Annotated in this window: 50 protein-coding genes (1 of these 50 running past the window's edge); 21 read left to right on the plus strand and 29 right to left on the minus strand. The window is 63.6% G+C overall.

Annotation, left to right across the window (positions count from 1 at the left end):
• From BLT50_RS04720 to BLT50_RS04790, 15 genes are all read right to left on the minus strand, one after another.
• On the minus strand, nt 1–95 hold a 95-nt coding region (locus BLT50_RS04720), incomplete at its 3' end, for a GTP-binding protein (protein ID WP_002583150.1).
• Between the two features lie 84 nt (nt 96–179).
• Nucleotides 180–2,303, minus strand: coding sequence for an elongation factor G (gene fusA / locus BLT50_RS04725; RefSeq protein ID WP_090027115.1), 2,124 nt, complete (start codon nt 2,301–2,303; stop codon nt 180–182).
• Between the two features lie 24 nt (nt 2,304–2,327).
• The gene (rpsG, locus tag BLT50_RS04730; protein WP_090027117.1) at nt 2,328–2,798 is read right to left on the minus strand and encodes a 30S ribosomal protein S7; all 471 of its coding nucleotides are present in this window, start codon (nt 2,796–2,798) and stop codon (nt 2,328–2,330) included.
• A 12-nt stretch (nt 2,799–2,810) separates the two neighbouring features.
• The gene (gene rpsL / locus BLT50_RS04735) at nt 2,811–3,182 is read right to left on the minus strand and encodes a 30S ribosomal protein S12 (protein WP_005980675.1); all 372 of its coding nucleotides are present in this window, start codon (nt 3,180–3,182) and stop codon (nt 2,811–2,813) included.
• Between the two features lie 280 nt (nt 3,183–3,462).
• The gene (locus BLT50_RS04740) at nt 3,463–4,308 is read right to left on the minus strand and encodes a glycosyltransferase (RefSeq protein ID WP_090027119.1); all 846 of its coding nucleotides are present in this window, start codon (nt 4,306–4,308) and stop codon (nt 3,463–3,465) included.
• The gene (locus BLT50_RS04745; protein ID WP_090027121.1) at nt 4,305–5,204 is read right to left on the minus strand and encodes a DMT family transporter; all 900 of its coding nucleotides are present in this window, start codon (nt 5,202–5,204) and stop codon (nt 4,305–4,307) included. Before BLT50_RS04745 ends, BLT50_RS04740 begins: the two co-directional genes overlap by 4 nt.
• Before the next feature lie 130 nt (nt 5,205–5,334).
• The gene (gene rpoC, locus BLT50_RS04750) at nt 5,335–9,576 is read right to left on the minus strand and encodes a DNA-directed RNA polymerase subunit beta' (protein ID WP_090027123.1); all 4,242 of its coding nucleotides are present in this window, start codon (nt 9,574–9,576) and stop codon (nt 5,335–5,337) included.
• A 52-nt stretch (nt 9,577–9,628) separates the two neighbouring features.
• Nucleotides 9,629–13,765: a DNA-directed RNA polymerase subunit beta gene (rpoB, locus tag BLT50_RS04755; protein WP_090027125.1), complete on the minus strand. Its 4,137-nt coding sequence runs from the start codon at nt 13,763–13,765 to the stop codon at nt 9,629–9,631.
• A 246-nt stretch (nt 13,766–14,011) separates the two neighbouring features.
• Nucleotides 14,012–14,395 (minus strand): 50S ribosomal protein L7/L12, encoded by a 384-nt coding sequence (gene rplL / locus BLT50_RS04760; RefSeq protein WP_090027127.1) that lies wholly within the window; start codon nt 14,393–14,395, stop codon nt 14,012–14,014.
• Nucleotides 14,396–14,465: 70 nt separating this feature from the next.
• A complete protein-coding gene (rplJ, locus tag BLT50_RS04765; protein WP_090027129.1) occupies nt 14,466–14,984 on the minus strand; it encodes a 50S ribosomal protein L10 in 519 nt (172 codons plus the stop codon).
• Nucleotides 14,985–15,219: 235 nt separating this feature from the next.
• Nucleotides 15,220–15,918, minus strand: coding sequence for a 50S ribosomal protein L1 (gene rplA / locus BLT50_RS04770; RefSeq protein ID WP_090027131.1), 699 nt, complete (start codon nt 15,916–15,918; stop codon nt 15,220–15,222).
• Between the two features lies 1 nt (nt 15,919).
• Nucleotides 15,920–16,345 (minus strand): 50S ribosomal protein L11, encoded by a 426-nt coding sequence (gene rplK, locus BLT50_RS04775; RefSeq protein WP_090027133.1) that lies wholly within the window; start codon nt 16,343–16,345, stop codon nt 15,920–15,922.
• Nucleotides 16,346–16,456: 111 nt separating this feature from the next.
• Nucleotides 16,457–16,990: a transcription termination/antitermination protein NusG gene (nusG, locus tag BLT50_RS04780; RefSeq protein WP_090027924.1), complete on the minus strand. Its 534-nt coding sequence runs from the start codon at nt 16,988–16,990 to the stop codon at nt 16,457–16,459.
• 196 nt (nt 16,991–17,186) lie between these two features.
• Nucleotides 17,187–17,384 carry a preprotein translocase subunit SecE gene (gene secE, locus BLT50_RS04785; RefSeq protein WP_090027135.1) on the minus strand — a complete coding sequence of 66 codons (198 nt, stop codon included), beginning with the start codon at nt 17,382–17,384 and terminating at the stop codon, nt 17,187–17,189.
• Nucleotides 17,385–17,456: 72 nt separating this feature from the next.
• Nucleotides 17,457–18,203: a hypothetical protein gene (locus tag BLT50_RS04790; protein ID WP_139170473.1), complete on the minus strand. Its 747-nt coding sequence runs from the start codon at nt 18,201–18,203 to the stop codon at nt 17,457–17,459.
• Nucleotides 18,204–18,458: 255 nt separating this feature from the next.
• On the opposite strand from BLT50_RS04790, the gene BLT50_RS19690 reads away from it, so the two are divergent.
• The 5 genes from BLT50_RS19690 to BLT50_RS04810 are packed head-to-tail and all read left to right on the plus strand — an operon-like array spanning nt 18,459 to nt 23,730.
• Nucleotides 18,459–19,040, plus strand: a complete 582-nt coding sequence (locus BLT50_RS19690) for a carboxyl transferase domain-containing protein (protein WP_281241597.1) — start codon at nt 18,459–18,461, stop codon at nt 19,038–19,040.
• 8 nt (nt 19,041–19,048) lie between these two features.
• A complete protein-coding gene (locus tag BLT50_RS04795; RefSeq protein WP_281241598.1) occupies nt 19,049–20,086 on the plus strand; it encodes an acyl-CoA carboxylase subunit beta in 1,038 nt (345 codons plus the stop codon).
• Nucleotides 20,087–20,088: 2 nt separating this feature from the next.
• Nucleotides 20,089–22,071, plus strand: a complete 1,983-nt coding sequence (locus tag BLT50_RS04800) for an acetyl/propionyl/methylcrotonyl-CoA carboxylase subunit alpha (protein ID WP_090027138.1) — start codon at nt 20,089–20,091, stop codon at nt 22,069–22,071.
• A complete protein-coding gene (locus tag BLT50_RS04805; RefSeq protein ID WP_245723293.1) occupies nt 22,068–22,868 on the plus strand; it encodes a TIGR03084 family metal-binding protein in 801 nt (266 codons plus the stop codon). The genes BLT50_RS04800 and BLT50_RS04805 overlap by 4 nt, the downstream gene beginning before the upstream one ends.
• 1 nt (nt 22,869) lies before the next feature.
• Nucleotides 22,870–23,730 carry a beta-keto acid cleavage family enzyme gene (locus tag BLT50_RS04810; protein ID WP_090027140.1) on the plus strand — a complete coding sequence of 287 codons (861 nt, stop codon included), beginning with the start codon at nt 22,870–22,872 and terminating at the stop codon, nt 23,728–23,730.
• Here the strand turns inward: BLT50_RS04810 and BLT50_RS04815 are convergent.
• From BLT50_RS04815 to BLT50_RS04830, 4 genes are all read right to left on the minus strand, one after another.
• Nucleotides 23,727–24,158 carry a universal stress protein gene (locus BLT50_RS04815; RefSeq protein WP_090027142.1) on the minus strand — a complete coding sequence of 144 codons (432 nt, stop codon included), beginning with the start codon at nt 24,156–24,158 and terminating at the stop codon, nt 23,727–23,729. The two genes, BLT50_RS04810 and BLT50_RS04815, sit on opposite strands and share 4 nt — an antisense overlap.
• A complete protein-coding gene (locus BLT50_RS04820; protein ID WP_090027926.1) occupies nt 24,155–26,761 on the minus strand; it encodes a TRAP transporter permease in 2,607 nt (868 codons plus the stop codon). The genes BLT50_RS04815 and BLT50_RS04820 overlap by 4 nt, the downstream gene beginning before the upstream one ends.
• Nucleotides 26,762–26,859: 98 nt before the next feature.
• Nucleotides 26,860–27,825 carry a TAXI family TRAP transporter solute-binding subunit gene (locus tag BLT50_RS04825; RefSeq protein ID WP_090027144.1) on the minus strand — a complete coding sequence of 322 codons (966 nt, stop codon included), beginning with the start codon at nt 27,823–27,825 and terminating at the stop codon, nt 26,860–26,862.
• 64 nt (nt 27,826–27,889) lie between these two features.
• Nucleotides 27,890–28,753, minus strand: a complete 864-nt coding sequence (locus BLT50_RS04830) for a MurR/RpiR family transcriptional regulator (protein WP_245723294.1) — start codon at nt 28,751–28,753, stop codon at nt 27,890–27,892.
• 148 nt (nt 28,754–28,901) lie between these two features.
• Here BLT50_RS04830 and BLT50_RS04835 point away from each other — a divergent pair, with 148 nt between their 5' ends.
• Together BLT50_RS04835 and BLT50_RS04840 are read left to right on the plus strand one after the other, a co-directional pair.
• On the plus strand, nt 28,902–30,230 hold the full coding sequence (locus BLT50_RS04835; protein WP_090027146.1) for an aspartate aminotransferase family protein: 1,329 nt from the start codon (nt 28,902–28,904) through the stop codon (nt 30,228–30,230).
• On the plus strand, nt 30,230–31,009 hold the full coding sequence (locus tag BLT50_RS04840) for a beta-keto acid cleavage family enzyme (RefSeq protein ID WP_090027148.1): 780 nt from the start codon (nt 30,230–30,232) through the stop codon (nt 31,007–31,009). The genes BLT50_RS04835 and BLT50_RS04840 overlap by 1 nt, the downstream gene beginning before the upstream one ends.
• Here BLT50_RS04840 and BLT50_RS04845 read toward each other — a convergent pair.
• The 4 genes from BLT50_RS04845 to BLT50_RS04860 form a co-directional block, all read right to left on the minus strand.
• Nucleotides 30,976–32,616, minus strand: coding sequence for a GMC family oxidoreductase (locus tag BLT50_RS04845; protein WP_090027150.1), 1,641 nt, complete (start codon nt 32,614–32,616; stop codon nt 30,976–30,978). The genes BLT50_RS04840 and BLT50_RS04845 overlap by 34 nt on opposite strands.
• A gap of 67 nt (nt 32,617–32,683) precedes the next feature.
• A complete protein-coding gene (gene arsJ, locus BLT50_RS04850; RefSeq protein WP_090027151.1) occupies nt 32,684–33,949 on the minus strand; it encodes an organoarsenical effux MFS transporter ArsJ in 1,266 nt (421 codons plus the stop codon).
• Nucleotides 33,946–34,944, minus strand: coding sequence for an ArsJ-associated glyceraldehyde-3-phosphate dehydrogenase (locus BLT50_RS04855; protein ID WP_090027153.1), 999 nt, complete (start codon nt 34,942–34,944; stop codon nt 33,946–33,948). The genes arsJ and BLT50_RS04855 overlap by 4 nt, the downstream gene beginning before the upstream one ends.
• The gene (locus tag BLT50_RS04860) at nt 34,941–35,786 is read right to left on the minus strand and encodes a metalloregulator ArsR/SmtB family transcription factor (RefSeq protein WP_090027155.1); all 846 of its coding nucleotides are present in this window, start codon (nt 35,784–35,786) and stop codon (nt 34,941–34,943) included. Before BLT50_RS04860 ends, BLT50_RS04855 begins: the two co-directional genes overlap by 4 nt.
• Before the next feature lie 108 nt (nt 35,787–35,894).
• On the opposite strand from BLT50_RS04860, the gene BLT50_RS04865 reads away from it, so the two are divergent.
• The 7 genes from BLT50_RS04865 (at nt 35,895) to BLT50_RS04895 (ending at nt 44,055) form a co-directional block, all read left to right on the plus strand.
• Nucleotides 35,895–37,070 (plus strand): amidohydrolase, encoded by a 1,176-nt coding sequence (locus tag BLT50_RS04865; RefSeq protein WP_090027157.1) that lies wholly within the window; start codon nt 35,895–35,897, stop codon nt 37,068–37,070.
• Between the two features lie 52 nt (nt 37,071–37,122).
• Nucleotides 37,123–38,025, plus strand: coding sequence for a LysR family transcriptional regulator (locus tag BLT50_RS04870; protein ID WP_090027159.1), 903 nt, complete (start codon nt 37,123–37,125; stop codon nt 38,023–38,025).
• 89 nt (nt 38,026–38,114) lie between these two features.
• Nucleotides 38,115–38,606: a formate dehydrogenase subunit gamma gene (locus BLT50_RS04875; RefSeq protein ID WP_090027161.1), complete on the plus strand. Its 492-nt coding sequence runs from the start codon at nt 38,115–38,117 to the stop codon at nt 38,604–38,606.
• The gene (locus BLT50_RS04880) at nt 38,603–40,129 is read left to right on the plus strand and encodes a formate dehydrogenase beta subunit (RefSeq protein WP_090027164.1); all 1,527 of its coding nucleotides are present in this window, start codon (nt 38,603–38,605) and stop codon (nt 40,127–40,129) included. The genes BLT50_RS04875 and BLT50_RS04880 overlap by 4 nt, the downstream gene beginning before the upstream one ends.
• On the plus strand, nt 40,126–43,023 hold the full coding sequence (fdhF, locus tag BLT50_RS04885; protein WP_090027166.1) for a formate dehydrogenase subunit alpha: 2,898 nt from the start codon (nt 40,126–40,128) through the stop codon (nt 43,021–43,023). Before BLT50_RS04880 ends, fdhF begins: the two co-directional genes overlap by 4 nt.
• Nucleotides 43,024–43,028: 5 nt before the next feature.
• On the plus strand, nt 43,029–43,850 hold the full coding sequence (fdhD, locus tag BLT50_RS04890; protein ID WP_090027928.1) for a formate dehydrogenase accessory sulfurtransferase FdhD: 822 nt from the start codon (nt 43,029–43,031) through the stop codon (nt 43,848–43,850).
• A complete protein-coding gene (locus BLT50_RS04895; protein WP_090027168.1) occupies nt 43,840–44,055 on the plus strand; it encodes a formate dehydrogenase subunit delta in 216 nt (71 codons plus the stop codon). Before fdhD ends, BLT50_RS04895 begins: the two co-directional genes overlap by 11 nt.
• Before the next feature lie 82 nt (nt 44,056–44,137).
• On the opposite strand, the gene BLT50_RS04900 is transcribed toward BLT50_RS04895, so the two are convergent.
• The 6 genes from BLT50_RS04900 to BLT50_RS04925 all read right to left on the minus strand — a co-directional run bounded on the left by BLT50_RS04900 (nt 44,138) and on the right by BLT50_RS04925 (nt 49,891).
• A complete protein-coding gene (locus BLT50_RS04900; RefSeq protein WP_090027170.1) occupies nt 44,138–45,445 on the minus strand; it encodes a TRAP transporter large permease in 1,308 nt (435 codons plus the stop codon).
• The gene (locus BLT50_RS04905; protein WP_090027171.1) at nt 45,445–45,951 is read right to left on the minus strand and encodes a TRAP transporter small permease; all 507 of its coding nucleotides are present in this window, start codon (nt 45,949–45,951) and stop codon (nt 45,445–45,447) included. The genes BLT50_RS04900 and BLT50_RS04905 overlap by 1 nt, the downstream gene beginning before the upstream one ends.
• Before the next feature lie 52 nt (nt 45,952–46,003).
• Nucleotides 46,004–47,014 (minus strand): TRAP transporter substrate-binding protein DctP, encoded by a 1,011-nt coding sequence (dctP, locus tag BLT50_RS04910; protein WP_090027173.1) that lies wholly within the window; start codon nt 47,012–47,014, stop codon nt 46,004–46,006.
• 89 nt (nt 47,015–47,103) lie between these two features.
• Entirely contained in the window at nt 47,104–47,709 is a 606-nt protein-coding gene (gene leuD / locus BLT50_RS04915) for a 3-isopropylmalate dehydratase small subunit (protein ID WP_090027175.1), read from the minus strand.
• Entirely contained in the window at nt 47,706–49,106 is a 1,401-nt protein-coding gene (gene leuC, locus BLT50_RS04920) for a 3-isopropylmalate dehydratase large subunit (RefSeq protein WP_090027177.1), read from the minus strand. The genes leuD and leuC overlap by 4 nt, the downstream gene beginning before the upstream one ends.
• Nucleotides 49,103–49,891 (minus strand): GntR family transcriptional regulator, encoded by a 789-nt coding sequence (locus BLT50_RS04925; RefSeq protein ID WP_090027179.1) that lies wholly within the window; start codon nt 49,889–49,891, stop codon nt 49,103–49,105. Before BLT50_RS04925 ends, leuC begins: the two co-directional genes overlap by 4 nt.
• Nucleotides 49,892–50,064: 173 nt before the next feature.
• Here BLT50_RS04925 and BLT50_RS04930 point away from each other — a divergent pair, with 173 nt between their 5' ends.
• The 7 genes from BLT50_RS04930 to BLT50_RS04960 all read left to right on the plus strand — a co-directional run.
• Entirely contained in the window at nt 50,065–50,628 is a 564-nt protein-coding gene (locus tag BLT50_RS04930; protein WP_090027181.1) for a tautomerase family protein, read from the plus strand.
• The gene (locus tag BLT50_RS04935; RefSeq protein WP_090027183.1) at nt 50,625–52,319 is read left to right on the plus strand and encodes a hydantoinase B/oxoprolinase family protein; all 1,695 of its coding nucleotides are present in this window, start codon (nt 50,625–50,627) and stop codon (nt 52,317–52,319) included. The genes BLT50_RS04930 and BLT50_RS04935 overlap by 4 nt, the downstream gene beginning before the upstream one ends.
• Nucleotides 52,316–54,376, plus strand: coding sequence for a hydantoinase/oxoprolinase family protein (locus tag BLT50_RS04940; protein WP_090027185.1), 2,061 nt, complete (start codon nt 52,316–52,318; stop codon nt 54,374–54,376). The genes BLT50_RS04935 and BLT50_RS04940 overlap by 4 nt, the downstream gene beginning before the upstream one ends.
• Before the next feature lie 2 nt (nt 54,377–54,378).
• Nucleotides 54,379–54,999: a cysteine hydrolase family protein gene (locus BLT50_RS04945; RefSeq protein ID WP_175491396.1), complete on the plus strand. Its 621-nt coding sequence runs from the start codon at nt 54,379–54,381 to the stop codon at nt 54,997–54,999.
• Nucleotides 54,996–55,865 (plus strand): isocitrate lyase/PEP mutase family protein, encoded by an 870-nt coding sequence (locus tag BLT50_RS04950; protein WP_090027187.1) that lies wholly within the window; start codon nt 54,996–54,998, stop codon nt 55,863–55,865. Before BLT50_RS04945 ends, BLT50_RS04950 begins: the two co-directional genes overlap by 4 nt.
• Nucleotides 55,862–57,226 carry an FAD-dependent oxidoreductase gene (locus BLT50_RS04955; protein WP_090027189.1) on the plus strand — a complete coding sequence of 455 codons (1,365 nt, stop codon included), beginning with the start codon at nt 55,862–55,864 and terminating at the stop codon, nt 57,224–57,226. The genes BLT50_RS04950 and BLT50_RS04955 overlap by 4 nt, the downstream gene beginning before the upstream one ends.
• 361 nt (nt 57,227–57,587) lie before the next feature.
• Nucleotides 57,588–57,671, plus strand: the start of a protein-coding gene (locus BLT50_RS04960) for an adenylate kinase (RefSeq protein ID WP_090027192.1). 603 nt of this gene lie beyond the right edge of the window; only the first 84 of its 687 coding nucleotides appear in the window; its start codon is at nt 57,588–57,590; its stop codon lies beyond the right edge, outside the window.

The following is a 57,671-nucleotide window of genomic DNA, read 5'->3' on the forward strand; positions in this document are numbered from 1 at the left end:
ATCGCCGCCGTCAGCGTCGTCTTGCCGTGGTCAACGTGACCAATCGTGCCGATGTTCACGTGCGGTTTGCTGCGTTCAAACTTTTCCTTTGCCATGATGGCCTCCTTGTCTTGTCGGGAGCCGGGCAATGACCCGGCCTACGGTGGGTGGGTAGGCCGGGCACCATGCCCGGCATCCCGTTATGCGTATTTCGCCTGAATCTCGTCCGAGATGTTCTGCGGAACCGGGTTGTAATGGTCGAACTGCATCGTGAACTGCGCGCGGCCCGAAGACATCGAGCGCAGCGTGTTGATGTAGCCGAACATGTTCGCCAGCGGCACGAAGGCATTGATCGCGACGGCGTTGCCGCGCGGTTCCTGCCCCGACACCTGGCCCCGACGCGAAGTCAGGTCACCGATGATGTTGCCGGTGTATTCTTCCGGCGTGATCACTTCGACCTTCATCATCGGTTCCAACAGCTTTGCGCCGGCCTTTTTGAGACCTTCGCGCATGCACATGCGGGACGCGATTTCGAACGCCAGAACGCTGGAGTCCACATCGTGGAACTTACCGTCGATCAGCGCGACCTTGAAATCGATCACGGGGAAGCCGGCAAGCGGGCCGCTGTCCATGACGGACTGGATGCCCTTTTCCACGCCCGGGATGTATTCCTTGGGCACGGCACCGCCGACGATGCGGGATTCGAAGGAGTAACCTTCGCCCGGCTCGGTCGGGGTGATGATGAGCTTGACCTCGGCATACTGACCCGAACCACCCGACTGCTTCTTGTGGGTGTAGGTGTGCTCGATCTCGTGGCTGATCGTTTCGCGATAGGCCACCTGCGGCGCACCGATGTTCGCCTCGACCTTGAATTCGCGCTTCAGACGATCGACCAGGATGTCGAGGTGCAGTTCGCCCATGCCCTTCATGATGGTCTGGCCGGACTCGAGGTCGGTTTCGACGCGGAAGGAGGGGTCTTCTGCCGCAAGCCGTGCAAGGCCCGCCGACATCTTTTCCTGGTCGCCCTTGGTCTTGGGCTCGACCGCGATCTCGATCACGGGATCGGGGAAGGTCATGGTTTCCAGAACCACCGGTTCTTTCGGGTCGCACAGCGTGTCACCCGTGGTGGTGTCCTTCAGACCCGCCAGCGCGATGATGTCGCCGGCAAATGCCTCTTCGATCTCTTCACGGTTGTTCGAGTGCATCATCATCATGCGCCCGATACGCTCGCGCTTGCCCTTGGTCGAGTTCAGGACGCTGTCGCCCTTGCCCAGGACACCCGAGTAGATGCGGGTGAAGGTCAGCGAGCCGACGAACGGGTCGTTCATGATTTTGAACGCCAGACCGGCGAAGGGCATGTTGTCGTCCGCGCGGCGGGCGATGTTACGCTCTTCGGTTTCGTCATCGGGGCTGAAGCCCATGTAATCGACCACGTCCAGCGGCGACGGCAGGTAATCGACAACGGCGTTCAGCAGCGGCTGCACACCCTTGTTCTTGAATGCCGAACCACACAGAACCGGAACGAATTTCAGCGCCAGCGTGCCCTTGCGGATCAGCTTGCGCAGCGTCGGGATGTCGGGCTCTTCGCCTTCGAGGTACGCCATCATCGCGTCGTCGTCCATTTCGACGGCGTTCTCGATCAGCTTGGCGCGCCATTCGTCGGCGGTGTCCTTGAGGCTGTCGCGGATCGGCTGACGGGTCCAGGATGCACCCAGGTCTTCGCCCTTCCAGGTCCATTCTTCCATGGTCACCAGATCGACGATGCCTTCCAGCTCGTTCTCGGCGCCGATCGGGATCTGGATCGGGGCTGCAATGGCACCGGTGCGATCCTCGATCATGTGCACGCAGTTGAAGAAGTCTGCGCCGATCTTGTCCATCTTGTTGACGAACACGATACGCGGAACCTTGTAACGGTCGGCCTGACGCCACACCGTTTCGGTCTGCGGTTCGACACCGGCGTTAGCGTCGAGCACCGCAACGGCACCGTCAAGCACGGCCAGCGAACGTTCCACCTCGATGGTGAAGTCCACGTGTCCGGGCGTGTCGATGATGTTCATCCGGTACTTGGTGTCCGAGGTGCCTTCGGCGGTCGGATCTTCCTGCCACTGCCAGAAGGTGGTGGTCGCAGCCGAAGTGATCGTGATGCCGCGTTCCTGCTCCTGCTCCATCCAGTCCATGGTGGCTGCACCATCGTGCACCTCACCGATGTTGTGGGACTTGCCGGTGTAGAAAAGGATACGCTCCGAGCAGGTGGTCTTGCCTGCATCGATATGCGCCATGATACCGAAGTTGCGGTACCGTTCGAGGGGATATTCGCGTGCCATTTGGCCTGATCCTTACGGTCTGAATTACCAGCGATAGTGGCTGAACGCCTTGTTGGCGTCGGCCATCTTGTGGGTGTCTTCGCGCTTTTTCACGGCTGCACCGCGCGACTGAACCGCATCGAGCAGTTCGCCGGCAAGGCGCTCTTCCATGGTGTTTTCGTTGCGCGAGCGCGAGGCCGAAATCAGCCAGCGGATGGCCAGGGCCTCACGGCGTTCCGGGCGAACTTCGACCGGCACCTGATAGGTGGCACCACCAACGCGGCGCGAGCGAACTTCGACCGACGGCTTGATGTTGTCGAGCGCCTCGTGGAACACCTCGACGGGGGCGCGCTTGATCTTTTGCTCGACGCGGTCGAGGGCACCGTAGACGATGCGCTCGGCGACGGATTTCTTACCGTCGAGCATCAGGTTGTTCATGAACTTGGTCAGCACCCGGTCGCCATACTTGGCGTCGGGCAGGATTTCGCGTTTTTCAGCGGCGTGACGACGGGACATTCTGTAATCCTCTTACTTCGGACGCTTGGCGCCGTATTTCGAGCGGCGCTGCTTACGATCCTTGACGCCCTGGGTATCCAGAACACCGCGCAGGATGTGGTAGCGCACACCGGGAAGGTCTTTCACACGGCCGCCACGGATCAGGACAACCGAGTGTTCCTGAAGGTTGTGGCTTTCGCCGGGGATATAGCTGATCACCTCGTAGCCGTTGGTCAGGCGCACCTTGGCCACTTTACGCATGGCCGAGTTCGGCTTTTTCGGCGTGGTGGTGTAGACGCGTGTGCAGACGCCGCGCTTTTGCGGGCACTGCTCAAGATGCATCGACTTCGAACGTTTGACTTTGGGCTGCCGCGGCTTGCGGATCAGCTGCTGGATCGTTGGCATTGGGTCTCTTTCCCCGTCTATCAACACATGTGTCTGCGCGGGCATCCCCGCGCGGTTTCCGTTTCAAACCGCCTTGTGCGTCCACAAAGCGAAAAAACCGCCATCGTTCCCATTCCGAGGTGAACGACGCGGTGGGTTTCCAGAGGATCGAGGCAGCATTAGCCTGGATCGTGTCCACTACAGTTCTGATATCGGCATAGGGGGAGACCCCGCGCCGGATGACGGGCGTATAGGGGGAGTCGCGGGGGTTGTCAACAACACGCAATGGCGTGATTGGCGTTCAGTCGCCATGCAGCAATTTCAGCCAGGCGTCATTCAGCCGGCCGTGGTCGATGTTGAACCGTTCTAGCAATGTTTCGCCAAGCGTATCCGCCTTTTGCCAGGCATCGTCGGCATTGTGTGGGTTCACCGATACGCCGCTGTCATTGCCGCCATGCGCGCCGCGCAGATACATCGGCACCTTCGGAAAGGTGATCGTGGGGATACGTTTCCATAACTGCGCATGGTTGAAATCGAGCAGGCTCAGATCGCTTTGAGGCCGCTGAAAAAGAACCAGCGCGGGCGTCCAGTATCGTGACGTCACCGGCTGGAATTGCACCCCGTTGGATTCGGTGCGCAGGATGAAGCCACGATTGAAATCCAGCGCCATCTTTCCACCCGACCGGAAAAGCGCCTTGGTCCGGCTGAAAACGTCGCGCGTGCGCTCGACGATATCGACGGCCGATGCGTCGTCATCGTCAAACCGAATTTCCGCCACCGCGCGTACAGACGGGTCGCGGTGCGACTGCATCACGTCGCGGCAAATGTCCTGATGCGGCTGTCCCTCGGGTGCGTAGACCGGCTTTATCTGCGGCACATCTGCAATGAGCGTGTCGATCCGGTCGCGCGTTTCGCCGGGCAACTGGTCGCCCATCAGCATCACGATCGTAAAGTCGGGATCGGTTTGCGCCCGCAGTGGCGGCAATACGACATGCTCCAGGAAAAACAGGCGCAAAGCCAGGCGCATCGGATCGTACAAGGCCGCGCGGATGGCTTCGAGACCGCCCAACGCTTCGCGCTGAAAGGCACCCGGCGCCGAAGGATAATTCCAGCGGCACAGTCCCAAAACCTGGACCGGAACGGTCATTGCCGCACCGCCTGCGGGCCCCGCGCTAGTTGCCGCTCACGGTAGAGCATGAAGATACCGCTGCCGACGACAACCGCCGCGCCGACCAGCGTGACCGGTGCGGGCCAGTCGCCGAACACCGCCCATCCCAGGATCAACGCCCAGATCAGACCGGTGTATCGAAACGGTGTCACGAACGAGATTTCACCGATCCGCATGACCATCACCGAAAAGAGATACCCGCCGAAGATCATCACCGACGCACCAAGGATCTTAAGGCCGGCCCCGGTCGTCACCGGCACCCAGCTGTCCATGAGGCTGCCAAGACCAAAGAACACCATGACGGCCCCCGATGTCAGGAATGTCACCAGCATCGAAGGGGTCTCGGCACTCAGCCGCCTGGTGCACAGGTCGCGCATCGTGACGAAACCGACCGCAATCAGTGCATAGACGGAATAAAGGGTGAAGCCCTCGGTTCCCGGGCGCACAATCAGCAGGACACCGCACAGGCCGATCAAAATCGCGCTCAGACGACGCCAGCCAAGCGGTTCGGCGAACAGCAAGGCCGCCGTCAATGTCACCACCAGCGGCAGCGATTGCAGGATTGCCGTCACATTGGCCAGAGGCATGTTGAAAAGCGCCGTCAAAAAGAAATAGGCGGCGGCGATCTCGGCCACCAGCCGCAGGCCGACAAGTTGCCAGTCCCGACGCGGAATACGCCGCGAAAATGCCCCGAGCCGCCACGCCAGAAGGCCCACCAGGAACGTGGTCAGCAAACCACGAAGGAAAAGCAACTGGAACAGGGGCAACTCGCCCGCCAGTGCCTTGACGAAAGTGTCGTTCAGGGTGAAGGCCGCCATGCTGGCCATCATCAACAGCGCCCCCTTGAAATTGTCAGTCAAAGCGGCGCCTGTCATGCCTTCTGTCCCGTAACTCGCGTTTCGCACCGACGAAACACCGTATTGCTACGAAAGAAAAGCCCCGTCGCTCAAACGAAAGGCCCCGCCGAAGCGGGGCCTTTGCAGGATTTCAGGAACCTTCAGGCGATCATTCGCGGCTTTCGGGCGTGTCGATCATCGTGTCGAACTCGTCCCCGCCCACGATGTCGTCGGCATCCGGGGCGGCCAGTGCGGCTGCAGCTTCGGCCTCTTCGCGGCGCGCTTCGATCACCTTGTTGTCGCGGCCCTGCGCGATCTGGCGAACGCGCTGGGTTGCCCCGCCGGTACCCGCCGGGATCAGGCGACCCACGATCACGTTCTCCTTCAGGCCGACCAGCTTGTCCACCTTGCCCTGAACCGAAGCTTCGGTCAGCACGCGGGTGGTTTCCTGGAACGACGCCGCCGAGATGAAGCTGCGTGTCTGCAGCGACGCCTTGGTGATGCCCAGCAGGATCGGTTCGCCCGATGCGGGGCGACCGCCCTTGGCCTCGGCCTTGGCATTGGCCGCGTCCAGTTCCTGCTTGTCGACATGTTCGCCCTTCAGAAGCGTGGTGTCCCCGCTGTCGGAGATTTCCCACTTCTGCAGCATCTGGCGCACGATCACCTCGACATGCTTGTCGTTGATCTTCACGCCCTGCAGGCGGTACACGTCCTGGACTTCGTCGATCATGTAGTTGGCAAGCGCCTCGACACCCATGATGGACAGGATGTCATGCGGCGCAGGATTGCCGTCCATGATGTAGTCGCCCTTCTGGACATAGTCGCCTTCCTGGACAGGAATGTGCTTGCCCTTGGGAACCATGTACTCGACCGGTGCCAGGGTATCGTCGGCAGGCTCGATGGTGATGCGGCGCTTATTCTTGTAGTCCTTGCCAAAGCGCACGTAACCATCGACTTCGGCGATGATCGCGTGATCCTTGGGGCGACGGGCTTCGAACAGTTCGGCCACACGCGGCAGACCACCGGTGATGTCCTTGGTCTTCGCACCTTCGCGCGGGATACGCGCGACGACGTCGCCGGCTTCGACCTTCTGGCCGTCTTCGACCGAAAGGATCGCGTCGACGGACATCGGGTAGGTCACCGGGTTGCCGGCATCGTTGCGCACCGGCTCACCGTCTTCACCCACAAGGATGATTTCGGGCTTGAGCTCGTTGCCCTTGGGTGCGGCGCGCCAGTCCATGACGATTTTCTGCGTCATGCCGGTTGCGTCGTCGGTGTCCTCGCGCACGGCGATGCCGCTGACAAGGTCGACGAACTTGGCCGTGCCCGCCTTTTCGGCAAGGATCGGAAGCGTGTAGGGATCCCATTCGAACAGCTTGTCGCCACGGGCAACCTTCTGACCTTCCTTGACGAACAGCTTGGAGCCGTAGCCGACCTTGTGGCTGGCACGTTCCTGGCCGTTTTCGTCCTTGATGATCAGCTTCATGTTGCGGCCCATCACCAGCATTTCGCCGGACGAATTTTCCAGGGTCTGGGCGTTTTCGTATTCGATCACGCCTTCCTGGCTGGCTTCGAGGAACGACTGCTGGCCACCCTGTGCAACGCCGCCGATGTGGAATGTCCGCATCGTCAGCTGGGTGCCGGGTTCACCGATCGACTGTGCCGCGATGATGCCGACGGCTTCGCCGGTGTTCACCATCGTGCCGCGTGCAAGGTCGCGGCCATAGCACATTGCGCAGACACCGTCTTCGCTTTCGCAGGTCAGCGGCGACCGGATGCGCACTGCGGGCAGAGCAGCGTCTTCAACCGCGTCCGCCATACGCTCATCGATCAAAGTGCCCACGGCGATGATGACCTCGCCCGTCGCGGGGTGAACGATGTCCTCGGCCGCGACGCGGCCCAGGATGCGTTCCCCAAGCGATGCGACGACTTCGCCATCGTTGATCGCGGGTTCGGCCGTGATCGAATTGTCGGTTCCGCAGTCATGCTCGCGCACGATGCAATCCTGCGCCACGTCGACAAGACGGCGGGTCAGGTAACCCGAGTTCGCAGTCTTGAGCGCGGTATCCGACAGACCCTTACGGGCGCCGTGCGTGGAGTTGAAGTACTCCAGCACCGTCAGACCTTCCTTGAAGTTCGAAATGATCGGCGTTTCGATGATGTCGCCGTTCGGCTTGGCCATCAGGCCACGCATGCCGCCCAGCTGCTTCATCTGCGTGACGGAACCCCGCGCGCCCGAGTGGGCCATCATGTAAACCGAGTTCGGCTCTTGCACGGCACCGTTGCCGTCGCGGCGTTCGGACGAGATGGTGGACATCATGGCGTCCGTCACCTTGTCGTTGCACTTCGACCAGGCGTCGACGACCTTGTTGTACTTTTCGCCCTGGGTAATCAGGCCGTCCATGTACTGCTGTTCAAAGTCTTTCACCTGCTCGCGGGTTTCGTCCACGATGCTCCACTTGTTGTCGGGGATCACCATGTCGTCCTTGCCGAACGAGATACCGGCGCGGAACGCTTCCTTGAAGCCCATGCCCATGATCTGGTCACAGAAGATGACCGACTCCTTCTGGCCGCAATAGCGGTAGACGGTGTCGATGGTCTGCTGCACCTCTTTCTTGCGCAGCAGGCGGTTGACCAGCTCGAACGGCGCCTTTGCGTTCAGCGGCAGCAGCGCGCCAAGGCGCACACGGCCGGGCGTCGTGTCGTAACGCTTCCAGACTTCGTTGCCTTCCTCGTCGATCTGCTTGATGCGGCACTGGATCTTGGCGTGCAGGTGCACCTCACCGGCGTTCAGCGCATGCTCGACCTCTTCGATCGAGGCAAAGGTCATGCCCTCGCCCTTCATGCCTTCGCGTTCGATGGTGGTGTAATAGAGGCCAAGGATCATGTCCTGCGACGGAACGATGATCGGCGCGCCGTTCGCGGGCGACAGAACGTTGTTCGTCGACATCATCAGCACGCGCGCTTCCAGCTGCGCTTCGAGGCTCAGCGGGACGTGCACGGCCATCTGGTCGCCGTCGAAGTCGGCGTTGAAGGCCGAACACACCAGCGGGTGAAGCTGGATCGCCTTGCCTTCGATCAGAACCGGCTCGAACGCCTGGATACCCAGGCGGTGCAGCGTGGGCGCGCGGTTCAGAAGGACCGGATGCTCACGGATCACCTCGTCCAGGATGTCCCATACTTCGGGGCGTTCCTTTTCGACCAGCTTCTTCGCCTGCTTCACGGTCGAGCTGAGGCCCTTGGCCTCGAGCCGCGAGTAGATGAACGGCTTAAACAGCTCCAGCGCCATCTTCTTGGGCAGGCCGCACTGGTGCAGCTTCAATTCGGGGCCGGTCACGATGACCGAACGGCCCGAAAAGTCGACGCGCTTGCCCAGCAGGTTCTGGCGGAACCGGCCCTGCTTGCCTTTCAGCATGTCGGACAGCGATTTCAGCGGGCGCTTGTTCGCACCGGTGATCACGCGGCCGCGGCGGCCGTTGTCGAACAGGGCGTCGACCGCTTCCTGCAGCATCCGCTTTTCGTTGCGCACGATGATATCGGGCGCACGCAGTTCGATCAGGCGCTTCAGGCGGTTGTTCCGGTTGATCACCCGACGATAGAGATCGTTCAGGTCCGAGGTCGCGAAGCGGCCACCGTCGAGCGGCACCAGCGGGCGCAGTTCGGGCGGAATGACCGGGATCACAGTCATGATCATCCATTCCGGGCGGTTGCCGGACTCCAGGAAGCTTTCGACGACCTTCAGACGCTTGATGATCTTCTTGGGCTTCAGCTCACCGGTGGCTTCGGCCAGGTCGGCGCGCAGTTGCTCGGCCTCGGCTTCGAGGTCGATATTGGCCAGCATCTCGCGGATCGCCTCGGCGCCGATATTGGCGGTGAAGGCATCCATGCCGAAGGCGTCCTGGGCGTCCAGGTATTCCTCTTCGGTCATCAACTGGCCGTATTGCAGGTCGGTCAGGCCCGGTTCGATCACCACGTAGTTTTCGAAGTACAGGATGCGTTCGAGATCGCGCAGGGTCATGTCCAGCATCAGGCCGATGCGGCTGGGCAGCGACTTGAGGAACCAGATATGCGCCACCGGAGCGGCCAGTTCGATGTGCCCCATGCGTTCGCGGCGGACCTTTTGCAGGGTCACCTCGACACCGCATTTTTCGCAGACGACGCCGCGATACTTCATGCGCTTGTACTTGCCGCACAGGCATTCGTAATCCTTGATCGGGCCAAAGATACGCGCGCAGAACAGGCCGTCACGCTCGGGTTTGAACGTGCGGTAGTTGATGGTTTCCGGCTTCTTGATCTCGCCATAGGACCACGAAAGGATACGCTCGGGCGATGCCAGCGAGACGCGGATTTCGTCGAACACCTTGGGCGGCGTCAGCGGGTTGAACGGGTTGTTCGTCAGTTCCTGGTTCATTTTCAATTCCTTGACAGAGGGCAGAGGGGGATGAGGACGGGGGGTGCCCCCGTCACTCGTCTTCCTCCGCATCCAGGAGTTCCATGTTCAGGCCGAGGCCGCGGACTTCTTTCACCAGAACGTTAAAGCTCTCGGGAACGCCCGCTTCGAAATTGTCCTCGCCCTTGACGATGCTTTCATAGACCTTGGTCCGGCCTGCCACGTCGTCCGACTTGACCGTCAGCATTTCCTGCAGGGTGTAGGCGGCGCCGTACGCTTCAAGCGCCCAGACCTCCATTTCCCCGAAACGCTGACCGCCGAACTGCGCCTTGCCGCCCAGCGGCTGCTGGGTGACCAGGCTGTACGGGCCAGTGGACCGCGCGTGGATCTTGTCGTCCACCAGGTGGTGCAGCTTGAGCAGGTACTTGACGCCAACGGTGACCGGGCGGGCAAACTGCTCGCCGGTGCGCCCGTCGAACAGGACCGACTGGCCGCTTTCGTCGAAACCGGCGCGGCGCAGCGCGTCGTTCACGTCGCCTTCCTTGGCGCCGTCGAAGACCGGCGTTGCAATCGGTACACCGCGGGTGACGTTTGTCGCCGCTTCGATCAGCGCACCTTCGTCCATGCCGACAATGCCTTCTTCATAGACATCCTCGCCATAGGCCAGGCGCATCGCCTCGCGCACCGGGGTCAGGTCGCCGGACCGGCGGTAATCCTGCAGTGCGTCGTCGATCTTGATCCCCAGACCGCGCGCGGCCCAACCCATGTGGGTTTCGAGGATCTGACCGACGTTCATCCGGCTGGGCACGCCCAGCGGATTGAGGCAGATATCGACCGGGGTGCCGTCCGAAAGGAAGGGCATGTCCTCGATCGGGACGACCTTGGAAACGACACCCTTGTTGCCGTGACGGCCGGCCATCTTGTCGCCCGGCTGCAGCTTGCGCTTCACCGCGACGAACACCTTGACCATCTTCATCACGCCCGGCGGCAGGTCGTCGCCACGGCGGACCTTTTCGACCTTGTCCTCGAAACGGGCATCGAGAGCACGTTTCTGTGCTTCGTACTGCTCGTGCAGGGCTTCGACGATCTGGGCGTCGGCCTCTTCCTTGAGGGCGAGCTGCCACCACTGGCCACGGGTCAGGCTGTCCAGAAGATCATCGGTGATTTCCGAGTTCGCCTTGACGCCTTTCGGGCCCTTGACGGCAACCTTGCCCAGGATCATCGACTTCAGACGCGCATAGATGTTGCGATCCAGGATCGCCATCTCGTCGTCGCGGTCACGCGCCAGGCGTTCGACTTCCTCGCGCTCGATCTGCAGGGCACGCTCGTCTTTCTCGACGCCGTGACGGTTGAACACACGCACTTCGACCACGGTGCCGTAGTCGCCCGGCTTGACCCGCAGCGAGGTGTCGCGCACGTCGCTTGCCTTTTCGCCAAAGATGGCGCGCAGCAGCTTTTCTTCCGGCGTCATCGGGCTTTCGCCCTTCGGGGTGATCTTGCCGACCAGGATATCGCCCGGCTCGACGTCGGCGCCGATGTAGACGATGCCAGCCTCGTCGAGGTTGCGCAGCGCCTCTTCACCGACGTTCGGGATGTCGCGGGTGATCTCTTCCGGGCCAAGCTTAGTGTCGCGCGCGGCGACTTCGAATTCCTCGATGTGGATCGACGTGAACACGTCGTCGCGGACGATGCGCTCCGAGATCAGGATCGAGTCTTCGTAGTTGTAGCCGTTCCAGGGCATGAACGCGACGACCACGTTCTTGCCGAGCGCCAGCTCACCCAGGTCGGTCGACGGACCGTCTGCGATTACTTCGCCCTTCTGGACCGTGTCACCCACCTTCACCAGCGGACGCTGGTTGATACAGGTGTTCTGGTTCGACCGCTGGAACTTGCGCATGCGGTAGATATCGACGCCCGCATCCCCCAGTTCGAGGTCTTCGGTCGCACGGATCACGATCCGGCTTGCATCGACCTGGTCGACCACACCGGCGCGGCGCGCCTGGTGTGCCGCGCCCGAGTCGACGGCAACCTTGGCTTCGATGCCGGTACCGACCAGCGGCGCCTCGGCCCGCAGAAGCGGAACCGCCTGACGTTGCATGTTCGACCCCATCAGCGCGCGGTTGGCGTCGTCGTTTTCCAGGAACGGAATAAGCGAGGCCGCGACCGACACCAGCTGCTTGGGCGACACGTCGATCAGATCGACGCTTTCGTTCGGCGCCAGCGTATAGTCGCCGGACTGGCGGGTGTTCACCATCTCGTTGATGAACTTGCCTTTTTCGTCCAGCGTGGCGTTGGCCTGCGCGATGGTGTGGCGCATTTCCTCGGTCGCGGACATGTAGTGCACTTCGTCCGTCACCTGCCCGTCCTTGACGACACGGTAAGGAGTTTCGATGAAGCCATACTTGTTCACGCGCGCGAAGGTGGCGAGCGAGTTGATCAGACCAATATTCGGGCCTTCCGGCGTTTCAATCGGGCACATCCGGCCGTAATGCGTCGGGTGCACGTCGCGCACCTCGAAGCCGGCGCGCTCGCGCGTCAGGCCGCCCGGGCCAAGCGCCGAAAGGCGCCGCTTGTGCGTGACTTCCGACAGCGGGTTGGTCTGGTCCATGAACTGCGACAGCTGCGACGAGCCAAAGAACTCGCGCACGGCTGCGGCGGCCGGTTTGGCGTTGATCAGATCTTGCGGCATGACCGTGTCGATTTCGACAGACGACATACGCTCCTTGATCGCACGCTCCATACGCAGCAGGCCAACGCGGTACTGGTTTTCCATCAGCTCACCGACAGAGCGCACACGGCGGTTGCCGAGGTGGTCGATATCGTCGATGTCGCCCTTGCCATCGCGCAGTTCCACCAGCGCCTTGATGCAGGCGACGATGTCTTCGCGATCCAGCGTGCGCTGGGTGTCGGGCTTGTCCAGCGCCAGGCGCATGTTCATCTTCACGCGGCCGACGGCGGACAGGTCATACCGCTCGCTGTCGAAGAACAGCGTGTCGAACAGCGCCTCGGCGGCTTCGACGGTCGGCGGTTCACCCGGACGCATGACGCGGTAGATATCCATGAGCGCGCTTTCGCGGTTCATGTTCTTGTCCTGCGCCATCGTGTTGCGCATGTACGGGCCGACATTGATGTTGTCGATGTCCAGCACCGGAATCTCGGTCACGCCGGCGTCGATCAGTTCCTTGATCGAACCGCCGATCATCGCGCCATCCTTGTCGTATTCGACAGTCAGCTCGTCACCGGCTTCGACATAGATCGCGCCGTTTTCCTCGTTGATGAGGTCACGGGCAACGAACTTGCCGATGATGTTCTCGAACGGAACCAGCAGCTCGGTGACCTTGCCTTCGTCTTTCAGCTGCTTGACGGCGCGCGGGGTGATCTTCTTGCCGGCTTCGGCGATCACTTCGCCGGTTGCGGCGTCCACCAGATCAAAGGGCGGACGCGTGCCGCGCACGCGATCGGGGAAGAACTTGGTGGCCCAACCTTTGCCCTTCTCCAGCTTGTACGAGACCTCGTCGTAATAGGCCTGCATGATGTCTTCCTGATCCAGCCCAAGGGCATAAAGCAGGGTCGTCACCGGCAGTTTGCGGCGGCGGTCGATACGCGAAAAGACGATGTCCTTGGCGTCGAATTCGAAATCCAGCCACGAGCCGCGATAGGGAATGATGCGGCAGGCGAAAAGCAATTTGCCCGAGCTGTGGGTCTTGCCCTTGTCGTGGTCGAAGAACACGCCGGGGCTGCGGTGCATCTGGGAAACGATCACACGCTCGGTACCGTTCACGATGAAGGTGCCGTTCGGCGTCATCAGGGGCATGTCGCCCATGAACACGTCCTGTTCCTTGATGTCTTTCACCGACTTGGCGCCGGTATCTTCGTCCACATCAAAAACGATCAGGCGCAGCGTCACTTTCAGCGGCGCGGAATAGGTCATGTCGCGCTGCTGGCATTCATCGACGTCGTATTTCGGCTTTTCCAGCTCGTATTTCACGAATTCCAGCACGCTGGTTTCGTTGAAATCCTTGATCGGAAAGACCGACTGGAACACGCCCATCAGGCCTTCGCCATCGGTGGGCTGCGGCTGGTCGCCGGAATTCAGGAAAAGATCGTACGAGGATTTCTGAACCTCGATTAGGTTCGGCATCTCCAGCACTTCGCGGATTTTGCCGAAATACTTGCGCAAACGTTTCTGGCCAAGGAAGGACTGAGCCATATGTCTGGTCACCTTTCGTTTCTCATCAGACGTCACGACCGTCGGGCCCCGGTCATGCGCCCATCCGAAACAGGGGGTTCTGGATCAATTCCCGGGCATTGTCCCACCAACGCCCTCCCGATCCGGTGAACCGCGCCTTGGAAAACGCCCCCTCGATGGGGCCCTTGCCAAGACAGGTTCGGCTGGGCCCGGGATTTGCCCGGACCCAGCCAATTTCTTCGTCCCCGGGGCACGCCCCGGCGCTGATTACTTCAGCTCGACTTCGGCGCCAGCTGCTTCCAGCTTGGCTTTGATGTCTTCGGCTTCTGCCTTGTCGACGCCTTCTTTCACGGCTTTGCCGCCGGCTTCGACCAGTTCCTTGGCTTCTTTCAGGCCCAGGCCGGTGATGCCGCGAACTTCCTTGATCACGTTGATCTTGGATGCGCCTGCCGACTTCAGGATGACGTCGAACTCGGTCTGCTCTTCAGCAGCCGCGCCTGCGTCACCGCCAGCCGCCGGGCCAGCCATCATCACTGCGCCGCCAGCGGCGGGCTCGATGCCGTACTCATCCTTCAGGATGGTTTTCAGTTCTTGTGCTTCGAGAAGCGTCAGACCAACGATCTCTTCTGCGAGTTTCTTCAGATCAGCCATTTTACTGTTTCCGTCTATTTAGATGTGTTCCAACGTCAGGCAATCGCCACGACGCGGGGTTTCAGGTTGCTCAAGCCGCCTCGGCCTTCTCTTCGATGGTCGAGAGGATGCTTGCGATGTTCGAAGCAGGTGCGCCAATGGCCCCGGCAATGTTCGAAGCGGGTGCGCCGATGCAGCCCACGATCGAAGCAATAAGCTCCTCGCGCGACGGCATTTTCGACACGGCTTCGACACCGGCCCGGTCCAGAGCGTTCTCGCCCATTGCACCGCCAAGGATTTCGAACTTTTTGTTCTCCTTGGCGAAGTCCTCGGCCACCTTGGCTGCTGCCACGGGGTCTTCGGAATAGGCAAGAACGGTCATGCCCGACAGAAGGCTCGCAATGCTTTCGCACGGCTTTCCCTCAAGGGCGATCTTGGCGAGCCTGTTCTTGGCAACGCGTACGGACCCGCCCGCTTCACGCATTTTGGCGCGCAGGTCCTGCATCTCGGCAACCGTGATCCCCGCGTAGTGTGCTACCACCACGACGCCAGAGCTTTCGAAGATCTGGCCGAGTTCTTCGACCACTTTCTCTTTCTGGGCTCTATCCACAGTTTCACTCCAAGTTTGGGGGTTGCCCCCCGGCTCATATTTGGCGGGTTCCCCCGCCGTTCGGGTCCAATTTCAGGGTCCCGAGGCCAGATCGCCCGAGGGGTTCACACCCGACGGTCAATTGTCTCGTTCCCCATCTCAGGAAGGAATTATAGGGCTTGCGCCCAACCCTCCGTCTCGGACAGGACAGGGCCGTTTCCGGCCCCGCCATTCAGCGGGTCACCCCGCGGAATTCTTATTCGGCCGTAACGTTGGCCACGTCGATCGACACGCCAGGGCCCATGGTCGAGCTCAGCGACACCTTTTTCATATAGGTGCCCTTGGCGCCCGCTGGCTTCGCCCTGGCGACGGCCGACACGAATGCACGGATGTTTTCCACCAGCTTGCCTTCGTCGAACGATGCCTTGCCGACACCTGCGTGCACGACACCGGCCTTTTCGACCTTGAACTGGACTTCACCGCCCTTCGCGGCCTTGACCGCATCGGCGACATCCATGGTCACGGTGCCGACCTTGGGGTTCGGCATCAGGTTGCGCGGGCCAAGCACCTTACCCAGACGGCCGACGATCGGCATCATGTCGGGGGTCGCGATGCAGCGGTCGAAATCGATCTTGCCGCCCTGGATGGTTTCCATCAGGTCTTCGGCGCCGACGATGTCCGCTCCGGCTTCCTTGGCTTCGTCCGCCTTGGGGCCACGGGCGAAGACGGCGACGCGCACGTCCTTGCCGGTGCCGTTCGGCAGGCCGACCACACCGCGGACCATCTGGTCTGCGTGGCGCGGGTCGACGCCCAGGTTCACGGAAATCTCGATGGTTTCATCGAATTTCGCAGTGGCGTTACCCTTGACCAGGGACACCGCTTCCTCGACCGACAGGTTTTCCTTGCCGACAAAGGCTTCGCGTGCTGCGCGGGTACGTTTTCCGAGTTTTGCCATCTTACTTCACCTCGATGCCCATGGACCGCGCCGAACCCAGGATGATCTGCATGGCGGCGTCGATATCGTTGGCGTTGAGGTCTTTCATCTTTGCCTCGGCGATTTCGCGCACCTGCGCGACGGTCACGGTGCCCACGGTCTCGCGACCAGGGGCGTTCGCGCCCGATTTCAGCTTGGCGGCCTTCTTCAGATAGTACGACGCCGGCGGCGTCTTGATGTCCATCGTGAAGGACTTGTCCTGGTAGTAATGGATCACCGTCGGGCAAGGTGCGCCCGGCTCCATGTCCGCCGTCTTGGCGTTGAAGGCCTTGGTGAATTCCATGATGTTGATGCCGCGCTGACCCAGTGCGGGGCCCACGGGCGGCGAGGGGTTCGCCTGACCGGCGGGCACCTGAAGTTTCAGCGTGCCGACGAGTTTCTTGGCCATCTGGCCTCTCCTTCTTTCCAACAGCCCGCTGACGCGTCAGCCGGGCTTTTCGTTGTCGTGGTCCGGTCCGGGCATCGCGACGCCCTCGCCTCCCACGGCTCGTCACTCAGATCACGATTGCTTCGTGACCTGCGTGAATTCCAGTTCGACCGGGGTTTCCCGGCCAAAGATCGACACCGACACCTTGAGGCGCTGGTTGTCTTCGTCCACTTCCTCGATCATGCCGTCGAAATCCTCGAAAGGACCGTCGTTGACCTTGACCTTTTCGCCCACCTCGAAACGGATGAGCGTGCGCGGCGCTTCTTCACCCTCGGCCACACGGCCCAGGATCGCCTGAACTTCGGCGTCACGCATCGGCATCGGGCGCCCCTGCGGACCAAGGAACCCGGTCACGCGGTTGATCGAGTTGATCAGGTGATAGCCGCGGTCGGACATTTCCATGCGCACCAGAACGTAGCCGGGCATGAAACGGCGCTCGGTCGTCACCTTTTTCCCGCGGCGCACCTCGATCACTTCTTCGGTCGGCACAAGAACTTCCTCGATCTGGTCTTCCAGACCGTTCTCCGAGACAGCCTGCCTGATCTGCTCGGCGACTTTCTTCTCGAAATTCGAGAGAACGCTCACCGAATACCAACGCTTCGCCATCTTGACCTCAGTCCTTGCCTTTTCGGCCCGCTGACCGAAAACTTGTTTGAATTCTTGCACTTACGCGCACGACCCGAAACAAAAAATCGGCGTGCAACACGAATCGCCGCACGCCATATTCGGATCAGACCTGCCTGTTACAAAGAATGCTCAGGCTTGGCAACCCTGACGGGCGGAATTTCGCGGTGTCCGGCGCTTAGCCGAAGACGGTCAGGATCGCCTGCAGCCCAGAGCGGATCAGCAGGTCAACCAGACCGAAGAAAACGGCAGTCAGTGCCGCCATGATGAATACCATCACCGTGGTCAGCACCACTTCGCGGCGGGTCGGCCAGACCACCTTGGACACTTCGGCCCGGGTCTGCTGAATGAACTGGAGGGGGTTCGTGCGCGCCATGCCTGCACCTTTTCAATCGGATCAGAGGCCCACATACTTGCCCGTTGCCACAAATTCAAGGGCGCTCGCGGCCTATTGCGCCTTTGCCTCGTCCTGCAGCTTGTCGAACCGGGCGGCAAGGGCCTTTTTGTGTCTGTCTTCCCGCTCTTGCAGGGAATTCAGATCCGGCAGGTAAAGCGCGTCGACCGTGCCTTCGGGAAACCGGTCCAGAACCGCATCCCACCGCAGGGCAAACCCATCCGCCTTGCGGCGCAACCGTTCCGCGCGGTCCGGGTGCTTTGCGCGGTACCAGTTAAAGTACTTCAGGACACCCGCCCAGAACCGGTCATGCCCGAAAGACATGAACAGCCCTGCCACCACGATGACGGGAAAAAGCAGCAGCGCCACCAGCAACCAGGGCCGGAAAACGGCCAATAGCGCCAGAACCGCCAGCGCGATGTGCCGGCGGGTCGGCCTGTAACCGCGCACCCGCGCCACCAGCCGCGCAAGCGGCGCGGGCAAACGCCGTCGGCGCGGGGTGACCACCGCATCGGCAGCTTTTTCCGCTGCGCGGATCTGGTTCTTCAGTGAAGTGTCGTTATCCGTGGCGTCGACCATACCGCGAATGGCGGCATCCAATTCGTCGTTCGGCGCCTCTGCGGGCTCATCGCCCAGGGGCTTGGCTGGCGAAACTGCGGCTTCGGCCGCTTCTTTCTCGATTGGCTTCGTGTCGGGCCTTTCGTCGGGTGCCGATGCCGTCCCGTCCGCCTGATCCTTCAGCAACTCGCGGATCGCCAGGACATCCGCGTCCAGGTCTGCCTTTCCTTTTTGTTCGGTCATGCCCATCCCTCAACGTCACACGGCCCGCTTGCTTGCGCAGACGAGTCCGGTGCGATCGTCCCCGAGAAATCCGGCATCCGCGCGTCAAAACCGTGCCCAGAATGCGGCGGCGGGCCCTCTGGCCGGGACGTGAGGTAAAATGCTTTCACCACAGTCACTTGGCGGTTTTGCCCCCGTCATGTCCCGTTTTGAAATTGAGTCAGCCCCAACCGCTTCGTAACGTCCCGTCGTGCCTGTCGCAAAAGGAGGAGTGCGATGTGGAGCGGACCGCAGCTTGGCCCGGACACGCCCGGCTATGACGAAAACCGCGCGGCCATGCTGCGCGCAATCGACGAACTTCGCGCGCTTGAATCGCGCGCCGCGCAGAAATCCGAACAGCGCCGCGCACGGTTTCACGAACGGGGACAAATCACCCCGCGGGAAAGGCTGGCGCGGCTGCTCGATCCCGGCATGCCCTTCCTTCGCCTGCACAGCCTTGCCGGCTATTTGGCCGATACGGACAACCCCGAAACATCCATACCGGGAAGCACCTTTCTGGCCGGGATCGGCCATGTCGCGGGTGTGCGCGTCGCTATTGTAGTCGATGACAGCGGCATCAACGCAGGCGCGCTCAGCCCGATGGCGCTGCAGGCCATGCTGTCGGTCCAGGAAATCGCGCTCCGCCAGAAGCTGCCGTTCATCCATCTTGTCGAAAGCGCGGGCGCGAACCTGATGAACTATCGGGTCGAGGACTGGGCGCATGGCGGCGCGGTGTTTCGCAACCTCGCCCGCCTTTCGGCGGCGGGCCTGCCCACGATCGCGGTCCTGCACGGGCCGTCTACGGCGGGCGGGGCGTAGGGGCGTATATGCCGGGATTGTCGGATTACGTGATCGCCGTCCGGTCGAACGGAATGGCCGCGCTGGCCGGGGCGGCGCTTGTCCACGCGGCCACCGGCGAAAAGACGACAGACAAGGATGTGGGCGGCGCCGAAATGCATGCGACGGTTTCCGGCCTGGTCGAGTATCTGGCCGAAGACGACGCCCATGCCATCGAAATGGCGCGCCGCGTGGTGGGCCGGCTCGACTGGAACCGCGACATCATGCCGGCGAAACCGCGCGGTTTCGCCCCGCCATCGCGCGGTATTGACGAGCTGGCAGGTATCGTGCCTGCCGACCCCAAGACACCCTATGACATGCGCGAGGTCGTCGCCCGTCTGGTCGACGGATCGGATTTCGACGAATTCAAACCGGATTTCGGCCCGGGCGCTCTATGCCTTCAGGCGCTGGTTCACGGCATCGCCGTCGGCATCCTTGCCAACAACGCGCCGATCGACCCTGCGGGCGCGAACAAGGCCACGCATTTCATCCAGGCGTGCGACCAGGCGGGGACACCATTGATATTCCTCAACAACACGACCGGCTACATGGTCGGCACCGCATATGAACGCGCCGGCATGATCAAGCACGGCTCGAAGATGATCCAGGCGGTGTCCAACGCGCAGGTGCCCAAGATCACGATGTATTGCGGGGCCAGTTTCGGCGCCGGCAACTACGGCATGTGCGGCGTCGCATACGAGCCGGATTTCCTGTTTGCGTGGCCCAATTCGCGATCGGGCGTGATGGGGGGCGAGCAGGCGGCCAGGACCATGAGCATGGTCGCCCGCGCCGGTGCCGCGCGCCGCGGAGAAGACGTGGACGAAGACAGGCTGGCCCGGCAGGAGGGCGCGATACAAGACCTGTTCGATCGCCAGTCCAGCCCGTTCTACACGTCGGGCCGCGTTCTCGATCACGGTGTGATCGACCCGCGGGACAGCAGGAAGGTGCTGGCCTTCTGCCTGATGACCTGCCTCGAGGCGCGCAAGCGTGAATTGCGGCCGAACTCCTTTGGCGTGGCGAGGATGTGACGATGGCATTCGATACTATCCTTGTCGCCAACCGCGGCGAAATCGCCTGCCGCATCCTGAAAACGGCACGCGCCATGGGCTTGCGCAGCGTCGCCGTCTATTCCGACGCCGATGCAGGAGCGCCGCATGTGGCGCTGGCGGACGACGCCGTTCGGATCGGGCCCGCAACCGCGGCCCAAAGCTACCTGAACACGGACGCGATCCTTGATGCGGCCCGCCGCAGCGGCGCGCAGGCGATCCATCCGGGCTATGGCTTTCTGTCTGAAAACGCGGATTTCGCGCGCGCGGTCGTGGCTGCGGGGCTGACTTTCATCGGCCCGGACGCGCATGCGGTCGAGGTCATGGGCGACAAGGCCGCCGCCAAGCGCGCGATGATCGCGGCCGGGGTGCCCTGCGTTCCGGGCTATCAGGGCACGGATCAATCAGACCCGACGCTGCTGGCCGAAGCCGACAGGATCGGCTTTCCCCTCATGGTAAAGGCGGCGGCTGGCGGCGGTGGGCGCGGCATGCGTCTTGTCGCCGATCCTGCGGATCTGCCCGATGCAATCACCCGCGCCCGCAACGAGGCGCAAGCCGCGTTCGGATCGGACGCTCTGATCCTGGAGCGCGCGGTCCAGCGCCCACGTCACGTCGAAATCCAGGTCTTTGCCGATGCCCATGGCAACGTGATCCATCTGGGTGAACGGGATTGCTCGGTCCAGCGCCGGCACCAGAAAGTCGTCGAAGAGGCGCCCTGCCCCGTCATGACAAGTGAACTGCGCGCCGCGATGGGCCGCGCGGCGACCGATGCAGCCCGTGCCGTCGATTACCGCGGGGCGGGAACGGTCGAATTCCTGCTGGATGCATCGGGTGCGTTCTATTTCCTGGAAATGAACACGCGCCTGCAGGTCGAACACCCGGTGACAGAGATGGTGACCGGGCTCGACCTCGTGGCGTGGCAGATCGCCGTGGCGCAAGGCGCCCCCCTGCCCCTGTCGCAAGATCAGGTGGACCTGCGCGGTCATGCGATCGAAGTGCGCCTTTACGCCGAGAACCCGGCGCAGGATTTCCTGCCTGCCACTGGACGGATTGCACAATTCTGCCCGGCGGATGGGGAAGGTATCCGCGTCGATGCCGGCATCGCCACCGGCCAGACGGTCAGCCCGCATTACGACCCGATGCTGGCCAAGGTGATCGCCCATGGCCCGACCCGCGAAATCGCCCGCCAGCGCCTGCTGGCCGCGCTGGACCAGACGGTCCTTTTGGGGGTGACGACCAATGCCGGGCATCTTGCGGATATCCTGCGCCAGCCGGCCTTTGTCGCGGGCGAGGCCACGACCGCATTCATCGCGGAGACCTATGACGCAATCGCAACGCCCTGCCCGGACACCCGGCACCTTGCCTGTGCCGCGGCCTTGCTGCTGCAGAACGAGACCGCAGCCGCGCTTGCGGCGTCGACCCTGCCGGATGACAGCCTTTCGGGGTTCGCGTCGGATGGCGGATTGCCTGTCCCTGTCGACCTGTCTCAGGGCGACAGCGTTTCCACCTTGTCGGCCCGGGCCGAGGGGGCGGCCGGATGGATGATCCGTGGCGCCGACTGGGAACATCGCGTCGAAATCCGCGAAGTGACGCCACCCCGCGCTCGGCTGGTGGTGGACGGTCGGGGCCTTTCGGTCGGGTTTGCCATGGATGAGGCGGACGGGCTCTATCTTCAATCCGAGGCGCAATCGTTCCACTTCGCCCGTCACCGTCCCTGGGCGGATGCAGCCGCAATGGACGGCAACGGAACGCATGCAGCCCCGATGCCGGGTTTGGTCGTTTCGGTCGACGTGGCGCCGGGCGACCAAGTCGAGAAAGGGCAGGTTCTGGCCGTTCTTGAGGCCATGAAGATGCAGCATTTGCTCCGCGCGGCGGTGGATGGTTCGATCGCCGAAGTGTTCGTCGCCACCGGGCAGCAGATCGACAGCGGCACCGTGATACTGACAATCGAGGAGGTCGAGGAATGAGCCTGAGCGAAGCGAATGACTTTCTTGCCGAGTCCGAAGTGCTGCACGATGCGATTGCGGACTTGCCGGCATCTGCATTCGATACACCCACGCAGTTCAAGGGTTGGACGATCAACGACGTGCTTGTCCATCTCCATTTCTGGAACCGCGCGGCCGATATCTCGGCCAGTGACGAGGCCGCGTTTCACGACATGGTCGCCCCGGTCTTTGCGTCATTCCAGAAGGGCGACGGCATGCGCGGGCCGGAAAACGCGGCGATTGCCGAACGCGGCCCCGACCTGCGCGCGGCGTGGATCGCACAGGCCCGCGACATGGCCGGGCGCTGGCAGCACATGGACCCGAAGGCGCGGCTGCCATGGGCCGGGCCGTCGATGTCGGCGCGGTCATCCATCACCGCACGGCAGATGGAAACCTGGGCGCATGGCTTCGAAGTGTTCGATACGCTTGGGCTGACCCGCGAAGAAGGCGACAGGCTGCGCAACATCGTGGTGCTTGGGGTGAACACCTTTGGCTGGTCGCACAAAGTGCATGGGTTGGACGTGCCGGACACGATGCCGAAATTACGGCTTACGGCACCCTCGGGCGAGATCTGGGAATTCGGCGACGACACCGCGGGCCTGATCACCGGAATGGCCGTCGATTTCGCGGCCGTCGTCACCCAGACGCGCGCGCTGGCCGATACCGCGCTGCGCATCGACGGGCCGGTGGCGCAAACCTGGATGGCCCATGCGCAATGCTTTGCCGGCCCGCCCGAAACGCCCCCCGCCCCCGGCACCCGCCACATAAGGACCGACTGATATGGACAAGGCGATCCTGACATGCGCGCTGAACGGCGTTCTGACCGACCCGACCCAGCATCCGGTGCCGGTCACACCGGCGGAATGCGCCGCCTCGGCCCGCGAGGCGATGGATGCCGGCGCATCCGTGATCCATATCCATTATCGCCAGCAGGCTCCGGGCAAGGGCCATCTGCCCAGCTGGGATCCGGCCGTGGCCAAGGAAATCGTGGATGCCATCCGCGATGCCTGCCCGGGCATCATCATCAACTCGACCACAGGGGTCGTCGGGCCCGACTACCAGGGTCCGCTGGACGTGCTGCGCGCGCTGCGGCCCGAAATCGGCGCCTGCAACGCAGGTTCGCTCAACTACCTGAAACTCAGGGCCAATGGCGATTGGGCCTGGCCGCCGATGCTGTTCGACAACACGCCGCAGAAGGTGGGCGATTTCCTCGATGTCATGCGGGAAACCGGCACGCGGCCGGAATTCGAATGTTTCGACACGGGCATCGTCCGGTCCGTCGCGATGTATGTGAAAAACGGGATGACCGACAGCGCGCAGTATAACCTCGTGATGGGCGTGGCATCCGGGATGCCGGTCGATGCCGCTCTGCTGGAGTGGCTCATGGGGTATATCCTCGATGGTGCACCGTGGCAGGCGACCCTTATCGGACGCGATGAAATCTGGCCGGTGCACCAGAAAGCCGCGGAACTGGGCGGCATGTTGCGCACGGGCGTCGAGGACACGTTCTATCTGCCGGACGGGTCCAAGACGCGCTCGAACGGTCAACTGATCGAAGCTCTGGCGCATTGCGCCGGGAATGCGGGCCGCGCCGTGGCCAGCCCGCAAGAGGCGCGGCAGATACTGGGTCTGCCCGCCTAGCGCACCACGTAGACCGAGCAGGTCGAATGGCGCACGACGCGCGCGGCGTTAGGGCCCAGCAGGTAGTCGCGCAGATCGGGGCGGTGCGCGCCCAGAACGATCAGGTCGGCGCCGTCCTTTTCCGCGGTTTCGATGATCTCGTGATAGGCGGTCCCGACCCCCACCACATGGCGCACCTTGGCGTTGGCATCGTCGCCAATGGCGCCTGACACCAGGTCGTTGAGGATTTCCTTTGCGTGCTCCACGGCCTTTTGCGTGTGGTCGTCACTGAAGAAGCCCCCGACGACGCTCATGCCGTAATCGGGGATCACGGTTATGACGTCGAGTTGCGCCCCCTCCAGCTCGGCCAGACGGTGCGCGGTCTGCACGACCTTCACCTCGGCGTCGGGGCGGTTGACGTCAACGGCACACAGAACGGTCTTGATCATGCCGGTACTCCCTCGATTGATCTGGCGCGGCGGGATTGCATCAGGGCGATCAGGCCCAGCAGAAGCAGCGCGGGGATGAATATCAGTTCCTTGGGCAACTGGTCGTTGGGCGCACGCACGGCAGTGATCTGCACGGGATCGTCGCCGTAGAAATCAAAGCTAGACAACGTGTCGGCCAAGGGTGTGCCGAACATCGGCTCTTCCAGGATCATCTGGTCGCCTTCGGGCGCAAGCAGCAAACCAAGGGAATCCAGCCGCGCGGCGGCATCGGCACCTTCGGGCACGTCCAGAACCAGCGTCAGGTCCTTCATTTCGAGCGTATCGAAATCCGGCCCCGACACGACCGTTCGCAGGCTCGAGCCAACGGGCGCATTTGCCAGAACCTCTTCGAACTGCGCGGGTTCAACGTCTTCATAGGGCGGCTGGATCATGTCCATGAAGAACCCCGGACGGAACAGCGCAAAGGCGATCACCAGCATCGCCACGGTTTCCCAGATCCGGTTGCGGGTCAGGAACCAGCCCATCGTCGCCGCAGTGAAGATCAGGATACCGATCGTGGCCACGACAAAGACGATCACCCCCTGCACCCAGGTCACGTCGATCAGCAACAGGTCGGTGTTGAAGATGAAGACAAAAGGCAGCGCGACGGTGCGCAGGCTGTAGAAGAACGCGGTAAAGCCGGTGCGGATCGCATCCCCGCCCGACACGGCGGCGGCCGCGAAACTGGCCAGCCCAACCGGCGGCGTCACATCCGCCATGATCCCGAAATAGAACACGAACAGATGCACGGCGATCAACGGCACCACGAGGCCCGATTGCGCGCCCAGTTCCACCACGACCGCCACCATGAGCGAGCTGACGACAATGTAATTCGCCGTGGTCGGCAACCCCATGCCAAGGATCAGCGACAGGATCGCCACGAAGATCAGCATCAGGATCAGGTTGCCGCCGGAAAGGAACTCGACGAAATCGGCCATCACCTGCCCGATCCCGGTCAGCGACACGGTGCCGACGATGATGCCGGCGGTCGCCGTGGCAAGGCCGATGCCGATCATGTTGCGCGCACCGTCGATCATGCCCGCGATCAGGTCGATCAGACCCTCGCGCAAGCGGCCCATCGCGTTCGCTTCGCCGCGGAACATGGCCTTGAGCGTCTTCTGCGTCAGCAGGATGAAGAACAGTAGGAACGTCGCCCAGAACGCCGACAGGCCCGGCGACTTGCGCTCGATCATCAGGAAATAGACCAGCACGATGATCGGCAGCAGGTAATAGAGACCCGTCTTGTAGATCTGCGTGATGTCGGGCAGCTCGACGACCTCGGCATTGGGATCGTCGGGTTCAAGGTCGGGCGCTTGCGCGGCCAGCCAGACCAGCGCGACATAAACCAGCCCCAGCGCCGCCGACAGAACCCAGCCCGAGCCTTCGGGCACCAGCGCCACGATCCAGCCCACCGGGTATTGCGTGGCATAGCAAAGCCCCGCGAACCCGGCAAAGAACAGGATCATCCCGCCGATGGTGCGGCCCATCGACACCACCTTGTTGCCAAGGGTCGGCATGTTGTTCTTCACCGCCTCGAGATGGACGATATAGACCAGCGCGATGTAGGAAATGATCGCGGGCAGGAAGGCGTGGGTGATCACCTCGAAATAGGAAATGCCCACATATTCGACCATCAGAAAGGCCGCGGCGCCCATGACGGGCGGCATGATCTGCCCGTTGACCGAGCTTGCGACCTCGACCGACCCGGCCTTTTCGGCGGAAAAACCGACGCGCTTCATCAGCGGAATGGTGAACGTGCCGGTGGTGACCACGTTTGCGATGGAAGAACCAGAAATAAGCCCCGTGGCGGCCGAGCCGACAACGGCGGCCTTGGCCGGACCACCGCGCAGATGACCCAGCGCGCCGAATGCCATCTTGATGAAGTAATTCCCCGCACCGGCCTTATCCAGCAGCGCACCGAACAGCACGAACAGGAAGACGAACTTGGTCGATACGCCCAGCGCGATGCCGAACACCCCTTCGGACGTGATCCACATGTGGCTCATGGCCTTGCGCAGCGACGCACCGGCCCAGCGGATCTGGTCGGGCACGGCCTCGGACGCGCCGAAGAACACATAGGCAAGAAAGATCAGCGCCAGCACCACCATGACCGGGCCCAGCGTGCGGTAGGCGGCGATGAACAGAAAGGTCAGACCGGCCAGCGCGAACATCGCGTCGCTGTCGTCGGCAAGCCCGCCATTCTGGACGATCTTGTCGTAAAAGAAATATCCGTAAAGCGCGAGGTAGGCCCCGCCGATCGCCAGCAGCCAGTCATACCATGGCACCGAGGTTTTCGACGCGGAGCGGAACAATGGATAGGCCATCGCAGACAAAAAGATCGCAAAGGCCAGATGGATCTGGCGCGAGTTGTTGATCAGGTCGCCGGGCAGCACATATGGCGCGACCGGCGAGGCCAGAAGCACTTGGAACACCGACCAGATCAGCGCGACCGCCGCGATGAAGAGACCAAGATTGCCGGGAACCTTGCGCGCGCCGCTGTCGCTGGCGGCGACGAGTTCCTGCAGCTCGTCTTCGTTCAGTGCAGATTTTTCTCTGTCGGACATGGGCCCCTCCGTCCCGGCGCGCTGGCCGAAAAACACTTGTTATTATGACGAAAGTCTCCGGGGGGCGTGGGCCGCCCCCCGGTATGGTCTGGGACAGATTACTCCATCCAGCCCTTTTCCTTGTAATACTTCGCGGCACCGGGGTGCAGCGGCGCCGACAGGCCGGCCGAGATCATTTCCTCGGGCTTGAGGTTGGCGAATGCCGGATGCAGGCCCTTGAAGTCTTCGAAGTTCTCGAAGACCGACGAAACGACGGCATAGACCGCGTCTTCGGACACGTCGGCCGAAGTCACGAAGGTGGCGCCGACACCGAAGGTCGTCACGTCTGCATCATTGCCACGGTACATGCCACCCGGGATCGTCGCTGTGCGGTAGAACGGGTTGTCGTCCACCAGTTTCTGAACGGCATCACCCGACACTTCGACCAGCACCGAGTCGCAGGCAGTGGTGGCTTCCTGGATCGACCCGGACGGGTGCCCCACCGTGTAGACCATCGCGTCGATCTGGTTGTCGCACAGTGCCGCCGACTGTTCCGCGGCCTTCAGTTCGGTTGCCAGGGCGAAATCGTCCGTGGTCCAGCCCTTGGCCTCCATCAGCACTTCCATCGTGCCCCGCTGGCCGGAGCCGGGGTTGCCGATGTTCACGCGCTTGCCCTTGAGGTCATCGAAGGTCTTGATGCCGCTATCGGCGCGGGCGACGACGGTGAACGGCTCGGGATGTACCGAGAATACCGCGCGCAGACCCTCGAAAGGACCGGCCTCTTCGAAGCGCGAGCTGCCGTTATAGGCATGGTACTGCCAGTCCGACTGTGCCACGCCGAATTCCAGCTCGCCTTCGCGGATGGTGTTGATGTTGTAGACAGACCCGCCGGTGGATTCGACCGAGCAGCGGATGCCATGTTCCTTGCGGCCCTTGTTCACCAGCCGGCAGATCGCGCCGCCTGTCGGGTAGTAGACGCCGGTCACACCGCCGGTGCCGATCGTGATGAATTCTTCGGCCGTGGCGGGGACCGCCAGCATCGCCGATGCCGCGATTGCCGCAAATCCGAGTTTGAACTGTTTCATCAGGTGTTTCTCCCTTTTTCGGTTGATGGTTGGTTAGTCGCCGGGGCCGAAAAACCCCGGAAATTCAAATATCGATGACCTCCTGCAACGCGCGGCTGCGGCGCTCGATTTCGCCAATCCGCTCGGCCGCGTCCGGGCCGGCCTTGCTGGCCAGCATCGCCACCAGGGTTTCCAGCAGGAAAAGGGTGCCGACATAGGAGGTAAAGAAATTCGACCCCTCTGTCGGAACGATGAAGCCGCTTTGCGCGATTCGCAACGCCGGGCAGGCGTGGCTGTCGGTGATCACCATCAGGAAAACACCCTGGGCATGCGCCATCTCGGCGGCGCGCATGGATACCCGCGCATATGGCGGTTTGGTGATGATGATCAGCGCATCGCGTTCGTCCATGTCGGCGAGGGCCGCGCCGATCGATGCGCCCATGCGCCCAAGCTGTGTCCAGTTCGGCCCGAGGAAATTCGCCATGTAGCCCAGGTATTCCGCAATCCCGGTCGACCCGAGCGCCCCCAGAAGCGCCACCTTTCGCGCCGTGTGCAAACGGTTCACCGCGGCCTCGAACCGGTCCGCATCGATCTGCGTCAGTAGCTTGTCGATGTTTCCCACGGCGGCATCGCGTGCGCGGTCCAGATGGCCGCGGGCCCCGTTCTCGCCGCTCTTGCGTAAACCTTCGGCACGCGAGGCGAAACTGGCCACCTGCCGCCCGATCTGCGCACGCAGGGCATCGCGCAGGTCTTCGAAACTTTCGTAGGACAACGCACGCGCCAACCTGCTGAACGTGGCAGGCGCAAGGCCGCTTTCATCCGATACACTGCGCAGTGACCGCGTCGCGGTGTCCAGGGGGTTGGCCACGAGATAGTCGCCTGCCTCGCGCAAGCGCGGGCTGAGTTGGCCATAATTCTGGGCCAGCCTTTGCTGGAAACTCGTGTTCAAGAATGCCCCCGTTGGCGATGCGCGCAGTTTTTGTGTGTTTTCGCGCGATTCGTAGTGTTTCAAGTGTTTCAAATATTGTCAACGCTCGACACATCTGTTTCATGGCGCGATAGTACGACAGACGCGCGACTCAGACCCGGAGGCCCAGATGCCCAGCGCCAGCCACGTCTTTCACCGCAGTTCCCGTGCCACCCCGCCCCGCGCGGTTTCGGGGCATGGCGCCTATCTCGTGGATGAAAACGGCAAGCAATATCTCGACGGATCGGGCGGGGCGGCGGTGTCGTGCCTTGGCCATTCCGACGCCGAGGTAATTGCCGCGATCCAGGACCAGGTCGGCAGGCTTGCCTTCGCGCATACCGGTTTTTTCACGTCTGAACCGGCCGAGCGGCTGGCCGACCGGCTGGTCGCGCATGCGCCGGACGGCATCGACAAGGTGTATTTCGTTTCAGGCGGGTCCGAAGCCGTGGAAACGGCGCTTAAAATGGCGCGGCAGTATTTCATCGAGATCGGCCAGCCCAGCCGCACGCGTTTCATCGCCCGGCGGCAAAGCTATCACGGCAACACCCTGGGCGCTTTGTCGGCAGGCGGCAATGCCTGGCGCAAGGCGCCATTCGCGCCGCTTATGGCCGAAAGCCATCACATCGCGCCCTGTTACGCCTATCGGGGCCAGGAAGCAGGCGAAAGCCTGGAAGATTACGGCCTGCGCGTCGCCAACGAGTTGGAGGCCGAGCTGCTGCGCCTTGGTCCCGACACGGTGATCGGGTTCGTCGCCGAACCGGTGGTCGGCGCGACGATGGGGGCCGTTCCTGCGGTTCCGGGTTATTTCAGGCGTATCCGCGAAATCTGCGACCGCTATGGCATCCTGCTGATCCTAGACGAGGTGATGTGCGGGATGGGGCGGACCGGGACGCTTTTCGCCTGCGAACAGGACGGGATCAGCCCCGATATCGTGACCATCGCCAAGGGGCTTGGCGCCGGTTACCAGCCGATCGGTGCAACCCTGTGTTCCGGCGCGATACATGATGCGTTCGCAGAAGGCTCCGGCTTTTTCCAGCACGGGCACACCTATATCGGCCATGCAACGGCTTGTGCGGCGGCCGATGTGGTCGTAGGCAAGCTGACCGATGGCGGCATGACCGCCCGTTCGGCGGAAATGGGCGAAAGGTTGGACCGCGCGTTGCGGGATCGTTTCGGCCAGCATCCGCATATCGGGGATATCCGCGGGCGCGGCATGTTTCGCGGGCTCGAGATCGTCGAAGACCGCGAAACCAAACGGCCCTTCGCCCCGGAAAAGGGTGTGAACAAGGCCATCAAGGCCGCGGCGTTCGAGGCCGGACTTATCTGCTATCCGATGGGCGGCACGATCGACGGGCGCACCGGCGATCACGTGCTTCTGGCCCCGCCCTTCATCCTGACGGACGATCAGGTGGGCGAGCTGGTCGACAAGCTCGATACAGCGTTCTCAAAGGTGATCTGATGACCGCCCTGCCAAGGATTATGGTCGCCCCCAACGGGGCGACGCGGACGCGTGCGGATCATCCGGCGCTGCCCGTGACGCTGCCGCAGATCCTGGACACCGCACGCGCCTGCGCGGCCGAGGGCGCGGACGGTTTGCATTTGCATCTGCGCGACGAAACCGGGCGGCACCTTCTGGATGCCGGGGCCTATCGCGAGGCGCTGGAGGAGCTGCACCAGGCGGTGCCCGGCCTGGCAGTCCAGATCACGACCGAGGCGGCGGGGATCTATTCGCCCGAGGCGCAGCGCACCGTCGCGCTGGAGACCGGCGCGCCGCTGGTGTCGGTGGCCTTGCGTGAAATGCTGCGGGACGACACCCAGACAACCTTGCGTTTCTTCCGCGATTGCGCCGAACGTGGCATCGCGGTGCAGCATATCCTGTTCGATGCGGATGATGCGGCCCGCCTGACCGGGATGCTGCCGGTCGAGATGCTGCGCGATCCCGCCTTGCAACTGATCTTCGTTCTTGGACGGTACACCGATGGGCAGGCGTCAACGCCCGCCATGCTGCAGCCGTTTCTTGACTGGCTGTCGCTTGCGCGCATCACACCCGACTGGATGGTATGTGCCTTCGGGCCGGCGGAAACGCCATGCCTGCTGACAGCCGCGCAGGCAGGCGGCAAGCTGCGGGTCGGGTTCGAAAACTCGCTCTGGCACCCTGATGGCACCGTCGCGGCCGACAATGCCGACCGCGTGCGGCACGTGGTTCAGGCGCTCGAGGCGGCCAAGGGAACAGTCTGATCCGCGCGGATCATGTCGGCAGCCTTTTCTGCGATCATGATCGTGGGCGCATTCGTGTTGCCGCCGATCAATGTCGGCATCACCGAAGCATCGACCACGCGCAGCGCCTCCAACCCGCGCACGCGCAGTTGCGGATCGACCACGGCCATGTCATCGACGCCCATCCGGCAGGTTCCGACCGGATGATAGATCGTGTCCGCGCGGGACCGGATATGATCCTCCCATTCCGCGTCGGTCATGCCGTCGCGCAGGCCGAACATTTCCTTGTGGCGGTAACGCGCCATCGGTTCCTGCATGACGATCTCGCGCGTCAGTCTGGCCCCGGCAATCATTGTGTCCAGGTCGCGCCTGTCCGACAGGTAGCGCGGGTCAATCCGCGGCGCGTCAAGCGGGTTGGCCGAGTTCAGCCCGACATGCCCCCGCGAATGCGGACGCAGCGCGCAGACATGCACCGAAAAGCCATAGCCGGGATGCAGCCGCCGGGCGTGATCATCGACAATCGAAATCACGAAGTGCAGTTGTATGTCGGGCAATTCCAGCGCGGGGCGGGTTTTCAGAAACGCCGCACCTTCGGCGAAAGGGGTGGCGATCATGCCCATCCCGTCGCGCCGCCAACGCAGCGCGTGGCGGATCAGGTTCACCGTGCCCGTGGCGCCGATGCCGAAATTGTCAGTGTCCTTCGATTTCCACGCCAGGATGAAATCCAGGTGGTCCTGCAGGTTGCGGCCCACTCCAGGCAATTCATGCTGCATCGCGATCCCGTGGGGTTGAATATCCTCGGGATGGCCAATGCCGGAAAGCTGCAGCAGTTGGGGCGAGTTGAACGCCCCGCCGCAGAGGATCACCTCGCGGCGGGCCTGCACCTGCCGTGCCTTGCGGCCCTGCCGGAAGGCGACGCCGGTCGCGCGCTTGCCCTCCATCAGGATGCGTGTTGCGCGGGCATGGGTCAGCACGGTCAGGTTCGCGCGCTCCTCCATGACCGGGTGGAGGTAAGCCGCCGCAGCCGAACACCGCTCGCCATGGCGCTTTTCGTCGTGGAACTGTGTCACCTGGTAAAGGCCGACGCCTTCGTTGTCGCCGGTGTTGAAATCGTCGCGTTCACGGATTTGCAGCCGTTTCGCCGCCTCGACAAAGGCCCGGGTCATGGGGCGCGGGCTGTTCTGGTCCGAGACATGCAGCGGGCCATCGGCCCCATGCGCGGCATCCGTGCCGCGTTCATTGCTTTCCGCCCGCCTGAAATAGGGCAGCACGCTATCCCAATCCCAGCCGTCACAGCCAAGATCGGCCCAGTGATCGTAATCCGCCCGGTGCCCGCGCACATAAAGCATCGCGTTGATCGCCGATGATCCGCCCAGCGCGCGGCCCCGTGGCTGGTACCCCTTGCGCCCCTTCAGTTCGGGTTGCGGAACCGTCTTGAACGCCCAGTTGTTGATCTTGCCCCAACCCGGCAGCATCACCACCGCTCCGGCGGGCGCGCGGACAAAGATGCTGTTCCCGCTGCCACCCGCCTCCAGAAGGCAGACGGTGACGTTCGGATCCTCGCTCAGCCGCGCGGCCAGCGTGGCACCGGCGGACCCGCCGCCAACGATCACGTAATCGGCTTGCATGCTGTCCCTCCCCCTTTTCAGGCGAGTGAACCGCAGGCCGCACGCTCTTGTCCAGCGTGACGGGTAGTCAGGGTGTTTCCGCGCTGGACGCCGGGTCGAGCCGCCCTGCCATCACCGCGCTGAGCATGACCATGACGGCAGCCGTGCCAAGCGTCAGCGCCAGACCGCCCACTTGATAGGTCAGCCCGGACAGAACCGTTCCCAAAAGCCGCCCGCCGGCATTGGCCATGTAATAGAACCCGACGTCCATCGTGACCCGCTCGGCCCGGGTGAAGGCCAGGATCAGATAGGAATGCAGCGACGAGTTGATCGCAAAGATCGCGCCGAACACCAGCAAGCCGGCCACCAGTGCCAGGGTCAGCCACGGCGCCGGCCCGCCCGACAGCGCCACCGCGACCGCCAGCAGCGCCGGTACGAGGGCAAGCGCCAGCGCCCAGCCGCGCGCTGCCCGGACCAGTGCTGCCTCACCGCGCGATTTTGCCCGCAAAACGCGCGGTGCTGCGGCCTGAACCGCGCCGTAAAGGATGATCCACCCCGCCATGAAGCTGCCGATCAGGAAGAAGGCGGCGCGGTTGCCAGCCTCGGTGCCATCCGACAGCACGGCATAGAAATAGACCGGAATGCCCACCACGAACCACACGTCGCGGGCCCCGAACAGGAACACGCGCGCGGCGCTCAGCCAGTTCACGTTGGCGGATTTCGAAAACACCTCGGAAAACTTGGCCCCCTTGCGCCCGCGCGGGAGGCCGGCGGGCATGAAGGCGACGACCGCAACAAGGATCGCCGCCAGCACGGCGGCCATCGCGATGACCGACAGCGTAAACCCCAGCAGCCCAAGCAGTGCCGCGCCCAGAAGAAAGCCAACGCCCTTGACCGCGTTTTTCGACCCGGTCAGGACGGCCACCCAGCGAAACAGCCCGTCGCCCTGCGCGGGGGCCAGCAGCTTGACCGCGGATTTCGACGACATCTTGGCCAGATCCTTGGCGACGCCGGATGCGCCCTGCACCGCCATCACATAGGCCACCGACATTCCGACGGCCCAACCGGGATCGAGCTGCGCCAGTGCGATCAGTGCCAGAACCTGAACGCCCAGCCCGGCGTAAAGCGTCGCGGTCAGCCCGAACCGCACCGCGATCCAGCCCGCGGACAGGTTCGTGACCATGCCCGCGATTTCATAGAGAACGAACAGATAAGCCAGTTGCACCGGGCTGAAGCCCAACGTGTGAAAGTGCAAAAGGACCAGCATCCGCAACGCGCCATCGGTCAGCATGAAGGCCCAGTAGGCCGCTGTGACGGCGATATAGGCGGACACGCCGTCAGCGCGGTCTTTCACAGGCCTTCCCCGACCATCAGCGCCACGTCCACCAGCCGGTGGGCATAGCCCATTTCGTTGTCGTACCAGGCATAGACCTTCACCTGTGTGCCGTTCACCACCATGGTCGAAGGCGCATCGACGATGGTCGAACGCGTGTCATTCACGTAGTCGGCCGACACCAGGGGGCGTTCTTCGTATCCCAGGATGCCTTTCAGCACACCCTCGGACGCGGCCCTGAACAAGGCATTCACCTCGTCCGCCTGGGTGGCGCGTTCGACCTCGAACACGCAATCGGTCAGCGACGCGTTCAACAGGGGAACGCGCACGGCATGGCCGTTCAGGCGGCCGGTCAGTTCGGGGTAGATCAGCGTGATCGCCGTGGCGCTGCCCGTTGTCGTCGGGATCAGCGAATTGAGCGCGGACCGCGCGCGGCGCAGATCCTTGGCGGGGCGGTCGACGATCGTCTGCGTGTTGGTCACGTCGTGGATCGTGGTGATAGACCCGTGCCGTATGCCGAGGTTTTCATGGATCACCTTGACGACCGGGGCCAGGCAGTTGGTGGTGCAGCTTGCCGCCGTGACGATCCGGTGCTGCGCGGGGTCGTAGGTGCCTTCGTTGACGCCATAGACGATATTGGCCGTCGGGCCATCCTTGACCGGGGCGGATACCACGACCTTTTTCACACCGGCATCGAAATACGGGGCAAGCTTTGCCTCGGTCTTGAAGGCTCCGGTGCAGTCGATCACCACGTCCACGCCATCGAGCGGAAGATCGGACAGGCCGCGTGTACCGATGAACGGCAGGTGCGTGTCGTCGATGATTACGGCCGTATCGTCATGCGCGAACCGGGCGGGCCAGCGTCCGTGGACGGTGTCGAATTCCAGCAGATGCGCGTGCATCGCCGCGTCGCCCACAGCGTCGTTGATCCAGGCCAGTTTCGCGCCGCGCTCCAGCAGCGGGCGCAGGGCCAGCTTGCCGATGCGGCCCAACCCGTTGATGGCATAGGTGGTCATGCGGTTTGCTCCGTTTCAATTTGGCTGCGGGCGATGTCGTCGACGGCCTTTTGCAACGATATCCGGTCAAGCGTTTCCAGCGGCAGCGCGGCGAAAGCGCGGATGCGGTTCGCCAGCGCGCCATAGGCCTGCTGGAAGGCCAGCGATTTCTGCGCGTCCGTGCCTGCCGCCTTGACCGGATCGGTCACCCCCCAATGGCCGGTGATGGGCTGACCTTCCCAGGCCGGGCATTCCTCGTTCGCGGCGCGGTCGCAGACGGTGAACACGAAATCCATGCGCGGCGCATCCGCGGCCTGGAATTCGGCGATGTTCTTGGCCCGGAGCAGCGTCAGGTCGTGCCCCTTGGCGCGCAGCACCTCGAGCGCGAAGGGATTGAGTTCGGAGTAAGGTTTCGTGCCCGCCGAATAGACGTTGAAGCGATCCCCCGCTTCGGCCCGCAGGGCGGCCTCGGCAAAGATCGAGCGGGCGGAGTTCCCGGTGCAGATGAACAGCACGTTGTATTTGTCCGGGTGCATGGGCGTATCCCTTTCGAAAGTGGCAAGCGGCAGGCACATGTCGGGGCGCCCGCGGCAACACTCTTGGGTCAGGAAATCCAGCATCTGCCACATCCCCGTCATCTCGACGCTGTAAAGAAGCGACGTGCCGGCCCGCTGCTGGGTCACGAGCCCCGCCTGGGCAAGGGCCGAAAGATAGGAGGACAGCGTGCTGGGCCGCAAGCCAAGCACCTCGGCGATCTCGCCTGCGGGCAGCCGGTCGGGATACCGGCGCATCAGCAGTCGGAATATCGCCAGCCGTTGCGGATGGGCCAAGGCGGACAGCCGGGAGATGACTTGTTTTTCCATATTTCGCGAATATTCGAAATATAGCCCCGCGAGCAAGTGAAGTTTTTGTAACGCCCCCTGTTGTTCGCCCCCTGTTGTTCGCCCCCTGTTCACCGCTAATGTCACGGCATGACACAGACATCGCAAACCGGCCTCAGCAATTCCGATATCGTCGCCCTGACCGAATGGCGCAGGATGCTGCATCGGCATCCCGAATTGTCGGGCCAGGAGGCCGGGACAGCGGCACGCGTTGTCGAAATGCTTGGCGCCACACGGCCCGACAGGATCGTCACCGGGCTTGGCGGGGATGGGGTGGCCGCGACATATGACAGCGGAAAGCCCGGCCCCCATGTGATGCTGCGCTGCGAACTGGATGCCCTGCCGATCGAAGAGATCAGCGATGCGGCCCACCGGTCGACGGTGTCCGGCGTGGCCCATCTGTGCGGGCATGACGGGCACATGGCGCTGTTGGCGGGGATGGCGCGGCTGCTGGGCCGGCAACGGCCGTCCCGCGGGGCGGTGACGCTGATGTTCCAACCCGCCGAGGAAGACGGCGCCGGGGCGGCGCGCGTCGTCGCCGACCCGCGCTTTGCCGAGATGCGCCCAACCCATGCCTTCGCCATACACAACATGCCGGGGTTCCCCCTTGGGCATGTCACGCTGGGCGATGGGCCGGTCATGTGCGCATCGCGCGGGATGCGGGTGGTTCTGAGCGGGCGCACCTCACATGCGTCAGAGCCGGAAAAGGGCGTTTCGCCCATGCAGGCGCTGGCCCTGCTGATGCCGCGCCTTGCCGCTCTCAGCCATGGCAGGCCGGAAACCGACCCGGATTTCACCCTGGCCACCATCTGTCACGCCCGTCTGGGCGAACCGGCCTTTGGCGTGGCACCGGGCGAGGCCGAGCTGTTCGTGACGCTGCGCAGCCTGCGGGACGACCGGATGGCGCGCCTGGTCGCGGATGCCGAAGATATGGTTCGCGAGGTCGCGGATCGAAACGGTCTTTCGGTCGCCATCGACTATGACGACGTTTTCGTGACGACCGAAAATTCCGCGAAAGCCACAGAAATCGCGCGCAAGGCGCTGGACCGGATCGGCATGTCCCATGACGCCTCCGGCTTGCCCTTTCGCCCGTCCGAGGATTTCGGCCGCTTCGGCGGCGAATGCGAACTGGCGATGCTGTTTCTGGGCTCGGGTGTCGATCATCCGGCCCTGCACAACCCGGATTTCGATTTCCCCGACGACCTGATCCCGATCGGCACCCGGATTTTCGCTGCCATCGTCGCCCAAGTGATGCGCGAAGGCTGACACGCACGCGCCGCCCTGCTATCAAAATCCTGGATAGCGATAGGGGTTTTCGATGATACGGCAATTGGAGATGTTGCTGGCCCTGGCCAAGGAACAGCATTTCGGGCGCGCTGCCGAAAAGCTGGGCATTACTCAACCCACGCTGTCGAGCGGTATCAAGCAGCTGGAGGACCAGTTGGGTATCAAGCTGGTCCTGCGCGGATCGCGCTATGGCGGATTGACGCCCGAAGGACAGCGCGCCCTGGTCTGGGCCCGCCAGATCGTCGGGGACACGCGGCGCCTGCGCGACGAGATGCGCGCCGTCCGCGAGGGTTTGTCCGGGCATCTGCGGCTTGCGGTCATTCCCACTGCACTGACATGGGCCGCGCGCCTGACCACCACCTTTGCCGAGGCGCATCCAAACGTGTCTTTCACGGTCATGTCGCGGTCATCGGTCGAAATCCTGGACCTTTTGGAAAACCTCGATGCGGATGCCGGCATTTCCTATCTCGACAACGAACCGCTGGGGCGCGTTTCGCAGGCGCCGCTCTATCGGGAACATTATGCCTTTGTCTGCCGGTCGGATCATCCGCTGGCCGGGCGTGCGCATGTGGCCTGGTCCGACCTGGGCGATACGGCGCTTTGCCTGCTGACGCCAGACATGCAGAACCGCCGCATCATCAACCGCAACTTCATGGAAGCCGGCGTTGCGCCAAAGGCCCGTATCGAAAGCACGTCGACCATCGTTCTGGCCGCGTCGGTGATCAACGGAGGGCAGGCAACGATTCTACCTTACGAGCACGCTGCGTTCCTTGCGCAGGGCCATGACCTGACCGTCGTGCCCATCGACGAGACCCGTGGCGCCCCTGCAGTGGGCCTGATCGCCCCCTATCAGGAGCCGCAGACACCGGTTCTGGTGGCCCTGTTCCGCGTGGCGGGGCGGATTGCGACAGGTGAGAGTCTGCAGGCGACATGATAGAGAAACTCTATCGACCGACGAAATTATGATATTGAATAGCATATCAATGCGGCGCAGAACCCTCTTGTTGAGCAAGGGAGAAGCCAATGCGCCCGACGGCCGCCGCCACCGTTCCCGAGCATGTGCTGGAAGACAGCGCAGCCCGCATCCTGACCGAGCTTGAAGGGCTCGAAGGTCCGCTTTTGCCGATCCTGCACGCGCTGCAGGCGGAATTCGGCTTCGTCCCGCAGCAGGCCGTGCCGTTGATCGCGGAACGCCTGAATATCAGCCGCGCCGAAGTGGCGGGCGTGATTTCGTTCTACCATGATTTCCGCGCGGCACCTTCGGGACGCCGCGTGGTGCGTGTCTGCCGCGCCGAGGCGTGCCAATCGATGGGTGCAAACGCACTGGCGGACCGGCTGCAGGAAAAGCTGGGGATTGGCTGGGGCGAAACCACACCGGATGGCGGCGTGACGCTGGAAGCCGTCTATTGCCTGGGCCTGTGCGCCTGCGCGCCGGCCGTTCAGGTCGATGGCGAACTGCTGGGCCGCGCTGACATGGCCCGGATCGAAGACATCCTGTCGGAGGTGGCGGAATGAAGATCTACCTTCCACGCGACGCTGCAGCCAAGGCCCTGGGCGCCGAGCGTGTTGCAGACGCGATCATGGCCGAAGCCGACAAGCGCGGCGTCGATGTCACGCTGGTGCGCACCGGCACGCGCGGCATGATCTGGCTGGAACCGCTGGCCGAGGTCGAAATCGACGGCGTGCGCCATGGCTTTGGCCCGATGCTGGCCAGCGATGTGCCCGCACTGTTCGACGACCCGGCCAGCCATCCCCGCGCCCTTGGCCCGGTGGATGAACTGGACTGGATGAAACGCCAGACCCGCCTGACCTTTGCCCGCTGCGGCGTGATCGACCCGCTGTCGCTGCCGGATTACGAGGCGCATGGCGGGCTTGCCGGCCTGCGCCGCGCCATCGCGATGACCGGGCAGCAGATCGTCGACGAGGTCAAGACCAGCGGCTTGCGCGGGCGTGGCGGCGCGGGCTTTCCGACGGGGATCAAGTGGCAGACCGTGCATGACGCGCAGGCACCGCAGAAATACATCGTCTGCAATGCCGATGAAGGCGACAGCGGCACCTTCGCCGACCGCATGATCATGGAGGGCGACCCCTTTACCCTGATCGAGGGCATGGCGATCGCGGGTCTGGGCGTCGGCGCGACACGCGGCTATGTCTACCTGCGCAGCGAGTATCCCGACGCCATCGCCGTGATGACCGAAGCAGTACGGATCGCGCGCATGGCCGGCGTTCTGGGTGATGACGTTTTGGGTTCCGGCCGCGCGTTCGACATGGAGATACGCACCGGCGCCGGCGCCTATGTCTGCGGCGAGGAAACCAGCCTTCTCAACAGCCTCGAAGGCAAGCGCGGGGTGGTCCGCGCCAAGCCGCCGCTGCCCGCGCTAGAAGGGTTCCTGGGCCGGCCGACGGTGGTGAACAACGTGATCAGCCTGGCGACCGTTCCGGTGATCCTTGAAAAGGGCGCGCAGCATTACGCAGATTTCGGCCTCGGCCGGTCGCGCGGCACGGTCACGCTGCAGATCGCGGGTAACGTCAAACGCGGCGGCCTGTTCGAAACCGCCTTTGGTATCACCCTGGACGAGGTGGTGAACGACCTGGGCGGTGGCTCGGCTTCGGGCCGCCCCGTCAAGGCGGTGCAGGTGGGCGGACCGCTTGGCGCCTATCTGCCGGCATCGAAATTCGACGCGCCGCTGGGGTACGAGGAACTGGACGCCGAAGGCGGGCTGCTGGGCCATGCCGGGCTGGTCGTGTTCGACGACAGCGCCGACATGCTGCGGATGGCCCGCTTTGCGATGGAATTCTGTGCCATCGAATCCTGCGGAAAATGTACGCCCTGCCGCATCGGTGCGGTGCGCGGCGTCGAAACGATCGACCGGATCGCCCAGGGCGATGGTGGTGCGGTCGAGCTGCTGACCGATCTTTGCGAGACCATGAAAGAAGGCTCGCTTTGCGCACTGGGGGGCTTCACCCCCTTCCCTGTCATGTCCGCTCTGACGCATTTCCCAGATGAGTTCGCGACCGCGAAGGAGGCCGCAGAATGAAGGATTTCATCATCCCCGACGATCGCGACATGGGCACGCCCGCGTCGAAATCGGATGTCATGATCACGCTTGTCGTGGACGGGATCGAAGTAACCGTACCCGAAGGCACTTCGGTCATGCGCGCAAGCGCCGAGGCCGGCATCCAGGTGCCCAAGCTGTGCGCGACCGACAGTCTCGAGGCGTTCGGCTCCTGCCGGCTCTGCGTGGTGGAAATCGAAGGACGGCGCGGCACGCCGGCCTCGTGCACGACGCCGGTGACCGATGGCATGGTGGTGCACACGCAATCGAACAAGGTGCGCAAGATCCGCAAGGGCGTGATGGAGCTCTATATCAGCGACCATCCTCTCGATTGCCTGACCTGCGCGGCCAATGGCGATTGCGAATTGCAGGACATGGCGGGCGCCGTGGGCCTGCGCGACGTTCGGTACGAAGCCCCCGAAGGCGGTGCGCTGGCCAACCACTTCGAGGCGCGCAACACCAGCGGCGAGGCCAATCCCGAATGGCTGCCCAAGGACGACAGCAACCCCTATTTTACCTATGATCCCGCCAAATGCATCGTCTGCAATCGCTGCGTGCGCGCCTGCGAAGAGGTGCAGGGCACCTTCGCGCTGACGATCGACGGGCGCGGCTTCGACAGCCGCGTGTCGGCGGGCAGTTTCGGTGACGATTTCCTGAACTCCGATTGCGTCAGCTGCGGGGCCTGCGTGCAGGCCTGCCCCACCGCGACGCTGCAGGAGAAATCGGTGATCGAGCTTGGCACGCCCGAACGTTCTGTCGTGACGACATGTGCGTATTGCGGTGTCGGCTGTTCGTTCAAGGCTGAACTGAACGGCGACCAGCTGGTGCGCATGGTGCCTTACAAGCACGGCAAGGCCAATCGCGGCCATTCCTGCGTCAAGGGCCGGTTCGCCTATGGCTACGCCACCCACCGCGACCGCATCCTGAACCCGATGATCCGCGACAGCATCGACCAGCCCTGGCGCGAGGTCAGCTGGGACGAAGCGATCACCTTCGCCGCCCAGCGCATGCGCGGCCTGCAAGAGACATACGGCCAGAAATCCATCGGGGTCATCACCTCGTCGCGCTGCACGAACGAGGAAACATTCCTGGTGCAGAAACTGGCACGCGCGGTGTTCGGCAACAACAACACCGATACCTGTGCCCGCGTCTGCCATTCACCGACCGGTTACGGCCTTGGGCAGACGTTCGGCACCAGTGCAGGCACCCAGGATTTCGACAGCATCGAACACTCGGATGTGGTCATCGTGATCGGCGCGAACCCGACGGACGGGCACCCCGTTTTCGGCAGCCGCCTGAAAAAGCGCCTTCGCCAGGGTGCGCGGCTGATCGTGATCGACCCGCGCCGCATCGACCTGGTCAAGGCACCGCACACCCGCGCCGCGCATCACCTTGCGCTGCGCCCAGGCACCAACGTGGCCGTCGTGACGGCGCTGGCGCATGTGATCGTGACCGAGGGCCTGTTCGACGAGGCGTTCATCCGCGAACGCTGCGACTGGGACGAATTCCAGGATTACGCCGCTTTCGTCAGCGAAGCGCGCCACAGCCCGGAAGCCACGGAGCTGCTGACCGGCGTACCCGCGTCCGAGCTGCGCGCCGCAGCGCGCCTGTTCGCGACCGGCGGCAACGGCGCAATCTATTACGGCCTGGGCGTGACCGAGCACAGCCAGGGCTCGACCACCGTTATGGGCATCGCCAACCTTGCCATGCTGACCGGCAATATCGGCCGCCCCGGCGTGGGCGTGAACCCGCTGCGCGGCCAGAACAACGTGCAGGGCAGCTGCGACATGGGCAGCTTCCCGCATGAATTGCCCGGCTATCGCCACGTCAAGAACGCCGATGTGCGCGAAGTGTTCGAAAGCCTGTGGGGCGTTGCGATCGACCCCGAGCCGGGCCTGCGCATCCCCAACATGCTGGACGCCGCCGTCGAAGGCACGTTCAAGGGGCTTTACTGCCAGGGCGAGGACATCCTGCAATCGGATCCCGATACCAAACACGTGGCGGCGGGCCTTGCGGCGATGGAATGCGTCATCGTGCATGACCTGTTCCTGAACGAAACGGCCAATTACGCGCATGTTTTCCTGCCCGGCTCGACCTTCCTGGAAAAGGACGGCACCTTCACCAATGCCGAACGGCGGATCAACCGCGTGCGCCGCGTGATGGCCCCGCGCAACGGATATGCCGACTGGGAAATCACGCAGCTTCTGGCAAACGCCATGGGGGCGGGCTGGCACTACGCCCACCCGGCCCAGATCATGGAGGAAATCGCCGCCACGACCCCGTCTTTCGCCGGTGTCGATTATGCCCTGCTCGAAGAAAAGGGCAGCGTGCAGTGGCCCTGCAACGACGCACACCCCGAAGGCACGCCGCTGATGCATGTGGATGGCTTCGTGCGCGGCAAGGGACGGTTCATCGTGACGGAATACGTGGCGACGGACGAAAAGACCGGCCCGCGTTTCCCGCTGCTGCTGACCACCGGGCGCATCCTGTCGCAATACAACGTGGGCGCCCAGACACGGCGCACGGAAAACGTGGTGTGGCACGATCAGGACGTTCTGGAAATCCATCCACATGACGCTGAAAACCGCGGCATCCGGGATGGAGACTGGATCAGGCTGGCCAGCCGGTCGGGCGAAACCTCGCTGCGGGCCAAGATCACCGACCGGGTCAGCCCCGGCGTGGTCTATACCACCTTCCACCACCCCGACACGCAGGCCAACGTGATCACCACCGACTTTTCCGACTGGGCCACCAACTGCCCGGAATACAAGGTGACCGCGGTGCAGGTCAGCCCGACCAACGGGCCTTCGGAGTGGCAGGAGGATTACACCGCGCTGGCCGAACGGTCGCGCCGCATCCTGCCGGCAGCCGAGTGACCGCCATGACAAACCGCGCACATAAATCGCTTGGCGGGCTGTCGGTTCAATCCGGCGGGCAGCGCGCGGTCACACGCGCCCTGCCGCAGGAAGTGCCCGTGGCGCTGGTCTTTGACGGCACGACGCAGGCCGTCATGATGGCCAGCCCGAGCGACATAGCGGATTTCGCCCATGGCTTTGCCCTCAGCGAGGGGCTGATCGACAGCCTTGAGCAGGTCGAAGACTTCGAGGAAATCACGCATGACCGCGGCATCGAAGCCCGGTTCTGGCTGCGTGGCGAAAGTGGCGCTGCGCTGAAGGACCGCCGCCGTGCGATGCTGGGCCCGGTGGGGTGCGGATTGTGCGGGATCGATAGCCTCGATGCCGCGCTGCGCGCCCTGCCCCGTCTGCCCGACGACGCCATGCGCCTGACCCGCGCCGAGGCCGCCGGCGCCACCGACGCGCTGCGCGACCACCAACCCCTGCATGACCGCACTCGCGCGGCCCATGCCGCCGGGTTCCTTGTGCCCGGACAGGGTATCACCGTCGCGCGCGAGGACGTCGGCCGGCACAATGCGCTGGACAAGCTGATCGGCGCGCTGGCGCGTGAGGGCATCGACCCGGGCACCGGCGCCTTCGTCATCACCAGCCGCGTGTCCGTCGACATGGTGCAGAAGACCGTGATCGCAGGCGCGCCCGTGCTGATCGCCGTGTCCGCCCCGACCGCACTCGCGGTGGACATGGCGGAAAACGCCGGGCTGACCCTGGCCGCATTCGCGCGCGGCGACGGGTTTGACCTTTACGCCCATTCCCACCGCATCACCGATGGAGATACCGATGTCGCCTGACAAGCTGACCATGATGGCGAACCAGATCGCCACCTTCTTCAAGTCGCAACCAGACGCGGACAGGGCGGAACGCGTGGCCGCGCATATCAACGATTTCTGGGAACCCCGCATGCGCGCGCAACTGGCCGAACACGCCGCGCAGGGCGGCGCGGGGCTCGATCCGCTGGTCATGGCTGCGATGGATCACATCCGCGTCCCGGCCTGAACGGCCTTTCCCGCGTCCATCCTTCATCTTGCCCCAAATACTCGGGGTGAATTGGCGCGCAGCGCCAAGAGGGGCAAAGCCCCTACAAGCCCGGCAACCAGAGCGCCAGCTGCGGAAAGACGACCAGCAGCACCACAAGCAGCAGCGAACAGCCCATGAACGGGAATGCCGACATATAGATGTCGCGCATCGTCGTATCCGGCGGCGCCACGCCCTTCATCACGAACAAGAGCAACCCGAAAGGCGGCGTGGTAAAGCTGATTTCCAGCGCCAGTAGCATGATCAGCCCGAACCAGATCAGATCGAAACCCAGGCTTTGCGCCAGCGGGAAAAAGATCGGCACGGTCAGCAGCATCATGGAAATCTGCTCCATGAACATGCCCAGCAGCAGCAGTACGCCGAACATCACGCACAGCATGGCGATGGGGGCCAGGTCATAGCTGGTGGCCCAGTTGATCAACCCGCGCGACGCGCCGGAAAAGGCCAGCAACTGGCTGAACGTGGCCGAGCCGAACACGATCAGGTAGGCCATCAGCGTCACCCGCAGCGCGCCGACGACGGATTTCTTGACCGCCTCCCAGGTGAGGCAACGAAAGATCACGGCCAGGATCAGGACACCCAGCGCACCGAAAGCGGCCGCTTCCGACGGGGTGACAACCCCCCCCACCATCATCACGACGATGATGACCATGACCGACAGCATCGGGATGATGTCGCGCGCCATCAGCGCCAGCTTGCGCGACAACGCCATCGGTTCGACCTCGTAGGCGGGCGCAGCATCGGGGTCGAGGCGGGTCTGCAACCAGATCGTGACGATGTAGAAACTGGCAAGGATCAGCCCCGGAATGATCCCCGCGATCAGCAGCGCGCCCACGTCGATCCGCGCCAGAGTCGCAAGCAGCACTGCAAGTGCCGAGGGCGGGATGATGATCGCCAGACCACCGGTGCCAAGGATCGGCCCGATCGACATGTGTTTCTTGTATCCCCGGCGGCTCATCTCGGGGACCATCAGGCTGCCCAGCAGCGCGGTCGACCCCATCGACGACCCCGACAGCGTGGAAAACCCCGTGCCGCCCAGGACCGTCACATAGGACAGCCGCCCGGGCAGCTTGCCCATCAGTCGGTCGATGGCATTGAACATCCGCGCGCCAAGGCCGGTATGAAAGAAGATCTCGCCCATCAGCAGGAACAGCGGGATCGGAACCAGCGCAAAGGACGTGAGCGACCCCAGACCGTTGTTCAGCAGCGCCGAGATCCCCCGCTCGCCCCCCATGAACACCCAGGCGCCCACGATATTTGCCGCCAGAAAGGCCAGTGCCACGGGCATCCCGATCGCCATCAGACCGATGATCGACCCCAGCAGCAGGATAAGTGCCTCATACCATTCCATTATTCGTGTATCCCCGCCTCGCCCGAGTGCAAAAGCTCATCCCCAAAGATGAACCGTGCGAATTCCACCGCCATCAGCCCGAAACTGATGGGAAAGGAAATCGTCAGGATCCAGCGCGGGAAGTAATAGGCGCGCACGTCATAATCGTTGCGCGCGATGTTCGTCATCAGCAGGTCGGCGCCCTTCCAGGCCAGCACGACGCAGACCGCCACGCAGATCGCCGCCACGACCCGGCTGACGATGCGGCGCAGCCCTTCGGGCAGGGCGGCGGTCACCAGCTCGATATGGACGTGGCCTTTTTCGCGCACCAGCCAGGGTGCGCCCAGCATGGTCATGTAAAGCAGTGCATATTCCGACGATGTGAAGAGCCAGGCAAAGGGTTGCACACCCGCGTTGCGCATGGCGACCGACACGATCACCGACACCATCAGCCAGATCAGCATCGCCCCGGCGATGCCGGCCATCAGGTACAAGATGCCTGTATAAATTCGGATAAGCGCCTGCATGCCTGCCCCCTCAAAGTGAATGGGCGGCCCGGAAAGGGCCGCCCGCCGGGCCTTACTTGTCAGCCGCGGGATCGTAGAACTTGGCGATCAGCTCGTCATACATGCCGTCGCCCATCGGGTGCTCGGCCATCAGGCCCTTCATGCGCTCCCAGGTTTTTTCGCGGGCGGCCGCGAGGTAGTTCGCCTTGGCTTCGCCTTCCAGGCTCACGACTTTCATGCCGGCTGCCTCGAGTGCGGCGAAATCTTCGTCGCGCTTGGTGCGCAGGGCTGCAACGCTGTCCTTTTCGTGCTGGATGGCGACATCCTGAAGGATCGTCCTGGCCTCATCCGACAGACCGTTCCAGCGATCAAGGTTCACGATCACGCCAAGGTCGGTCGAGAAAAAGCACGGCTCGATCCGGTAGTTCAGGAACTCGTTCCATTTCAGGTCGATCAGGCCGATCTGGGTCCAGCCGGTGGCGTCAACCACGCCACGCTCGAGCGCGGAGTAGACTTCGGTCGTGGGCAGGTCGATCACCTGCGCGCCCAGGTAATTGGTGAAGAACGCGTTGTAGACCGCGTTGCCACGCAGCTTCAGACCCTCGACCGACAGGTTGCCGTTGGCGTCGAACTGCGGTTCATCGCGGGTCCAGAGGTTGTAGCACACGCCGCTGTCGAACCAGCCCAGGTATTTCACACCCATCTTTTGCTGGTGGATCTGGTCGATCATTTCGATCCCGCCGTTTTCACGGGTTTCGACCGCTGTCAGGTTCGACGCCACCAGCGCATCCTTTTCCGGCAGCGCCCCGCCGTAGAACGATCCGGGCGTATAGACCATGTCGACGATACCGTCACGCACGGCGTCGGGCTGCTGGAACATGCCGATGGCTTCGGGGCCGCCGCGCACTTCGATCTGCACAACGCCCTTGCCGGCCTCGTTGACCTTGTCGACGAAGGACAGGAACGACTGGGTGTAGATCAGCGTTTCGGGAAAAGCATGAACCGCGGTCAGGGTCTCTTCGGCCTGCGCAGCCATCGCCAGGGTCGAGGCCGCGAACAGCCCGCCAATGATGGTATGTTTCATCGTCTTTCTCTCCTTTACCGGGGTTTCCCCCGCCCTGTTGTGGGGGTGCAAACCCCCGGTTATTGCCACCCCTCGCAAAGGGCAGGCGTTCAGTTCCCGGGCCAGGCCCAGGAATGCGCCGCGCGACGGGCGTCGCGAAACGCGGTGATTGCATCGGCGTGACTGGCCGTCATGTCGATATCATCCCAGCCGTTGATCAGCTTCGTGCGCCACAGCGGGTCAAGTTCGAAGGGCATATCCACGTCACCGATGACGACCGCCCCCTTTTCCAGGTCGACCCGGACCTTCCGCGTTCCGTCGCCCAACGCGGCAATCAGAACCTCGACCAGGTCTTCGTCCATACGCGCGGGCAAAAGACCGTTGTTGACGGCGTTCGACGCGAAGATGTCGCCAAAACTGGGGGCGATGACGGCGCGAATGCCGTAATCGACCAGCGCGTAAACCGCGGCCTCGCGGCTCGAGCCACTGCCGAAATTGCGGCGGGTGACAAGGATGGACGCGTCCGGGTGCCGGTTGAGCGGCATGTCCGGCACGATGCCGCCATCGCCGTCAAAACGCATGTCATATAACAGGTATGCCCCATAACCTTGTGACCGGGGCACCGACATGAACCGCGCCGGGATCAGCTGGTCGGTGTCGATGTTTTCCATCGGCAGCGCCAAACCCATGCCTTCGTGGATGCTCCAGCCGCTCATGCCCGGCCCTCCAGCATCGGGCGCACGTCCGTCAATTCGCCCGCGACAGCCGCCGCGGCGACCATGGCGGGGCTCATCAGATGCGTACGCGCGCCGCGGCCCTGGCGGCCACGGAAATTGCGGTTGGTGGACGAGGCGCAGCGGTTTCCTGCCGGCACCAGATCGCCGTTCATTCCGACACACATGGAACAGCCCGCGTCGACCCATTCCAGCCCAGCGTCGATAAAGATCCGGTCCAGACCTTCCTCTTCGGCCTGTTTCTTGACGAGGGCCGAGCCGGGCGACACAAGGCCCGGCACCCGCGCGCGGCGACCCGCCAACACGGCTGCGGCCAGGCGCAAATCCTCGATCCGGCCATTGGTGCACGACCCGATAAAGACCTGATCGACCCGCGTTCCCGCAAGCGGCCTGCCCGGCTGAAGCCCCATGTAATCCAGCGCCTCGCGGGCGCGGACGGCCTTGGATTCGGGCAGGCTGTCGGGGTCGGGTATGGCCCCGGTGATCGGCAACGCCTCTTCCGGGCTTGTGCCCCATGTCACGGTCGGCGCGATGTCGGCGGCATCGATTGTCACCTCGCGGTCGAACACGGCGCCGGGATCGGATGGCAGCCGCGCCCAATCCTCGACCGCGCGGTCGAAATCAGCGCCTTGCGGCGCAAAGGGCCGCCCCCGCACGTAGTCGAATGTCACCTCGTCCGGGGCTACCAGGCCCAGGCGCGCGCCACCTTCGATGGACAGGTTGCACAACGTCATGCGCCCTTCCATCGTCAGCCCGCGGACCGCGCTGCCGGCGTATTCGATGGCATGCCCCCGCGCCCCGTCCGCGCCCAGCATCGCAATCCAGTGCAGCGCGATATCCTTGGCGCCCACCGCCGGGCCCGGCCGGCCTTCGACAGTGATGCGCATGGTTTTCGGGCGTTTCTGCCAGATCGTCTGGGTTGCCAGCACATGCGCGACTTCGGTCGCGCCGATCCCGAAGGCCAACGCCCCGAACGCGCCGTGGGTCGATGTGTGACTGTCCCCGCAATTCACGGTGAGCCCCGGCAAGGTAAGCCCCTGTTCGGGGCCGACAACATGCACGATCCCTTGCGAGGGATCGTGCAGGCCAAACAGCCGGAGCCCGTGAGTGGTGGCATTGGCGTTCAGCGTCTCGATCATCCGCCGGATATCGGCGGATTCAATATGGTCGCGCGCACGGGTCGGCGCGTAGTGATCCACGACGGCAAAGGTCAGCTCGGGCTCGGCCACGGGGGCGCCCCGCGCAGCCAGCTTGGCAAAGGCGTGGTGCGAGCCTTCGTGGACAAGGTGACGGTCGACCCAGAGCAGCGACGCCCCATCGTCGCGGCGCAGCACTTCGTGGGACTCCCATAGCTTGTCCAACAAGGTGCGGCCGGTCATTCCGCCGCCTCCTGCACCTGCTCGGAGTCGATCACCGGCTCCCAGTGGCGGTCATCGGCGCCGCCAACCCGGTTCAACGTCATTTCCAGGCGGAACAGATCAGCCCGGTAAAGGGCCGACAGGTATTCCACCCCGCGCCCATCCGCGTCGCGCACGACCCGCCGCAAGGACAGCAGCGCCGATCCGACCGACACGCCCAGCGCCTCGGCCACGTCCGGCGAGGCAAGCGTTGCCGTGACCGACTGCTGCGCGCCCTCGACCTGCACACCGGACCGTTCCAGCAGGCGGAACAGCGGCGTCGTGGCCAAATCGGCCTCGGTATAGTTGGCCGCGATGATTTCCGGGACATAGGTTGTCAGATGCGAAAATGGCCTGTCGTCCAGCGACCGGACGCGCACGGCCGTCTGCACGCGCGCCCCGTCATCCAGACCCATCGCCTGCGCCACATGCGACGGAGCCGCACCGTATGAGAAGGACAAGAGCCGCGCCGTCGTTGACTGGCCCATCGCGACAAGCTGCGGCATCAGGCTGGTAAAGTCCGCCGCCACCGGCCCCGTATCGGCCTGAGGGCGCACCTGCGTGCCGGACCCGGCGCGCCGTTCGATCAACCCGTCGGCATCGAGCGCATCGAGCGCCCGGCGAATCGTAACGCGGCTGACGGCAAAGATTTCAGCCAGCTTCTGCTCGCCCGGCAACGTGGCGCCCGCGGGATAAGTTCCATTGGACATTTCATCGCGAAGCAACAGGTAAACCCTGCGTGCCTTGCCCCCTTCCGGGAGTGTCATATGCCCGTTTGCCGCCAAACCACCCCTCCGGATGCGTCATGGAATCTGAGCGAAGCGTAGCAGCGGAAAAGTCAAAAGCAAGAAATCTATCTTCTTTGGTCGAAAATATTTGACCTATCCATGTCGCTAAGTCTGTATTATAAAAGATACAGATTTGCTCGACAGGGGGAAAGATGCCGATCATCGAAACGCATGTCCTCGAAGGATATTCAGACGACGAAAAGGCGCGGCTGTCGCGTGCATTGACCGACGCGGCCTTGTCCGTCGTGCCGGCGAAACCCGACGCGATCACCGTAATGATCCACGAAATGCCGCGCAGCCATTACATGCGCGGCGGCACCCATCGCGACCCTGCCCCCGCCCGGCCCGATGCGGCCGCGACCGTGCGCGCCTACCTGGCGGCTATGGAGGCGCGCGACCTCGACACCGCGAAATCCATGCTGGGCGACGGGTTCGTCATGAATTTCCCGGCAGCCCCCGGCATGTCCGCGCTGGAAGAGCTGATCGCCTGGTCCAAACCGCGCTACGCCTTCGTCAAGAAGGCATATGACAAGGTCGAGGCATTCCAGCAGGGCGAAACGTCGGTCGTGTACACGATCGGCACGCTTTTTGGCGAATGGCTGGACGGCACGGCCTTCGACGGCATCCGCTTTATCGACCGGTTCGAACTGCGCGATGGCCGGATCGTGAGGCAGGACGTTTGGAACGACATGGCCGAGGTAAAGGCGCAGGCATGACAGATATCGACCCGATCACGCTGGCCGTTCTTGCAGGCCGGATGGAGCAGATCGCCGACGAGATGGACGCGACGCTGTTCCGCGCGGCCTTCAACCCGATCATCGCCGAGGCGCATGACGCGAGCCATGGCCTCTATCATGCCGCCAGTGGTGACACGCTGGTGCAGGGCAAGTCGGGACTGCCGATTTTCGTCGGAGTCATGTCCTTTGCCGTCAAGGCAGTGATCAACAAGGTGGCCGAGGCGGGCGATCTGGCCGATGGCGACATCTTCATTTTCAATGACGCGCATCTTGGCGGCACGCACCTGTCGGACATGCGTCTGGTGCGGCCCTATTTCCGCGACGGGCAGTTGTTCTGCTATCTCGCCTCGGTCGGGCATTGGCACGATGTGGGCGGCGCGGTGCCGGGCAACTACAACCCGGCGGCCACAGACGCGTTTGCCGAAGCCTTCGTGCTGCCGCCCGTCCGGCTGGCACGCAAGGGCGAGATCAACCAGGACATCATCGACATCCTGATGCGCAACACGCGCCTGCCGCAATCGGCGCAGGGCGATCTGAACGGGCAGTTGGGCGCGTTGGACCTGGGCGTGCGCCGGATGGACGAGCTGCTGGACGAATACGGTGCCGACACGGTACGCGCCGCGCTGGACGCGCTTGGCGGGCGGGCCGAGCAGCTGATGCGCGCGGAACTGACCGACCTGCCCGACGGCCGTTGGGAAGCGACGGATTACCTGGACAATGACGGGATCACGGACGCGCCGCTGCCCATCAAGGTGGCGCTTGAAATTCGCGGCGACCGCATGGTTCTGGATTTCGAAGGCACAGCTCCGCGATGCGCCGGCCCGGTGAACATCGCCTACCCCACGGCTGTCGCGACGGCCTATGTGGCGATCAAGCACATCTTTCCCGCGCTACCGGCGAATGCCGGGGTGATGCGACCGATCGACGTAAAGATACCCGAAGGATCGCTGCTTTCGGCAGAGTTTCCCGCGCCCGTCGGCGGTTATACGGAAACCATCCTGCGGATGATCGACGTGATCTTTTCGGCGATGGCGCAGGCCGCGCCGGACCGGGTGGTGGCCAATGCCTATGGCACGATCAACGCTCTGTCGATCGCGGGCAAGCGCAAGAACGGCCAGCCCTGGGTGATGTTCTCGTTCTACGGCGGCGGGCATGGCGGCACGCCCGAGGGCGACGGGCTGAACCACGGCAATGCGCCGATCTCGACCGCGACGATCCCGCCCATGGAAATCCTCGAGGCGGCCTATCCGGTGATGTTCCGGCAATGGGCGCTGCGCCCCGACAGCGCGGGCGCAGGCGCGCATCGCGGCGGGCTGGGCGCAACATATGAGATCGAAGTGCTCGAGGATAACGGGGCCGAGGCGTTCCTGTTCGGTGAGCGTGGGCGGTTCGCCCCGCAGGGCGTTGCGGGCGGCGGAGCGTCGGCGATGAACGTCTTTTCCTACGAACAGGCCGACGGCTGGCATCACCCGCCGATGGCGTCGAAGATGCGCGGCATCAAGCTGGCGCAAGGCCAGGCCGTGCGGCTGGAAACGCCCGGCGGCGGCGGTTATGGCGCACCGGGCACGCGCGATCCTGCAGCGGTGGCGCGTGATGTCGCGCTCGGGTTCCTGAGCCCCGAGAAAGCCACCGAAACCTATGGCCCCGCATGGCAGGAGATCGCGCAATGAGCAGCACGATGATCGGCGTCGATGTCGGCGGCACATTCACCGACGTTTTCGTTCTGGACGAGGCAACGGGTCAGGCGCGTGTGGCCAAGGTGCCCACCACCCGCCCCGACCAGTCGGGCGGGTTCCTGGACGGGATCGGCCAGCAGGTCAGCGACCTGTCCAGCGTGGCCGTGGTCGTGCACGGCACGACGGCCGGGACCAACGCATTGCTGGAACGCAAGGGCGCGAAGATCGGCGTGATCACCACCGAAGGGCTGCGTGACGTGCTGGAGATGCGCCGGCGCGACCGTCCGCGCACATGGGGCTTGCGGGGTGACTTTTTACCCATCGTTCCGCGCGACCTGCGCCTTGAAGTGCCGGAACGCACGCTGGCCGACGGCACGATCCGCACCGCGGTGGATCTGGACGCGGTGCGCAACGCGGCACAGGCCCTTTTGGACAAGGGATGCCTTGCCGTCGCGATCCTATTTGCCAATTCCTATGCCAACCCGGAAAACGAGGCCAAGGCCGTGGCCGCCGTGCGCGAGATCTGGCCAAATCCGCACGTGTCGGCGAGTTCGGAAATCCTGCCCGAGATCCGCGAGTACGAGCGGTTTTCGACCACCGCGCTGAACGCCTATCTCCAGCCCGAAGTGTCGGGCTATCTGAACCGTCTGGAAAACGCGCTGAAGGGCGACGGGTTCGATGGCGAGTTCATGATCGTTCAGTCGAATGGCGGTGTTATGGCGGTCGACACCGCCTGCCGCCTGCCCGTGCGGACCGCGCTGTCCGGCCCGGCCGCCGGCGTGATCGCGGCAGGCTATATCGCGCAGACGGCTGGTTTCCCGGACGTGATCACCGGCGACATGGGCGGCACCTCGTTCGACGTGTCGCTGATCGCCGGCGGACAGTCCATGCTGTCGCCGCAGACCTCGATCGATTTCGGCATGGTCGTGCGCACCCCGATGATCGAGATCACGACGATCGGCGCCGGGGGCGGGTCGATCGCGTGGGTCGACAAGGGTGGTCTGCTGAATATCGGGCCGGAAAGCGCCGGATCGAACCCGGGCCCCGTGGCCTATGGCCTTGGCAACACGCGCCCGACGGTGACCGATGCGAACGTGGTGCTGGGCCGGATCGACCCCGACAACCCCATCGGCGGCAAGCTGGAGCGGCTGGACGTCGAAGCGGCGTCCCGCGCCATCGACGACCATGTGGGCGGGCCGCTGGGCCTGTCGACGACCGAGGCCGCCGAGGCGATCCTTACGGTTGCCAATTCGCGGATGGCCGGCGCGATCCGCCTGGTCAGCATCGAACGGGGCTATGACCCCAAACGCTTTGCCTTCATGCCGTTCGGCGGGGGCGGTGCGCTGCATACCGGTGCACTGATCGACGATGTGGGCCTCGCGCGGGCCATCGTGCCCCGCTATCCCGGTGTCACCAGCGCCATGGGCTGCGTGATCGCCGACATGCGGCAGGATTTCGTCCAGACGATCAATGCCATGGTCGATCAATTGGACGAAGGTGCGCTGGCGGCATTCCTGCAGGATCACGTGAAGAGGGGTCACGCCCTGCTGGATGCCGCCCGCACCAAATTCGACGCTCGCGACGTGGTGGTCGAACTGGACATGGCCTATCTGGGTCAGACCCATACGGTTGCCGTGCCGCTTGAGGTGACGATCACCGACGGCACGGTCACGCCACCGACGCGCGCGCAGATCGCAGCGGCGTTCGACGCGGCTTATGACGCCACCTATGGAAGGCTGCTGAAGAACGGCGTCCGCCGGGTTATGAACCTGCGCACGGCCGTGATCGGACGGCGGCCCAAGTTCGACCTGACGACGCTGGCCCCGCAGGGCGGCGACGTCGAGGCCGCGCGCAAGGGCAGCCGCCGCGTGCATTTCGGCAAGGCCTGGCACGACACGGCGATCTACGACCGGCTTGCCTTGCCGGTGGGCGCAGAAATCGCCGGCCCCGCGATACTGGAGCAGCCCGACACGACGGTGCTGGTGGATCCGGGCCTGAAGGCCACGGTCGACCAGTATGGCAACACGATCATCGAACGAGTGGAGGCGTAACGATGGGCAGGATCACCGGAATCGACCCCGCGCGAACGGCGCTTCTGACAATCGACCTGCAGAACGATTTCCTGCATGAGAAAGGCGCCTATGGCCGTGCCGGGCAGACAGCCGCGGCTATCACCGCCCTGCCCGACCGCATCCTGCCCCTGCGCGATGCGCTGCGCGCGCGGGGCGGCACCTATGTCAGCGCGCAGTTCACACTCGTGCCCGGCCCCGGCGGCGAGCCACTGATCGCGCCGCACCTGAAAGAGCTGCGTCCCTTCCTTGGCAAGGGTGATTTCGCACCGGGCGCATTCGGGCATCAGCTTGTCGAAGCGCTGCAGCCGGCGGACTACACGGTCGAAAAGGTGGCCTATTCCGCCTTTTACCAGACGCGGCTGGAATACATCCTGCGCGCATTGGGGATCGACATGCTGCTGATCGGCGGGATCGTCACGAATGGCGGTGTGGCCAGCACGTTGCGCGATGCCCATCTGCGCAATATCGACACCGTTCTGCTGACCGATGGTTGCGCCGCGTTCCGTCAAGAGGTCCATGATGCAACGCTTCTGTCTCTCGGCAGTCTTGGCGCGCAGATGACCTGTGCAGAGGCCACCGCCATGCTGGAGGGCCAGTCATGACCCTGAAATCCCGCCTGACCCACCCCGAAATCCTTATTGCGCCCGGCGTCTATGACGGGTTGACCGCCACGCTGGCCGAACAGGCCGGGTTCGAGGCGTTGTACCTGTCCGGTGCCGCTGTGGCCTACACCCGGTTGGGCCGCCCCGATATCGGGCTGACCTCGGTCAGTGAAATGGCCGATACGATGAACCTGATCCGTGACCGTGTGGACCTGCCCGTGATCATCGACGCCGACACCGGGTTTGGCAACGCGCTCAATGCGCAGCGGACCATGCGGCTTTATGAACGGGCCGGGGCCAATGCCCTGCAGGTCGAGGACCAGACTTACCCCAAACGGTGCGGCCACCTGGCCGACAAATCGCTGATCACGGCGGCGGAAATGGTGGGCAAGATCGCCGCAATGGCCGACACCCGCGCAAGCGAAGAGACTTTGATCATCGCCCGGACGGATGCCATCGCCGTCGAAGGGTTCAGCGCGGCGATCGACCGTGCCGAAGCGTATGTCGAAGCCGGGGCCGATGTTCTGTTCATCGAGGCTCCACGCTCGGGCGACGAGTTGACCCGCGTGGCCGACACCTTCAAGGGGCGCGTGCCTTTGCTGGCAAACATGGTCGAAGGCGGCGCGACGCCGATCCAGTCGGCGGGCGACCTGCAGGCGATGGGATTTGACATCGTGATCTTTCCCGGCGGCATTGTCCGCGCGCTCGCGCGCTGCGCCACGGATTATTACCGGTCGTTGCACGCGAACGGATCGAACAAGCCTTTTGCAGACAGGATGTTCGACTTCGACGGGCTTAACGCGGCCATCGGGACGCCTGAAATGCTGGAAGCCGGCCAAAGGTTCGATGGCAAGGACAAGCCATGACGGTTCTTGCGCCGCCTGACAGCTTCGACATCGACGTTGAAACGCTGATTGTCGGCGGCGGTGCGGCGGGCATGGTGGCGGCGCTTGCCGCGCATGAGGCCGGGCAGCACGTTCTGGTGGTCGAGGCCGATGCCGTGCCGCAAGGTTCGACCGCGCTGAGCGCGGGGCTGATTCCGGCTGCGGGCACCACGCTGCAACGTGACGCCGGAATCGAAGACACCGCGGCAATTTTTGCGGCCGACATCCAGGCCAAGGCCAAAGGCGAAAACGACCAGGCCCTGGTCGATGCCATGGCATCGACATCCGCGCGTGTGATCGATTGGCTGACGCAAACCCACGGCCTGCCGTTTTCCGTGGTGACCGATTTCGACTATCCCGGACATTCCCGCCGCCGCATGCACGGTCTGCCCAGCCGCGCGGGGCGTGACCTGATCGATGCTTTGCGCGGGGCGGTCGAGGCCGCGGGTATCGACGTGATCTGCGAACGTCGGGCGGACGCTCTTTATGCCGAAGGTATGCACATCGCCGGGGCACGGCTGGTGCGGCCGGATGGTGCCGAGGAAACCGTGGGCTGCAGGCGCATGATCCTGGCCTGCAACGGATATGGCGGCAATCGCGAAATGGTCGCCGAACACATGCCGGCGATCCGTGACGCGCTGTGGTTCGGGCATGACGGCAACAAGGGCGACGCCGTGACGTGGGGTGCCGAACTTGGCGCCGAGGCCAGGCATCTTGGCGCCTATCAGGGTCATGGCAACGTCGCCCATCCGCACGGCATCCTGATTTCCTGGGCCGTGATCATGGAAGGCGGCGTGCAGGTAAACCAGTCCGGCAACCGGTTCTGGAATGAATCCCAAGGCTATTCCGAAGCAGCCCGCGCCGTCATGGCGCAGCCAGGCGGCACGGCCTGGGCGATCTTCGACGAACGCATCGCAGCCATCGCCCGGCAGTTCGAGGATTTCAAGGAAGCGGAACGGCAAGGCGCGATCCGCTGGGGCGATACGGTTGAGGCGCTTGCCAGCGATACCGGTTTGCCTGCCGATGCGCTTGCCAGCACGCTGGCCGATATCCCTGACAATGGCACCGACGCGTTCGGGCGCCGGTTCGGCGCCAACCGCCTTGCGCCACCTTACGCGGCGGTCAAAGTCACGGGGGCGCTGTTCCATACACAGGGCGGCCTGGTCGTCGACCCGGCAACCGCCCGTGTGTGCCATCGCGATGGAACCCTGTTTCCGAACCTGTCCGCCGTCGGTGGGGCCGCATGCGGCGTGTCCGGCAGCGGCGACGCCGGATACCTCAGCGGCAACGGATTGCTGGCAGCGGTCACGCTTGGATACCTTGCAGGGCGCGACGCGGGCTGATTTCCGGCCTTCGGTAGCTGCGCGGTTTGTCGCATTCCGCGGCCACGAACCTGCTGTTTTCCGTTTTTTCCGCAGTCTTGCACCGCTCAAGCGGTCAAAAACCGAATGAATCCAACGACTGTAAATGATTTTACCAAAGCGCCGCCTGCACGCATCAAACTCTTTGACAAAAAAATCATTACACTGCGGCCCCCAATAGGGAAATTTACATAAACACGGTATCTCTGCCCTGCATTGAGCGCATGACCTGACCGTGCGGCGGCTGACCGGAGGAGGCACCGCCACACACATACGGAAAGGCCAGGCGCAGAGGGGCGCGGCACCATTTGCCGCCAACGTATGACCCAAGGGGAGGATCGCCATGGATGGCAGCAAGACCGCACGCGTAACCGCAAACCTCGTTCTGCTTGGACCGCCGGGTGCGGGCAAGGGCACCCAGGCCCGA

Source organism: Lutimaribacter saemankumensis (assembly GCF_900100005.1).
GTDB lineage: Bacteria > Pseudomonadota > Alphaproteobacteria > Rhodobacterales > Rhodobacteraceae > Lutimaribacter > Lutimaribacter saemankumensis.

Coding starts and splice junctions, on each gene's coding strand:
- BLT50_RS04875 (WP_090027161.1), top strand. CDS start 38,115: ATGCGCCCGACGGCCGCCGCCACCGTTCCCGAGCATGTGCTGGAAGAC.
- BLT50_RS04825 (WP_090027144.1), bottom strand. CDS start 27,825: ATGAAACAGTTCAAACTCGGATTTGCGGCAATCGCGGCATCGGCGATG.
- BLT50_RS04880 (WP_090027164.1), top strand. CDS start 38,603: ATGAAGATCTACCTTCCACGCGACGCTGCAGCCAAGGCCCTGGGCGCC.
- BLT50_RS04860 (WP_090027155.1), bottom strand. CDS start 35,786: ATGGAAAAACAAGTCATCTCCCGGCTGTCCGCCTTGGCCCATCCGCAA.
- BLT50_RS04865 (WP_090027157.1), top strand. CDS start 35,895: ATGACACAGACATCGCAAACCGGCCTCAGCAATTCCGATATCGTCGCC.
- BLT50_RS04810 (WP_090027140.1), top strand. CDS start 22,870: ATGGACAAGGCGATCCTGACATGCGCGCTGAACGGCGTTCTGACCGAC.
- BLT50_RS04800 (WP_090027138.1), top strand. CDS start 20,089: ATGGCATTCGATACTATCCTTGTCGCCAACCGCGGCGAAATCGCCTGC.
- BLT50_RS04840 (WP_090027148.1), top strand. CDS start 30,230: ATGACCGCCCTGCCAAGGATTATGGTCGCCCCCAACGGGGCGACGCGG.
- BLT50_RS04805 (WP_245723293.1), top strand. CDS start 22,068: ATGAGCCTGAGCGAAGCGAATGACTTTCTTGCCGAGTCCGAAGTGCTG.
- rpoB (WP_090027125.1), bottom strand. CDS start 13,765: ATGGCTCAGTCCTTCCTTGGCCAGAAACGTTTGCGCAAGTATTTCGGC.
- BLT50_RS04855 (WP_090027153.1), bottom strand. CDS start 34,944: ATGACCACCTATGCCATCAACGGGTTGGGCCGCATCGGCAAGCTGGCC.
- BLT50_RS04905 (WP_090027171.1), bottom strand. CDS start 45,951: ATGCAGGCGCTTATCCGAATTTATACAGGCATCTTGTACCTGATGGCC.
- leuC (WP_090027177.1), bottom strand. CDS start 49,106: ATGACCGGCCGCACCTTGTTGGACAAGCTATGGGAGTCCCACGAAGTG.
- BLT50_RS04930 (WP_090027181.1), top strand. CDS start 50,065: ATGCCGATCATCGAAACGCATGTCCTCGAAGGATATTCAGACGACGAA.
- rpsG (WP_090027117.1), bottom strand. CDS start 2,798: ATGTCCCGTCGTCACGCCGCTGAAAAACGCGAAATCCTGCCCGACGCC.
- rpsL (WP_005980675.1), bottom strand. CDS start 3,182: ATGCCAACGATCCAGCAGCTGATCCGCAAGCCGCGGCAGCCCAAAGTC.
- BLT50_RS04925 (WP_090027179.1), bottom strand. CDS start 49,891: ATGACACTCCCGGAAGGGGGCAAGGCACGCAGGGTTTACCTGTTGCTT.
- BLT50_RS04740 (WP_090027119.1), bottom strand. CDS start 4,308: ATGACCGTTCCGGTCCAGGTTTTGGGACTGTGCCGCTGGAATTATCCT.
- rplA (WP_090027131.1), bottom strand. CDS start 15,918: ATGGCAAAACTCGGAAAACGTACCCGCGCAGCACGCGAAGCCTTTGTC.
- BLT50_RS04900 (WP_090027170.1), bottom strand. CDS start 45,445: ATGGAATGGTATGAGGCACTTATCCTGCTGCTGGGGTCGATCATCGGT.
- rplK (WP_090027133.1), bottom strand. CDS start 16,345: ATGGCCAAGAAACTCGTCGGCACGCTGAAACTTCAGGTGCCCGCCGGT.
- leuD (WP_090027175.1), bottom strand. CDS start 47,709: ATGAGCGGCTGGAGCATCCACGAAGGCATGGGTTTGGCGCTGCCGATG.
- rplL (WP_090027127.1), bottom strand. CDS start 14,395: ATGGCTGATCTGAAGAAACTCGCAGAAGAGATCGTTGGTCTGACGCTT.
- BLT50_RS04895 (WP_090027168.1), top strand. CDS start 43,840: ATGTCGCCTGACAAGCTGACCATGATGGCGAACCAGATCGCCACCTTC.
- BLT50_RS04955 (WP_090027189.1), top strand. CDS start 55,862: ATGACGGTTCTTGCGCCGCCTGACAGCTTCGACATCGACGTTGAAACG.
- secE (WP_090027135.1), bottom strand. CDS start 17,384: ATGGCGCGCACGAACCCCCTCCAGTTCATTCAGCAGACCCGGGCCGAA.
- BLT50_RS04790 (WP_139170473.1), bottom strand. CDS start 18,203: ATGACCGAACAAAAAGGAAAGGCAGACCTGGACGCGGATGTCCTGGCG.
- BLT50_RS04870 (WP_090027159.1), top strand. CDS start 37,123: ATGATACGGCAATTGGAGATGTTGCTGGCCCTGGCCAAGGAACAGCAT.
- BLT50_RS04815 (WP_090027142.1), bottom strand. CDS start 24,158: ATGATCAAGACCGTTCTGTGTGCCGTTGACGTCAACCGCCCCGACGCC.
- BLT50_RS04845 (WP_090027150.1), bottom strand. CDS start 32,616: ATGCAAGCCGATTACGTGATCGTTGGCGGCGGGTCCGCCGGTGCCACG.
- BLT50_RS04950 (WP_090027187.1), top strand. CDS start 54,996: ATGACCCTGAAATCCCGCCTGACCCACCCCGAAATCCTTATTGCGCCC.
- BLT50_RS04795 (WP_281241598.1), top strand. CDS start 19,049: ATGCCGGGATTGTCGGATTACGTGATCGCCGTCCGGTCGAACGGAATG.
- BLT50_RS04945 (WP_175491396.1), top strand. CDS start 54,379: ATGGGCAGGATCACCGGAATCGACCCCGCGCGAACGGCGCTTCTGACA.
- BLT50_RS19690 (WP_281241597.1), top strand. CDS start 18,459: ATGTGGAGCGGACCGCAGCTTGGCCCGGACACGCCCGGCTATGACGAA.
- fusA (WP_090027115.1), bottom strand. CDS start 2,303: ATGGCACGCGAATATCCCCTCGAACGGTACCGCAACTTCGGTATCATG.
- dctP (WP_090027173.1), bottom strand. CDS start 47,014: ATGAAACATACCATCATTGGCGGGCTGTTCGCGGCCTCGACCCTGGCG.
- rpoC (WP_090027123.1), bottom strand. CDS start 9,576: ATGAACCAGGAACTGACGAACAACCCGTTCAACCCGCTGACGCCGCCC.
- fdhF (WP_090027166.1), top strand. CDS start 40,126: ATGAAGGATTTCATCATCCCCGACGATCGCGACATGGGCACGCCCGCG.
- BLT50_RS04835 (WP_090027146.1), top strand. CDS start 28,902: ATGCCCAGCGCCAGCCACGTCTTTCACCGCAGTTCCCGTGCCACCCCG.
- BLT50_RS04820 (WP_090027926.1), bottom strand. CDS start 26,761: ATGTCCGACAGAGAAAAATCTGCACTGAACGAAGACGAGCTGCAGGAA.
- BLT50_RS04940 (WP_090027185.1), top strand. CDS start 52,316: ATGAGCAGCACGATGATCGGCGTCGATGTCGGCGGCACATTCACCGAC.
- nusG (WP_090027924.1), bottom strand. CDS start 16,990: ATGGCGAAGCGTTGGTATTCGGTGAGCGTTCTCTCGAATTTCGAGAAG.
- BLT50_RS04935 (WP_090027183.1), top strand. CDS start 50,625: ATGACAGATATCGACCCGATCACGCTGGCCGTTCTTGCAGGCCGGATG.
- fdhD (WP_090027928.1), top strand. CDS start 43,029: ATGACAAACCGCGCACATAAATCGCTTGGCGGGCTGTCGGTTCAATCC.
- BLT50_RS04745 (WP_090027121.1), bottom strand. CDS start 5,204: ATGACAGGCGCCGCTTTGACTGACAATTTCAAGGGGGCGCTGTTGATG.